The sequence below is a fragment of the Escherichia sp. E2586 genome (assembly GCF_005781105.1).
Lineage (GTDB): Bacteria > Pseudomonadota > Gammaproteobacteria > Enterobacterales > Enterobacteriaceae > Escherichia.
In genome coordinates this window covers 222,985-269,031 of the sequence record NZ_VATN01000001.1, presented here as the reverse complement: position 1 = coordinate 269,031, position 46,047 = coordinate 222,985, and the positions used below count along the sequence as shown (strand labels likewise).

Genomic DNA, 46,047 nt, shown 5'->3' with positions numbered 1-46,047 from the left:
TACAGAGTCAAGCATTTTTTTGCTTTTCTCTGCCGGAATTCTCAGGAGAATTCCGCTGACCCGGCGGCGTGTTTGCCGTTGTTCCGTGTCAGTGGTGGCGCATTATAGGGAGTTATTCTGAGCTGACAAGAGGAAATTTAAAATAATTTTCCGAATGCGCAACATTCAACCAAATCAGCCTGAAACTGCCAGTTTTTCGAGCGTTTCGAAGCCGTAACGCTGTAAAACGGGCAATAATTGTTCAGCTTCTGGCGTCATTGCCATACAAAAGGCAATATTCGCATCGGCAGATTTCGCATCCGGAGCTTCATGTTCCAGCAGCCAGGCCGTTCGGCGGGCAATCGCTGCGCCAGAATCCACCAGCCGGGTTCCCTCTGGCAGCACCTTTAACAGTTCTTCTTGAAGTAGAGGAAAATGGGTGCAACCCAGAACAACGGTATCTGGCGGCTCTTTCATTCTTAACCACGGGCGCAAGATACGTTTTAGCGCATCCAGAGAGATTTCTTCGCCATGCAACTTCGCTTCAGCCAGCTCAACCATTTCTGCCGAGCCCAGCATCTCTATCTGACATTCATTAGCGAAACGCGCGATTAGCTCGTGGGTATAAGAACGTTTTACCGTACCACGAGTTGCCAGCAATCCGACAATGCCATTAGCTGTCAGCCGTGCCGCTGGCTTAATTGCCGGAACGACACCGACAACCGGGAACGCAAACTTCTCGCGTAATGCAGGAAGTGAGACGGTACTGGCGGTGTTGCAAGCGACCACAGCCAGCGCAAGGGGATAACGCTCTTGCACCGCGGTGACAATTTCCACCACACGCTCAACAATAAACTCTTCGCTTTTTTCGCCATACGGGAAAGCGACGTTATCGAAAGCATAAATGTAATGGAGATCCGGTAAGAGATGCCGGATCTCGTCATAGACCGACAACCCACCGACGCCGGAATCAAACACCAGCACGGTGGGACGTGGTTCAGAAGGTGTAGCTGCCAGACAAGGTGTATTCCCGTCCTGCAGTTTGGTAGCCATAGACTGTCTCGTAATCTTTGTCGAACAGGTTGGCTATTTTACCACGAACTGTCAGGTGAGAGGTGACCGGATATGCAACCGCAAGATCCCACAAGCTCACACCGCCCATTTTCACAGTTTGATACGGCCAGGAGGAGTAATCCTTATCATAGCGAGAGCCTAAATACTGATAAGTAATACCCCAGTCGAAGTCATACAACTGCCAGTCGAGCTGGTATTTCACCTGCTGTTTAGCACGGCGTAACAACGGCGTGTCGGTAATTGCGTTACGGGCATCAACATAATCGTAACTCACAGTATGCGTCAGTGGTCCGGTATCAAAATTGGCGGTCGCCTCGACACCTTTAATCCGCGCTTTCCCTTCGTTGTAATATTTCAGGATATGGTCGTCATAATCGATTAAGTCACTAACATCGTTACGATATCCGGAAATACGCCAGTTCACTCCTGCTGTTAAGCCTTCAAACGCGCCTTCCCACTGTTTGCTTTTCTCAGGGTCCAGATCCGGATTACCGTAGAAGCCGTACAGTTGTCCAAGATTTGGTGCCTTATAAGATGTCCCGTAGGAAGCAATGAAGCGATAACCTTCGATGAACTCCCATCCGACGCTGGTTTGCCAGGTTCCATGACGACCAAACTGTGAGTTATCGTCGCTGCGTGCTGCGCCTTCAAAGGTAAAATCGCCAACTTGTTGCAGCCCGGTCAGATAGATACCGGTGTTACGTTGATCATATCCATCCTCAACGTAACCTGTACCCGGCGTCGTAGTCTGTTTCTGCCAGTCGACACCCGCACCAATACTACCGTGACCAACGATGACATTGTTTGCCCACTGGACGGTGTATTGCTTCATCTCATCGAGAGTCGCCGACGAATCATAACGACCATAATGCGGATCGTAGTTGTAATCTTTGCTATGGCTATAGCTGGAAATGAGTTGTGATTTAATCAGTTCGCCGTTATAGCGCAGCCCGGCGTCCCAACTTTGACTATAGAGTTTACGGGTATCGACCAATGGTGAACCTGGAGAATAATACGCGTCATAATTGGTCCGATTATCATAGCCATAGCCACGTACAAAGCCGCTCCAGGCATCGGTAAAATTATGTTCCAGCGCACCATAAAGCGTTTTACTTAAGAAACCATCGTTATCAGGCTGCGCTTGCATTCCTGTATTGCCGTAAGCGACAACATCATAACCATGGGTATAAGCGTAATCGCCCAACAGCGTTACCCGTGTCTTATCCCCCAGTTGTTGCTGCGTCGAGACATCGTAGTTCTGATAACTATGGCTTCCCCACCCCGCTGAAATTTCCGTTCCAGGTTCATCGCGCGTCGTGATGATATTCACCACCCCGCCTATTGCATCAGAACCATAAACGGCGGAGCGCGGCCCGCGGATATATTCGACACGCTGAACAAGTGCAATGGGGAATTGACTAAGATCGGCTGAACCACTCACCCCTGCCAGATTCAGGCGTACGCCATCAATTAACACCAACACATGACTGGCATTTGTGCCACGAATAAAAATAGAAGAAAGCTGACCTGAACCGCCATTTTGGGTGATATCCACGCCAGGGAGACGGCGCAGCACATCATTGACCGAGGTTGACTGCCAGCGGTCGATATCCTGACGCGTCACAACAGTAGTTGGCGCAAGCACAGTGCTGCGCGGCTGTTCAAAACGGTTAGCAGTAACGACGAGAGTATCCGGGCTGGTATCCTGTGCCCAAGCAGAAAAGGCTGTGACGGAACACGCCGTCAGCAGCGAAGCTTTTTTAATCATTGTAAAGCATCCACAATAGATGAAGGATGCCGCAGGTTTCATCAATATTACGCGATGATGAGAACCAGATGCGACGTTGGCCGGCAGGTCTTCGGGCTTGGAGGGGTATCTGAAGATACAAAGAGATGATGACTTCCCACCGGATGGCAGTGTCCGCATAACGCAATCATCGCACCTTTCCTTACCGCTGCGCGTCAGCTCCAGATTCGCACTGGATTCCCTATTAACTCACAGGACCGGCAAGTGGATGCTACAGGTTGTAACAAGTTACTGTCCAGACGTAGCTCACAAATAGGAATTCATCAAGATCTGGACATCTGATGAGCAATCCCTACAATCGCCGCGTACTTTAATTTTTCAGGATACATCATGACCCCCGAACACCTTCCAACAGAACAGTATGAAGCGCAGTTAGCCGAAAAAGTGGTACGTTTGCAAAGTATGATGGCACCGTTTTCTGACCTGGTTCCGGAAGTGTTTCGCTCGCCGGTCAGCCATTACCGGATGCGTGCAGAGTTCCGCATCTGGCACGATGGCGATGACCTGTACCACATCATTTTCGATCAACAAACCAAAAACCGTATCCGCGTGGATAGCTTCCCTGCCGCCAGTGAACTCATCAACCAGTTGATGACGGCGATGATTGCGGGTGTGCGTAATAATCCCGTTCTGCGCCACAAGTTGTTCCAGATTGATTACCTCACCACGCTGAGTAATCAGGCGGTGGTTTCTCTGCTGTACCATAAAAAGCTGGATGACGAATGGCGTCAGCAGGCGGAAGCCCTGCGCGATGCGTTGCGCGCGCAGAATCTGAATGTGCATCTGATTGGTCGGGCAACGAAAACCAAAATCGCGCTGGATCAAGATTACATCGACGAGCGTCTGCCGGTCGCCGGAAAAGAGATGATCTACCGTCAGGTGGAGAACAGTTTCACCCAGCCAAACGCGGCGATGAATATTCAGATGCTGGAATGGGCGCTGGACGTCACCAAAGGCTCAAAAGGCGATTTGCTGGAGCTGTACTGCGGCAACGGTAACTTTTCATTAGCACTGGCGCGCAATTTTGATCGGGTATTAGCCACCGAAATCGCCAAGCCGTCGGTCGCTGCCGCGCAATACAACATTGCCGCTAACCATATTGATAACGTACAAATTATCCGTATGGCGGCAGAAGAATTTACTCAGGCGATGAATGGTGTGCGCGAGTTTAACCGCCTGCAAGGGATCGACTTAAAGAGTTATCAGTGCGAAACCATTTTTGTCGACCCACCGCGCAGCGGTCTGGACAGTGAAACCGAGAAAATGGTGCAGGCGTATCCGCGTATTCTGTACATCTCCTGCAATCCGGAAACGCTGTGTAAGAATCTGGAAACATTAAGCCAGACGCACAAGGTCGAACGTCTGGCTCTGTTTGATCAGTTCCCCTACACGCACCATATGGAGTGCGGCGTATTACTGACCGCGAAGTAAAACCCATGCCGGATGCACCAGCATCCGGCATGTTACCGATTACTCAGCAACTTCCTGCTTACGGTTACGCATCTTCGCGCCAATCCAGAACACCATAATGACGGACAGCACAGCCGGGAAGAAGTTAGAACCGATATCCGGATATTCCGCACGAACCACAGTGCTATAAAGCAGAACGCCGAGAATAAAACAGGCAGCTGCCAGACCCGGCAAGCCGACCGGCATAGTGCGATTAAGATAACGTTGATGCAGGCAGTAAACCGTCAGCACCAGGGAAATAATCGGGAATACAGAAAATGGCACAATGGAGCTAAACAGCGCTGCGAAAGTACCATTAATCGATAAGCCAGCAACTAACGCCAGCAGCAGCGTACCTCTATCTTGATTTGCTTGTTTCATTACTCGTCCTTCACATTTCCCGGAATAATTGCGGTTTTCTCTTGTTCACGGCGATACCAGTAATAAGCCCCTTTCGAAATCATTCGCAGTTGCAGTACCAGTCGCTCTTCTAATTGCCGACGTTGTTCGACGCCGACATCCAACGCCTCGGCACCCGCACTGAAGACAATCGTCACCATTGCTTCGGCTTGCGCTTCAGTAAACGCGCGCGGCATATGGTTTTCGAGTTCAAGATAGTCCGCAAGTTCCGCAATGAAGTGCTGAATTTCACGCGCAACGGCGGCACGAAACGCGGCGGAGGTGCCGGAGCGTTCCCGCAATAATAACCGGAAGGCGTTAGGATTATTACCGATGAACTCCATAAATGTGGATACCGAGGTACGGATCACACTCCCGCCTTTAGCGATACGCTGACGCGCCTGGCGCATAAGCTGACGCAGCATCAAACCACTCTCGTCAACCATGGTCAGGCCAAGTTCGTCTACGTCGCGGAAATGCCGATAAAAAGAGGTGGGAGCAATGCCCGCTTCACGCGCCACTTCACGTAAACTCAGGCTGGCGAAGCTGCGTTCAGCACTTAATTGGCTAAATGCGGCTTCTACCAGCGAACGTCGGGTTTTTTCTTTTTGCTGCGCTCTTACGCCCATCACGATGTCTGAATCCTTGCCAAAAGTACTGCTGGCACTATACCAGAGAATGAACATACTGGATTGCTCCAGTGTTGTGAATGAACGGTAGCGCAATAAAACACATTTACTGCAACTCTTTGGCCGGTTCTTTTACAAACAATAACGCCAGCATCGACAGCAACGTGCCTCCGCCCAGATACCACGCCGGAGCCGTCAGACTATCCAGTAACACGATGGATTGCGTGGCGAAATATTGCGCAAAACCGCCGAAGATTGCTACACCAATGCTATAAACCAGCGCGAAGCCTAATGCCCGAATCCGTTTCGGCAATAGTTCGGAAATCAGCAACATTACCGGTACCCCACCAAGCGTGGTAAAGCTGACCATCACGAAAACTACCGTCAGCAACATGCCGGGGCTTGGGTAATTCACCAACAACCAGAATGACGGCCAGCTACAGATCAGCACCATCACACGGGAGATTAAAATCAGCTTTTTACGCCCGACCGAATCACATAGCATCCCCACCAACAGCGCGCCCACAAACGTAATTACCCCCGCCAGTAACATCGCTGCATGAGAATAGTGTTGAGGCATTGCCAGATACTTCGCCGCCCAGGTGCCATAGTAAAAGAGGGAAATATAGGTTGCTACCGTGCTACCGATAGCGAGTAAAACGCCGTTAATGATAATCGCTTTATGTTGCAGGAGCAGAGAGAACGCGCTTTCGCTGGCAGCAGCTTTTTTATTGTGTACAGGTTCAGGTACGTCATTTTCCAGGCTCAGACGCAACCAGCAACCGATCGGTGCTAATAACACGCCAATAAAAAATGGTACACGCCAGCCCCATTCTGCCATTACGGTTTCTGAACCTGTGGCAAACGGTAGCCAAGTGCTCAGACCTAAAGCGACAACACCACCAAAGGTCGTTGCCAGCCCCTGGGTCGCCAGCGACCAACTGCTGTAAAAACCGCGACGATTTGCCGGAGCTGATTCAACCAGTAAAGACATTGAGGCGCCGACTTCACCACCTGCCGCAACACCCTGAATCAGACGCGCCAGTACCAACGTCGCCGTTCCCCAATAGCCCGCCGTCGCATAGGTCGGCGCGATGCCGATCATCAGCGTACCGAGGCTCATCAGGGCAATGGTGAACACCATCGCGGGTTTGCGTCCGAAACGATCGGCCCAGGCCCCGACGATAATTCCACCAAGCGGGCGCATAAAAAAACTCACGCCAAACGTTGCAAATGCCAGTAACAGCGCGACATTGTGATCGGCACTGGGCGGGAAGAAAAGCGTACTGATATAGACCACAAAAAAGTTGTAAACGCCAAAATCAAAAAATTCGAGCGCATTGCCAAACGCCGAAGCAAAAATCACCCGCTTACCGCTGGGCTTTTTCTTCACAATCACGCTTCCATTTACGATCGCCGTCATTCCATGTTCCTTGCCAGAAAGTGTTGTTGTGTGTTGTTTTATTTATTGCAGCCAGGCTTCTACCAGTGCGCCCCAGTAGCTGCACGCCGGGACCAGACTTGCATCGTTGAAGTCGTAGCCCGGGTTATGCACCATGCAGGAACCTTCCCCGACATCGCCATTACCGAACAGCAAAAAAGCGCCTTTCGGCTGGGCTTCCAGCATGAAAGAGAAATCCTCACTGCCCATCAGGGGCTTGATGCCAAACTCGGCCCGATCTTCACCAAACGTTTTACACGCCACCTGCCAGGCGAAGCGCGCTATCTCCTCGTCATTTACTAATACCGGTGTACCGTTAACATGCGTAACCTCAGCCGTAGCGCCAAAGCTGGCAGCCTGGGCTTGCGCCAGAGCCGGAATACGGGTCAGAAGAAGTTGTCGGGTATCGCGGCTAAGAGAGCGGACGCTGATTTTCATCTCAGCACTGTCAGGAATGACGTTAGCCGCCTCTCCTGCAACAATGCTGCCAACGGTAATTACCGCCGCTTCCAGCGGATCGACATTGCGCGACACAATGCTTTGTAATGCGGTGGTGATATGTGCCGCGACCAGCACCGGATCGATGGCTTTGTGCGGGATCGCACCGTGTCCGCCACAACCACGAACCGTAATATGGAACTGATCCATTGACGCCATTAGCGCCCCTGGCTGGAAGAAAAACTTGCCAACCGGCAAGCCCGGCATGTTGTGCATCCCGAAAATGACATCGCAGGGGAAGTGGTCAAAAAGACCTTCTTTAACCATAATCTCGCCGCCGTTAATCATCTCTTCTGCGGGCTGGAAGATAAGACGTAACGTGCCGTTAAAACGACGAGTTTCGGCAAGATAACGCGCTGCACCTAGTAATATCGTGGTATGGCCGTCATGCCCGCATGCGTGCATTAAACCGGGATGTTTACTGGCCCAGGGCTTGCCGCTATTTTCATAAATCGGCAACGCATCCATATCCGCCCGCAGGCCAATACTTTTCTCTCCGTCGCCCACTTTTAACGTGGCCACTATCCCCGTCGTCGCCAGTCCTTGCTCTACCTCATAACCCCACTGGCGCAGCTTTTCCGCAACCAGAGCACTGGTTTTAAATTCTTGTAGCCCCAACTCCGGATTTTCGTGGATTTGGTGGCGAATCTCGCGCAACTCTTCCTCAAACCCACGAATGTAGTGTTCGATCATCGACTATTCCTTTATTCACTTATAAACAGGTTAATTAACGGATTTTATTGATGGTATAAATATAAAAAAGGAATCAATATAAAATATTTATATATTTGTTTTATAAGAATATTTAACATAGACAATAACAAAAAAGCACACTTCGGCAAGATAAAACTATCAGCCATAAGAAAAAGCGATTAATAGTGAATTAATAAAATAAGAAGGGGGAAGACAAAGCAAAGGCCGGTCACGATATAGCCAGATAAATGACGGGGATCAATTGGCTTACCCGCGATAAAATGTTACCATTCTGTTGCTTTTATGTATAAGAACAGGTAAGCCCTACCATGCCACATTCCTACGATTACGATGCCATAGTAATAGGTTCCGGCCCCGGCGGCGAAGGCGCTGCAATGGGTCTTGTTAAGCAAGGTGCGCGCGTCGCAGTTATCGAGCGTTATCAAAATGTTGGCGGCGGTTGCACCCACTGGGGAACCATCCCGTCGAAAGCCCTCCGTCACGCCGTCAGCCGCATTATAGAATTCAATCAAAACCCACTTTACAGCGACCATTCCCGACTGCTCCGCTCTTCTTTTGCCGATATCCTTAACCATGCCGATAACGTGATTAATCAACAAACGCGCATGCGTCAGGGATTTTACGAACGTAATCACTGTGAAATATTGCAGGGGAACGCTCGCTTTGTTGACGAGCATACGTTGGCGCTGGACTGCCCGGACGGCACGGTCGAAACATTAACCGCAGAAAAATTTGTCATAGCCTGCGGCTCACGCCCTTATCATCCAGCAGACGTCGATTTCACCCATCCACGCATTTACGACAGCGACTCAATTCTTAGCATGCACCACGAACCGCGCCATGTACTTATTTACGGTGCTGGAGTGATCGGCTGTGAATATGCGTCGATCTTCCGCGGTATGGATGTAAAAGTAGATCTGATCAATACCCGCGATCGCCTGTTGGCGTTTCTCGATCAAGAGATGTCAGATTCGCTCTCCTATCACTTCTGGAACAGTGGCGTAGTGATTCGTCACAACGAAGAGTACGAGAAGATCGAAGGCTGTGACGACGGTGTGATCATGCATCTGAAGTCGGGCAAAAAACTGAAAGCCGACTGTCTGCTCTATGCCAACGGTCGCACGGGTAATACCGATTCGCTGGCGTTACAGAACATTGGGCTGGAAACTGACAGTCGCGGACAGCTGAAGGTCAACAGCATGTATCAGACCGCGCAGCCGCACGTTTACGCGGTGGGCGACGTGATTGGTTATCCAAGCCTGGCTTCAGCGGCCTATGACCAGGGGCGCATTGCCGCGCAGGCGCTGGTAAAAGGTGAAGCCACCGCGCACTTGATTGAAGATATCCCTACCGGTATTTACACCATCCCAGAAATCAGCTCTGTGGGCAAAACCGAACAGCAGCTGACCGCGATGAAAGTACCGTATGAAGTAGGCCGCGCCCAGTTTAAACATCTGGCACGTGCACAAATCGTTGGCATGAACGTGGGTACGCTGAAAATTTTGTTCCATCGGGAAACGAAAGAGATTCTGGGGATCCATTGCTTTGGTGAGCGCGCTGCCGAAATTATTCATATCGGTCAGGCGATTATGGAACAGAAAGGTGGCGGCAACACTATTGAGTACTTCGTCAACACCACCTTTAACTACCCGACCATGGCGGAAGCCTATCGGGTAGCGGCATTAAACGGCTTAAACCGCCTGTTTTAACGCTTTATCGAAATGGCCATCCATTTTTGCGCGGATGGCCTCTGCCAGCTGCTCATAGCGGCTGCGCAGCGGTGAGCCTGGACGATAAACCAGACCAATGGTACGGCGTGGTTCCGGCTTAATGCACGGCAGATAAACGACGCCATCGCGTTTGCGCTCTGGCGGTACAGCCAGCGCAGGCAATAAAGTGATCCCGCTACCTGCGGCCACCATGTTGCGCAGCGTCTCCAGACTGGTCGCGCGGAAGTGTGTATCTTCATCCGCTCCAGCTTCAAAGCAGAAGCCCATTGCCTGATCGCGCAGACAGTGACCATCTTCCAGCATCAGCAGTTTTTCCCCTGCCAGATCGGCCATCGGCACGCATTCGCGATTAGACCACGGGTGATCTTCATAGACTGCCAACAACATGGGTTCATCAAACAACGGTACTTCAATGAATGCTTCGCTCTCTTTCACCAGCGCGAGGATCACGCAGTCGAGTTTGCCACTGTCCAGTTGCGCCAGTAACTGATGGGTCTGCGCTTCATGCAGATACATTTCCAGCTTCGGAAAGGTCTGGTGCAGCATCGGGATAATATGCGGCAACAGGTAAGGCCCAACCGTGGGAATCAAACCAATATGCAGCGGCCCGGACATCGTCTCCCCCTGCTGGCTTGCCATCTCTTTAAGGACTTTCACCTCGCGCAGCACGGTACGCGCCTGATCCACCAGTAGCATTCCCGCTTGGGTGAATAACACTTTACGGCTGGTCCGCTCCAGCAACATCACGCCCAGCTCATCTTCCAGCTTACGAATTTGCCCGCTAAGCGTCGGCTGGCTAACGTGGCAGGAATCTGCCGCACGCCGAAAATGGCGGTGCTCGGCCAGTGCCACCAGGTACTCAAGATCACGAATATTCATTATCCATCCTCCATTGCCACGATAGTTCATGGCGATAGGTAGCATAGCAACGAACGATTATCCCTATCAAGCATTGTGACTGATAATTGCTCACAGAAACGGAGCGGCACCTCTTTTAACCCTTGAAGTCACTGCCCGTTTCGAGAGTTTCTCAACTCGAATAACTAAAGCCAACGTGAACTTTTGCGGATCTCCAGGATCCGCTTTTTTTTGCCATAAAAAAGCCCGGCGATAAGCCAGGCTCAAATTTGTACATATAAATGTTCTTACCCCAACCGCGCCCTTGCAAAAGCAATCGCCTGCGCCACCTGCTGCGGTGAGACGCCGCCTTTTGCCGCACGCTTGTCGAGGCACGATTGCAGCGACAGAATCGGATAGACATCTTCGCCAATCACCGGGCTGAATTTCTGCAACTCACTGAGCGGCAGCTCTTCCAGCGGTTTGCCCTGACGAATGGCTTCCACCACTGCTTCACCCACGATATGGTGCGCCTCGCGGAACGGTACGCCTTTCGCCACCAGGTAATCCGCCAGTTCAGTGGCGTTCGCGTAACCTTGCTGCGCCGCTTCCTGGCAACGCGGACGTTTCACCTGAATGCCGTCCAGCACCAGCGCCGCCATATGCAGGCAGTCCAGCCAGGTATCGAGCGCGTCGAACAGACCTTCTTTGTCTTCCTGCATATCTTTGTTGTAAGCCAGCGGCAGACCTTTCAGCGTCATCATCATGCCAGTTAACGCGCCCTGCACCCGCCCACATTTACCGCGAATCAGCTCCAGCGCATCCGGATTTTTCTTCTGCGGCATTAATGATGAACCAGAAGTCACGCGGTCAGAAAGCTCGACAAACCCCGCTTCGCCGGTGTTAAAGAAAATCAGATCTTCAGCAAAACGCGACAGATGCACCATGCCGATAGCGGCAGCAGAAAGCAGTTCCAGCACATGATCACGGTCAGAAACGCTGTCGAGACTGTTACGTGTCGCCGAAGCAAAACCCAGCCAGCCGGCTAACTGTTCACGGTCGATTTCATAGGCCGTTCCCGCCAGTGCGCCACAGCCTAACGGGCTGACATCCAGACGCTTAAGCGCGTCCTGCAAACGGCTTTCATCACGCGCCAGCATCTCAACATACGCCAGGCACCAGTGAGCGAACGTCACCGGCTGGGCGCGTTGCAGGTGAGTGTAACCTGGCATCACCGCGTCCTGATTGTTTTGTGCGGTTTCCACCAGCGCCGATTGCAGCTGACGGTTAGCCGTCAGCAACTCGCTAACGGTATCTTTGCACCACAGTTTCAGGTCAGTCGCTACCTGATCATTACGGCTACGCCCGGTATGCAGTTTTTTGCCTAACTGACCCACTTTGTCGATCAGTTTGCCTTCCACCCAGCTATGGATATCTTCGGCGTCGCTTTCGAGGATTTGTTGTGGCCTGGCGCGAACATCTTCCAGCAGCTCGTTCAGCGCCTCTTCCAGTTGCGCCTGTTCTTCTGCGGTTAACACGCCTACCGTTACCAGGGCTTTGGACCAGGCCACAGAGCCAACAATATCCTGCTCCGCCAGACGGTAATCAAAGCGCAGTGAGTCGTTGAATTGTTTGAACCGTTGATCTGCTGCCTGGGTAAAACGCCCGCCCCAAAGTGCCATAACTCTGTTTCCTTATGTTGAAAATCAATGCCGGAAAGCTGCGCCTCCGGCCAACAAAACTTAAGCTAAAATCCGCGTACCCATCGGCATACCGTTAAACAGTGCCGGAAGCTGTTCCGCATGACGCCAGGAGGCGATATCTACCGGACGGCCCAGCGTGCGCGCAGCATCCAGCGCCGCGTTCACTTTTACAATCATGCCGTCGGTAATAATGCCCTGCTCAATCAGTTGTTCCGCTTTCGCGGCGGTCATTTCGGCAATACGTTGCCCTTTACCGTCGAGAATGCCGCTGACGTCGGAGAGCAAAATCAGATCTGCACCCAGCGTTGCCGCCAGCGCCGTCGCCGCCTGGTCGGCATTGACGTTCATCAGTTGCCCTTCGTCCGTTACGCCAATGGAGCTGACCACCGGCAGATAACCGTTTTCCAGCAACGTATTGATAAGCTTAGGCGAACCTGGCTGCGCCAGTCCAACATGGCCTAACTCTTCATCAAGCTGGGTCACTTTTACGCTGTCGCCATCACCAAGAAACAAACCTACGGCCGCAATCTGATGTTTCTTCGCCCATGCCAGCAGGGTTTTATTTGCCGTTCCCGCCAGCGCTCCGGTGATAATGTCTATCTGATCCGCAGGCGTCACCCGCAGGCCGTTTTTCTTTTTCACCGGCAGATTCAGCCCTTTCATCAGCTCATCCACCACGCAGCCGCCGCCGTGGACAATCACCAGCGGACGCTGATGTGACTCACGATATTTCACCAGTGCGCTGAACAGCCGTTCCAGCGCCTCTTCGCTATCCAGCAGTACGCCGCCCAGCTTGATAATTAATGGATTCATCATTGCACCCTTAAATAAGAGACTGCGTTTGGGCATAGCCGAAACGAATATTGGCACACTGGATTGCCTGTGCCGCCGCGCCTTTCAGTAAGTTATCTTCGGTCGCCACAATAATCAGATGCTCGCCCTGAACGGCAAATCCGATATCGCAAAACGGCAGCCCGACGACATTTTTTAGTGCCGGAACGCCTTTGTCATACAGACGCACCAACGGTTTATGCGCATACGCCTGCTGTAATGTCTGCGCCACTTGCGCCTGACTCACGCCCGGTTTCAGGCGGCAGGTAATGGTTTCGAGAATACCGCGCGGGAAATTGCCCAGATGCGGGGTGAAGATGACGTCAGCACCGAGATGCGTAGCGATCTCCGGCTGGTGGCGATGGGTAAAGATGCCATACGGTTGCAGGCTCACTTCACAAAAGCTATTTGAAATCGCTGCCTTACGCCCTGCTCCGCTCACGCCGCTGGTGGCGTTAATCACCGGCCACTGACTGAGGTCGAGAAGATCGGCATCAATCAACGGTTTCAGCGCCAGCTGTGCCGCCGTCGGATAACAGCCCGGCACCGCAATCAAGTTCGCTTCTTTTAATTTATTGCCACACCACTCCGCCAGGCCATAGACCGCCTGCTCAAGCAATGCCGGGTATTGATGGGTAAAGCCGTAATATTTTTCATAGAAGGCGGCGTCGTTAACGCGAAATGCGCCGGAAAGGTCGAACACCACACAGCCCGCTTCAAGAAATTGCGGCGCTAAATCGTGGCTAACTTCATGGGCGGTGGCGAGAAACACCACATCCACCCCTGGGCTAAACTCGCTGATATCCGACATCGGCTGCAACGGCAGATCAACGATGCCTTTGAGCTGCGGATGCAAATCGGAGATTAACTTTCCCGCATCATTGCTTTGCGCTGAGACAGTCAAAGCGGTTATGTTCATATGCGGATGGCGATTTACATAGGTCACTAGCTCTGCGCCAGCGTAACCACTGGCACCCACAATCAGCGTATTCAACATCGGGGCTATTCACCTTCTTATGTCTGTTTGCCTGGCTAAACGTAAAACATTCACCTTACGGCTGGTGGGTTTTATTACGCTCAACGTTAGTGTATTTTTATTCATAAATACTGCATGAATATTGATACTATCATGACCGGAGGTGTGTCAACAATGAAAAACAAATTACCGCCATTTATCGAGATTTACCGCGCTCTGATTGCCACACCTTCAATAAGCGCCACGGAAGAGGCACTCGATCAAAGCAATGCAGATTTAATCACTCTGCTGGCGGACTGGTTTAAAGATTTAGGCTTCAATGTGGAAGTGCAGCCTGTGCCAGGAACTCGCAACAAATTTAATATGCTGGCAAGTACCGGACAGGGGGCTGGCGGCTTGTTGCTGGCGGGGCATACCGATACGGTGCCATTTGATGACGGTCGCTGGACGCGCGATCCGTTTACACTGACGGAGCATGACGGCAAGCTTTACGGCTTAGGCACCGCCGACATGAAAGGCTTTTTTGCGTTTATCCTCGATGCGCTACGCGATGTCGACGTCACTAAACTGAAAAAACCGCTCTACATTCTGGCGACTGCCGATGAAGAAACCAGTATGGCGGGAGCGCGTTATTTTGCCGAAACCACCTCCCTGCGACCGGATTGCGCCATCATTGGCGAACCAACGTCGCTGCAACCGGTACGCGCGCATAAAGGCCACATCTCAAATGCCATTCGAATTATGGGTCAGTCGGGCCACTCCAGCGATCCGTCGCGCGGGGTTAACGCTATTGAACTGATGCACGACGCCATCGGCCATATTTTGCAATTGCGCGATAATCTTAAAGAACGTTATCACTATGAAGCGTTTACCGTGCCGTATCCCACGCTCAACCTCGGGCATATTCATGGCGGCGACGCCTCTAACCGAATTTGCGCCTGCTGTGAGTTGCATATGGATATTCGCCCGCTGCCGGGCATGACGCTCAACGAACTTAATGGTTTGCTCAACGACGCGCTGGCTCCGGTGAGCGAACGCTGGCCGGGCCGTCTAACGGTCGAAGAGTTGCACCCACCGATCCCAGGCTATGAATGCCCGCCAAATCATCAACTGGTTGAAGTGGTTGAGAAATTGCTCGGTGCAAAGACCGAAGTGGTGAACTACTGTACTGAAGCACCGTTTATTCAGACTTTATGCCCGACGCTGGTGCTAGGCCCGGGCTCAATCAATCAAGCCCATCAGCCTGATGAATATCTGGAGACGCGTTTTATCAAGCCCACCCGTGAATTGATTACCCAGGTGATTCACCATTTTTGTTGGCATTAAAACGTAGACCGGATAAGGCGCTCGCGCCGCATCCGGCACTGTTACCAAACTCCGGTGCCACAATAATGTCGGATGCGATGCTTGCGCATCTTATCCGACCTACAGTGACTCAAACGATGCCCAACCGTAGACCGGATAAGGCGCACGCGCCGCATCCTGCACCGTTACCAAACTCCGGTGCCACAATAATGTCGGATGCGATGCTTGCGCATCTTATCCGACCTACACCTTTGGTGTTATGTATGACGATTTTTTAACATTCCCATAAGTTACGCTTATTTAAAACGTTGTGAATTTAATGGCGTAAATTCCTGCTATTTATTCGTTTGCTGAAGCGATTTCGCAGCATTTGACGTCACCGCTTTTACGTGGCTTTATAAAAGACGACGAAAAGCAAAGCCCGAGCATATTCGCGCCAATGCGACGTGAAGGATACAGGGCTATCAAACGATAAGATGGGTGTCTGGGGTCATATGAACGAACAATATTCCGCATTGCGTAGTAATGTCAGTATGCTCGGCAAAGTGCTGGGAGAAACCATCAAGGATGCGTTGGGAGAACACATTCTTGAACGCGTAGAAACTATCCGTAAGTTGTCCAAATCTTCACGCGCTGGCAATGATGCTAACCGCCAGGAGTTACTCACCACTTTACAAAATTTGTCGAACGACGAGCTGCTGCCCGTTGCGCGTGCGTTTAGTCAGTTCCTGAATCTGGCCAACACTGCCGAGCAATACCACAGCATTTCGCCGAAAGGCGAGGCTGCCAGCAATCCGGAAGTGATCGCCCGCACCCTGCGTAAACTGAAAAACCAGCCGGAACTGAGCGAAGAAACCATCAAAAAAGCGGTGGAATCGCTGTCGCTGGAACTGGTCCTCACGGCTCATCCAACCGAAATTACCCGTCGGACACTGATCCACAAAATGGTGGAAGTGAACGCCTGCTTAAAACAGCTCGATAACAAAGATATCGCCGACTACGAACACCACCAGCTGATGCGCCGCCTGCGCCAGCTGATCGCCCAATCATGGCATACCGATGAAATCCGTAAGCTGCGCCCAACTCCGGTTGATGAAGCGAAATGGGGCTTTGCCGTAGTAGAAAACAGCCTGTGGCAAGGCGTACCAAATTACCTGCGCGAACTGAACGAACAACTGGAAGAGAACCTCGGCTATAAGCTGCCGGTCGAATTTGTTCCGGTACGCTTTACCTCGTGGATGGGCGGCGACCGCGACGGCAACCCTAATGTAACCGCCGATATCACCCGCCGTGTCCTGCTGCTCAGTCGCTGGAAAGCCACCGACCTGTTCCTGAAAGATATTCAGGTTCTGGTTTCTGAACTGTCGATGGTTGAGGCTACCCCAGAACTGCTGGCGCTGGTTGGCGAAGAAGGTGCCGCAGAACCGTATCGCTATCTGATGAAAAACCTGCGTTCTCGCCTGATGGCGACACAGGCCTGGCTGGAGGCGCGTCTGAAAGGCGAAGAGCTGCCGAAGCCGGAAGGTCTGCTGACGCAGAATGAAGAACTGTGGGAACCGCTCTACGCTTGCTACCAGTCACTTCAAGCATGTGGTATGGGCATTATTGCTAACGGCGATCTGCTCGACACCCTGCGCCGCGTGAAATGTTTCGGCGTACCGCTGGTGCGTATTGATATTCGCCAGGAGAGCACTCGTCATACCGAAGCGCTGGGCGAGCTGACCCGCTATCTCGGCATTGGCGATTACGAAAGCTGGTCAGAGGCCGACAAACAGGCGTTCCTGATCCGCGAACTGAACTCCAAACGTCCGCTTCTGCCACGCAACTGGCAACCAAGCGCCGAAACGCGCGAAGTGCTTGATACCTGTCAAGTGATTGCCGAAGCGCCGCAAGGCTCTATTGCCGCCTACGTGATCTCGATGGCGAAAACGCCGTCCGACGTACTGGCCGTCCACCTGCTGCTGAAAGAAGCGGGTATTGGATTTGCGATGCCGGTCGCACCGCTGTTTGAAACTCTCGATGACCTGAACAACGCCAACGATGTCATGACCCAACTGCTGAATATCGACTGGTATCGCGGTCTGATTCAGGGCAAACAGATGGTGATGATTGGCTATTCCGACTCAGCAAAAGATGCGGGCGTGATGGCGGCCTCCTGGGCGCAATATCAGGCACAGGACGCGTTAATCAAAACCTGCGAAAAAGCGGGCATTGAACTGACACTGTTCCACGGTCGCGGCGGTTCCATTGGTCGCGGCGGCGCACCAGCCCATGCGGCGCTGCTGTCGCAACCGCCGGGAAGCCTGAAAGGCGGCCTGCGCGTAACCGAGCAGGGCGAGATGATCCGCTTTAAATACGGTCTGCCAGAAATCACCGTTAGCAGCTTGTCGCTGTACACCGGGGCGATTCTGGAAGCCAACCTGCTGCCACCGCCGGAGCCGAAAGAGAGCTGGCGTCGCATTATGGATGAACTGTCAGTCATCTCCTGCGATCTCTACCGTGGCTACGTGCGTGAAAACAAAGACTTTGTCCCTTACTTCCGCTCCGCTACGCCAGAACAGGAACTGGGCAAACTGCCGTTAGGTTCACGCCCGGCGAAACGTCGTCCAACCGGCGGCGTCGAGTCTCTGCGCGCCATTCCGTGGATTTTTGCCTGGACACAAAACCGCCTGATGCTCCCAGCCTGGCTGGGCGCGGGTACGGCGCTGCAAAAAGTGGTGGAAGATGGTAAACAAAGCGAACTGGAAGCCATGTGCCGCGACTGGCCGTTCTTCTCAACGCGTCTCGGCATGCTGGAGATGGTCTTCGCCAAAGCAGACCTGTGGCTGGCGGAATACTATGACCAACGCCTGGTCGACAAAGCACTGTGGCCGTTAGGTAAAGAGTTACGCAATCTGCAAGAAGAAGACATCAAAGTGGTGCTGGCGATTGCCAACGACTCCCATCTGATGGCCGATCTACCGTGGATTGCCGAGTCTATTCAGCTACGAAATATATACACTGACCCGCTGAACGTACTGCAGGCAGAGTTGCTGCATCGTTCGCGCCTGGCAGAAAAAGAAGGACAGGAGCCGGATCCCCGCGTCGAACAAGCGTTGATGGTCACTATTGCCGGAATTGCGGCAGGTATGCGTAATACTGGCTAACCCCCCTCCTCTATCAACCCTCGTGCAATAGCGCGAGGGTTTTCTGAAATACTTCTGTTCTAACACCTTCGTTTTCAATATATTTCTGTCTGCATTTCACCCAGATTCTGGATATCCCTTCAGATATCCTTAAGGTTTTGTCCTTACATTCGGCGCTATTATCCAAAACGGGTTCTTACTATGCATTCCACTGAAGTCCAGACTAAACCCATTTTTAGCTGGAAAGCCCTGGGTTGGGCACTGCTCTACTTTTGGTTTTTCTCTACCCTGTTACAGGCCATTATTTACATCAGCGGCTACAGCGGCACCAACGGCATTCGCGACTCGCTGCTGTTCAGTTCGCTGTGGTTGATCCCGGTATTCCTCTTTCCGAAGCGGATTAAGATTATCGCAGCAGTAATCGGCGTAATGCTGTGGGCGGCGTCTCTGGCAGCGTTGTGCTACTACGTCATCTACGGTCAGGAGTTCTCGCAGAGCGTTCTGTTTGTGATGTTTGAAACCAACACCAACGAAGCCAGCGAGTATTTAAGCCAGTATTTCAGCCTGAAGATTGTGCTTATCGCGCTGGCCTATACGGCGGTGGCAATTTTGCTGTGGACGCGCCTGCGCCCGGTCTATATTCCAAAGCCGTGGCGTTATATCGTCTCTTTTGCCCTGCTTTATGGTTTGATTCTGCACCCTATCGCCATGAACACGTTTATCAAACACAAGCCGTTTGAGAAAACGTTGGATAATCTGGCATCTCGCATGGAACCTGCCGCGCCGTGGCAATTTCTGACCGGTTATTATCAGTATCGTCAACAACTTAACTCACTGACGAAGCTGCTGAATGAAAATAACGCATTACCGCCACTGGCTAATTTCAAAGACGAATCGGGTAACGAACCGCGCACCTTAGTGCTGGTGATTGGCGAATCGACCCAGCGTGGACGCATGAGCCTGTACGGCTATCCGCGTGAAACCACGCCGGAACTGGATGCGCTGCATAAAACCGATCCGAACCTGACCGTGTTCAATAACGTGGTTACGTCTCGTCCGTACACCATTGAAATCCTGCAACAGGCGCTGACCTTTGCCAACGAAAAGAACCCGGACCTGTATCTGACACAGCCGTCACTGATGAACATGATGAAACAGGCAGGTTATAAAACCTTCTGGATAACCAACCAGCAGACGATGACTGCCCGCAACACCATGCTGACGGTATTTTCGCGCCAGACCGACAAGCAGTACTACATGAACCAGCAACGTACGCAGAGTGCGCGTGAATACGACACCAACGTGCTGAAGCCGTTCCAGGAAGTGCTGAAGGACCCTGCGCCGAAGAAACTGATCATCGTTCATCTGCTGGGTACGCATATCAAATACAAATACCGTTACCCGGAAAATCAGGGCAAGTTTGATGGCAATACCGATCATGTTCCGCCGGGATTAAGCGCAGAAGAGCTGGAGTCATATAACGATTATGACAACGCTAACCTGTATAACGATCATGTGGTTGCCAGCCTGATTAAAGACTTTAAAGCAGCAGACCCGAACGGTTTCCTGGTTTACTTCTCTGACCACGGTGAAGAGGTTTACGACACGCCGCCACACAAAACTCAGGGGCGTAACGAAGATAACCCGACGCGCCATATGTACACCATTCCGTTCCTGCTGTGGACGTCAGAAAAATGGCAAGCGACTCATCCGCGTGATTTCTCGCAGGATGTTGATCGTAAATACAGCCTGGCGGAACTGATCCACACCTGGTCGGATTTGGCAGGTTTATCTTACGACGGTTACGATCCAACCCGTTCGGTGGTGAATCCGCAGTTCAAAGAAACTACCCGCTGGATTGGTAACCCGTATAAGAAAAATGCGCTGATCGATTACGACACTCTGCCGTATGGCGATCAGGTGGGTAATCAGTAATTATCAGCCAGATGCTATTTGCCGGATAAGGCGTTCACGCCGCATCCGGCAATACAAGGCGACTGAAACTGCCACAATGTTTACATCGAACTCCCATCAGGCCACACTTTTCAGGTGGCCTTTTTTTATAATGCCAGTTACTGTTTTCCCGTCTACATACCTAAGGGAATAACATGTATCACGACGTCAGCTATCTGCTCTCCCGCCTGATAAACGGCCCGCTGTCGCTGCGCCAGATTTACTTTGCCAGCAGCAACGGTCCGGTGCCCGATCTTGCGTATCAGGTCGATTTTCCACGGCTGGAAATTGTGCTGGAAGGTGAGTTTGTTGATACCGGCGCTGGAGCAACGTTAGTTCCCGGCGATGTGCTGTACGTTCCCGCTGGCGGCTGGAATTTCCCACAATGGAAAACACCCGCGACCACCTTTAGTGTGCTGTTTGGCAAACAGCAACTCGGCTTCAGCGTCGTGCAATGGGATGGCAAACAGTATCAAAATCTGGCGAAGCAGCACGTCGCCCGACGCGGCCCGCGCATTGGTTCTTTTCTGCTACAAACGCTCAATGAAATGCAAATGCAGCCACAGGAGCAGCAAACGGCAAGGCTTATCGTCGCCAGCCTGCTTAGCCACTGCCGCGATTTGCTTGGCAGCCAAATCCAGACCGCCTCACGCAGCCAGGCTCTATTCGAAGCTATTCGTGATTATATCGACGAACGCTATGCCTCCGCGCTTACCCGCGAATCTGTCGCACAGGCATTCTATATTTCGCCAAATTACCTCTCGCATCTGTTTCAAAAAACGGGGGCCATTGGTTTTAACGAATACCTGAATCACACGCGACTGGAGCACGCTAAAACGTTATTGAAAGGGTATGACCTGAAGGTAAAAGAAGTGGCGCACGCCTGCGGCTTTGTCGACAGCAACTACTTCTGCCGTCTGTTTCGTAAAAATACCGAACGCTCGCCGTCGGAATATCGTCGGCAGTACCACAGCCAACTGACAGAAAAACCAACTACTCCAGAATAAGATGGGTTTGCTGCGGCGCAGAAAGCACTTTGCGTACCGCGCTCATCACCCGCTGCGGCTCACGCAGGAACGCGTAGATACTGCATTGCACGTAGCGACAATGTTCAAATCGCTCGGCACCGGAAAGCTCAATATCCGTAATCAACAGCGCGACATCCGCCCGGCGGATATCCTCGTCCGCTAAACGATTCTCCGTTCCCAGCGCGCCCTGGGTTTCAATGCTGACGCCCCACTTCTCTATCTGACACAACTTTTCCAGCCGTTCCGCCGCCATATAAGTATGCGCCACGCCGCTCACGCAGGCGGTTACTGCCACCAGGTATGCCATTTTAACCTCCCACGGTAACCTGAAATCCGGCCCGTTCTGCCATTTCGCGCATTGTTGCCACATCGACTGACGACGGCGCAGAAACCTCTTTCATCGACCATGTTTTCCCCAGCAGGCGGTATTTCGGCTCGCCGTACTGATGAAACGGCAACAGGTGGATCTGCCTGATATTCAGCGGGATCAGCACGTCCAGCGCCTGCTGCATATTCTCCCGACTGAGTGTGAAGCCGGGGATCAGCGGCAAACGCGGGATCACGTTGACACCCTCACTCACCAGCAAACGCAGGTTCTCCAGTACGCGTGGCAGGTTCATCTTCACCACATCCCGCGCCTGAGTCGCGTCCATAATTTTTAAATCGAACAACACTTCATCGCACAATTTCGCCAGCGGTAACAACTTGCTGGCTGGCGCGTCTCCGGCAGTTTCGATGGCGCATGACACGCCCCACAGCCGCAGTCGTTGCAAAAAACGGGTAGCAAATTCCGCCTGCATCAACACTTCGCCACCAGAAAGTGTGACGCCGCCACCGGACGTGCGAAAGAAAATGTCATCTTTCATCACTTCCCGTTCCAGCGCGTCAAGGCTGATATCGCGACCAATCCGTTCAAACGCCCCGGAGGGGCATTCATCCGCATCGCGCAAACATTTCGCACAGTGCAGACATTTCGCCTCTCTGCGCACCGTCTGGATTTTGCCGGAGATCGACTCCGGATTAGCACACCACGGGCAAAGATGCGGACAGCCTTTAAAAAAGACCACCGTGCGAATGCCCTCGCCGTCATTCAGCGAATAACGCTGAATGTTGAAAATGCGCGCCACATCATCGCGGCGCGTTTCCACAACGTTACAGCTGATGCGCTGTCCGGCGGATGATGTCATCCTGGATCTCCTTCGACAGTTCGACAAAGAAGGCGCTGTATCCGGCAACGCGTACCACCAGCCCCGCATAGTCCTGCGGGCGTAATTGGGCTTCACGTAACGTGTCGGCGTTCACCACGTTAAACTGAACATGCTGCAACTTCAGCTGGGTAAATGCCCGTAAGAAGTCGGCCAGTTTGCGTAATCCCGCTTCACCTTCCAGGGTCGCCGGAGTGAATTTCACGTTCAGCAACGTCCCGTTAGAAAGCAGCGTGTTATCGAGCTTGCTGACGGACTTCAGTACCGCCGTTGGTCCTTGCCCATCCTGGCCCAGCATGGGTGACAAGCCGCCGTCTGCCAGTTGTTCTCCGGCAAAACGACCGTCTGGCGTCGCACCAACCACCGATCCCAACGGGACATGAGCAGAAACGGTATACGATCCCGGCGTGAAGTAACCACCACGCGGGTTCTGGTATTTTTCCACTTCTTTGCAGTAATGGCGTAACAGTTCGGCGCTAATGTTATCCACCTCGTCGATATCGTTACCGTATTTCTCGAAGCGATTAATTAAGCGAGCGCGGACTTTTTCGCCTTCTGGCGTTGCGAAGTTCGCTTTTAATACCGACAACAATTCGTCAAAACTTAAACGCTGTTGATCAAAAACCATCCCTTTCAACGCATGGAGAGAGTCACTCAGGTTGGCGATACCGATCCCCTGTACACCGGAGAAGTTATAACGCGCGCCGCCGTCAGTAATATCACAACCTTTTTCCAGACAATCGCTGATAAACGATGAGAGCAGCGGTACAGGTGCCCAGTCGCGATGGCCGATATCACAAATATTGCTGCCTTCAACCATCAGGGTGATGTAGTGGCTGATCTTGGCGCGGATCTGTTCCAGCAAACCGTCATAGCTCAGCGCGGCATTGCCTTCATTCTCATGCAGGCAGATTTCCATCACTTTCAGCAGGTTAAACATCGCGATGTCGTGCAGACCGTAGGTTCTGCCAGGAATAGATAATTCCACGCAGCCCACCACTGAATAATCGCGCGCATCTTCCAGCGAAACGCCACGGTTGAGGAATGCGGGCACCACCACTTCATCGTTGAAGATTTGCGGAATACCGGTGCCGAGGCGAATGGTTTCTGCGGTTTTCATCAGGAACGGCGTGTCGATCAAGGCGTTAGTGCGCACGCCCAGGTTCGGTTGCGGTAATTGCACGCTTTGATAGGCATCGAGGCAAAGGAACGAAAGTACGTTCACTGCGCTACGTCCGTTCTCGGTTAACCCGCCGAGCAGTGCGGTATACCCGGTTGGGAAACCTGCGAAATAACGCGCGCTGCTGGTAGAACGTAACAGTACGATGTCGTTGCATTTCACCCATAAAGATTCGAGCAGTTCTTTCAGGAACGCCGGATCTTCGCCCTGGGTTAATGATGTCTGATAGAACGGCAACATATACTGGTCGAAGCGCCCCAGCGACAGCGAACTAGCGTTGGATTCGTATTGCAGGATGATGTTCATGTACCAGAACAACTGGCACGCCTGCCAGAACGTCTGCGGCTTATGTTCGGCATTATGGCGGGAGATCTCCGCAATAGTCAGCAGTTCTTCGCGACGCTGGGCATCTGTGCAGTTTGCCGCCATCGTTTCCGCCAGTTCGGCGTAACGCAAAATGTGTTTCTGCGAGGCTTCGAGCAGTAACAGCGCAGCCTGATAAAAGTGATTCTCCGGCTGTTGCTGGCAATGTTGCTGCATCTGCGCCACCAGCTCACCCAGCCCGTGATTCAGCAGGCGCGGGTAATCAATAATAATGTGTCCCTGGCCTTTATCCGTCTGGTTGATGCTAAAAATCTGCGTGCTGGTCGCGGCTTTTACTTCATCCGTCATCTGCCCGTTGATGAAATCTTTCATCGAACGTTTTTCCCAGTACGGGAACAACTCTTCGCGGTAGATACGTTTATCTTCTTCGCTAATGGCGAAGCGGTCTTGCGGGCGCGTCGGGAACTGATCCAACTCTTTCAGCAACCAGTAAGGGTCCATTTCCGGCGACATAATCCCGGCGCGCGGTTTTACGGTGCGGTTACCGGCAATCAGTTCTTCATCACGAATCGAAATTTCAACATGTTCAAGGATATACGCTGTTGCTCTCGCCCGACGCAATATCACCGGCTCGCCTTCAGTTTGCCGATGACTGGCAGTGTAAAGCAGCGCACGCTCCAGCGAGATTTCACGGGTATTGGAAAACAATGCAGTTTTAAGGCGAGAGATACGATTCGTCATGAGGAACTCCTGTAGGGAAAAACAAGCCCGCCGTTTCAGGCGGGCTAAAAACTCAAGCAGTCTGTGCCAGATGGGCTTCGATTTTGTTCATGATGGCGTCAGCACGTTTTACCGCATCGCTGATGTTGACGCGCACGATGGTCTTGCCAGCAAAACGCTCTTCAAACTTGATGCCGATATCTTTGGTCAGAATCACCATATCGGCGCTCGCCACGTCTTCCGCAGTCAGTTCGTTTTCCAGACCAATCGACCCCTGGGTTTCTACTTTCACTTCCCAGCCTTTCGCTTTCGCGGCACTTTCCAGCGCCTCTGCCGCCATATAGGTATGGGCAACACCTGAAGGACATGCGGTTACTGCAATAATTTTCGTCATGGCTCGTTCCTCAATTAATTAATTTCAAAATCCAGATCCAGGTCGTCTTCCTTCTCATCAGTCGAAGACCCATTTTTACGCGCCAGACTTTTCAGCACGTTACCGCAGATAGCCGTTGCTACAGCCCCAACAGCCACTGCCGCGATGTAACCCAACTTGCCTTCAACCACCGGCAGCACAATCAGACCACCCCAGCCTGCATAGCACTGCGCACCTACCATTGCTGCGGTCACCGTGCCACAGACAGTCCCTACCATAATGGAAGGAATGACACGCAACGGATCGGCGGCAGCGAAAGGAATCGCCCCTTCGGTGACGCCAACACAGCCCATTACCAGCGCCGCTTTACCGGTTTCGCGCTCTTCTGCGGAGAAATTTTTACGACCAATCAGCGTTGCCAGCCCCATGCCCAGCGGCGGAACACAGATCCCCACGGCAGCAATTGCCACCACGGTATAAACACCCTGAGCGACGCAAATCAGCATAAACGCATAGGCCACTTTGTTAACCGGGCCGCCCATATCGAACGCCAGCATCAGCCCCATAATCACCGCCAGCATCACCACGCTGCCTTGCTGCATACCCTGAAGCCACTGAGTCAGGCTGTTAGTCAACGCGCCTACCGGCTCGCCCAGCCCCCACATCATGACGCCAGCGGTAATTAAGGTACCGACGATCGGAATAATGAAGATAGGCATCACCGAGCGCAGAACTTTATGCACCGGGATTTTCTTCAGGTAATGCACCACAATGCCGCCGATGATCCCGGCGATCAGCGCACCAAAGAAGCCCGCACCAAAGCTGTTACCAACCCAGGCACCGATAGCACACGGGGCCAGCGCAGAACGTTCTGCAATGGAATAACCGATGTAAGCGGCGAGGAAAGGCACCATCAGCGTCAAACCTGCAACGCCGATATCAAACAGTTTTTTCAGATTCGGATCGGCTACGGCATCCGGCACTGCGCCTTTGCCATACAACATGACGGAAACCGCCAGCAAAATACCGCCCGATACCACGAAGGGAATCATGTGTGAAACGCCCGTCATTAAGTGCTGACGAGTGTTTTTCAGGATCTGTACCAACTCATTCATAAGTCGCTCCCAGGCTTACCCAAGCCTATGTCCATATTTTTTGATGGGAGAAACAATAGGCAATCGCAAGCAGGTCAAACAGTGGATAAAAAGGCCATTTACTGGACTTTTGTAATGTCAGTACAAAAATGCGATCCGCCTCATAACTTGCGTTAACTCGGAATCATGCCGGAATGGCGCGTCTTGTGAGACGCGTCGCAAATTGGCGGTTACATTACATTTGTCCAGCTTTTGGCAGATTTGTCACATGGCAGGCCGTTGCCATGCGCTCTTATCCTGTAAACAGAAAACCGTACCGGGAGAGAGGCAATGGCCCTGATTGTGGAATTTATTTGTGAGCTGCCTAACGGCGTACATGCGCGTCCGGCAAGCCACGTTGAAACGCTGTGTAATACTTTTTCATCTCAAATTGAGTGGCATAACCTGCGTACTGACCGTAAAGGCAACGCCAAAAGCGCCCTGGCGCTGATTGGCACCGATACACTGGTGGGCGATAACTGCCAGTTACTGATTTCCGGGGCTGACGAACAAGCAGCACACCAGCGCTTGAGCCAGTGGTTACGTGATGAATTCCCCCACTGTGATGCGCCGCTGGCAGAAGTTAAATCTGACGAGCTGGAGCCGCTGCCGGTTTCACTCACTAATTTGAATCCGCGCATTATTCGCGCCCGCACCGTATGTAGCGGTAGCGCAGGCGGCACGCTGACGCCAATTTCATCGTTAGATCTCAACGCACTGGGTAATCTTCCCGCCGCCAAAGGTGTGGACGCTGAGCAATCCGCGCTGGAAAACGGCCTGACGCTGGTGATGAAAAACATTGAGTTTCGTCTGCTGGATAGCGACGGTGCTACCAGCGCGATTCTGGAAGCGCACCGCTCGCTGGCTGGCGACACGTCCCTGCGCGAACATTTACTGGCAGGCGTTAGCGCCGGATTAAGTTGCGCCGAAGCAATTGTCGCCAGCGCGAATCACTTTTGCGAAGAGTTCGCCCGTTCCAGCAGTAGCTACCTGCAAGAGCGTGCGCTGGATGTGCGCGACGTGTGCTTCCAGTTACTCCAGCAAATCTACGGTGAACAACGCTTTCCGGCGCCAGGTAAACTGACACATCCCGCTATTTGTATGGCGGATGAACTGACCCCCAGCCAGTTCCTCGAACTGGATAAAAATCACCTCAAAGGATTGTTGCTCAAAAGCGGCGGCACCACCTCACACACGGTAATTCTTGCTCGTTCGTTCAACATTCCGACGCTGGTTGGTGTGGATATCGATGCCCTTACCCCGTGGCAGCAACAAACGATTTATATCGACGGCAACGCCGGGGCAATTGTGGTTGAGCCAGGGGAAGCCGTAGTCCGTTATTATCAGCAAGAAGCCCGCGTACAGGACGCTCTGCGTGAGCAACAGCGTGTCTGGCTGACCCAGCAAGCGCGTACCGCTGACGGTATCCGTATCGAAGTCGCGGCGAACATCGCCCACTCCGTGGAAGCGCAGGCCGCATTCGGCAATGGTGCGGAAGGCGTTGGTTTGTTCCGCACTGAAATGCTCTATATGGATCGCACCAGTGCTCCGGGCGAAAGCGAGCTGTACAACATTTTTTGTCAGGCGCTGGAGTCCGCCAACGGGCGCAGCATTATTGTGCGCACTATGGATATTGGCGGTGACAAACCCGTTGATTATCTGAACATTCCGGCAGAAGCTAACCCGTTCCTCGGTTATCGCGCGGTGCGTATTTATGAAGAATACGCCTCGCTGTTCACCACACAACTACGCTCGATCCTGCGCGCCTCTGCTCACGGCAGCCTGAAAATCATGATCCCGATGATCTCCTCAATGGAAGAGATCTTATGGGTGAAAGAAAAACTGGCAGAAGCCAAACAGCAACTGCGTAACGAACACATTCCGTTTGATGAGAAGATCCAGCTCGGCATTATGCTGGAAGTGCCATCGGTGATGTTCATCATCGATCAATGCTGCGAAGAGATTGATTTCTTTAGTATCGGCAGTAATGACCTGACGCAGTATCTGCTGGCGGTGGATCGCGATAACGCTAAGGTTACTCGTCACTACAACAGCCTGAATCCGGCATTCTTGCGGGCGCTCGATTACGCCGTGCAGGCGGTGCATCGCCAGGGGAAATGGATTGGTCTGTGCGGAGAACTGGGGGCGAAAGGTTCCGTGCTGCCGTTGCTGATTGGTTTAGGTCTGGATGAACTCAGCATGAGCGCACCGTCAATTCCGGCAGCGAAAGCGCGAATGGCACAGCTTGATAGCCGCGAATGCCGCCAGTTGCTCAACCAGGCAATGGCCTGCCGGACTTCGCTGGAAGTGGAACACCTGCTGGCGCAATTCCGTATGACGCAACAGGACGCACCGCTGGTCACCGCCGAATGCATCACGCTGGAAAGCGACTGGCGCAACAAAGAAGAAGTGCTCAAAGGCATGACCGATAACCTGCTGCTGGCGGGCCGCTGCCGCTATCCGCGTAAACTGGAAGCCGACTTGTGGGCGCGCGAGGCCGTTTTCTCTACCGGTCTGGGCTTTAGTTTCGCCATTCCACACAGCAAATCAGAACACATTGAGCAATCCACCATCAGCGTAGCGCGTCTGCAAGCGCCGGTGCGCTGGGGCGATGATGAAGCGCAATTCATCATTATGTTAACCCTGAACAAACACGCCGCGGGCGATCAGCATATGCGCATTTTCTCGCGTCTCGCTCGTCGCATCATGCACGAAGAATTCCGTAACGCGCTGGTTAACGCCGCCTCTGCCGACGCTATCGCCAGCCTGCTGCAACATGAACTGGAACTGTAAAAGGAAACATCATGGAACTGTATCTGGACACCGCTAACGTCGCAGAAGTCGAACGTCTGGCACGCATATTCCCGATTGCCGGGGTGACAACTAACCCGAGCATTATCGCTGCCAGCAAGGAGTCCATCTGGGAAGTGCTGCCGCGTCTGCAAAAAGCGATTGGTGATGAAGGCATTCTGTTTGCTCAGACCATGAGCCGCGACGCGCAGGGGATGGTGGAGGAAGCGAAGCGCCTGCGCGACGTTATTCCGGGCATTGTGGTGAAAATTCCGGTAACCTCAGAAGGTCTGGCAGCAATTAAATTGTTGAAAAAAGAAGGTATTACTACACTTGGCACCGCAGTGTACAGCGCCGCGCAAGGATTGCTGGCCGCGCTGGCAGGGGCAAAATACGTTGCTCCCTATGTAAATCGCGTGGACGCTCAGGGCGGAGACGGCATTCGTACCGTCCAGGAGCTGCAAGCGTTACTGGAAATGCACGCGCCAGAAAGCATGGTGCTGGCTGCCAGCTTTAAAACACCACGTCAGGCGCTGGATTGTTTGTTGGCAGGATGTGAATCCATCACACTGCCCTTAGATGTAGCGCAACAAATGCTCAACACCCCTGCGGTAGAGTCGGCTATAGAGAAGTTCGAGCACGACTGGAATGCCGCATTTGGCACTACTCATCTCTAAAGGAGCAATTATGGACCGCATTATTCAATCACCGGGTAAATACATCCAGGGCGCTGATGTCATTAATCGCCTGGGCGAATACCTGAAGCCGCTGGCAGAACGTTGGTTGGTTGTTGGCGATAAATTTGTATTAGGTTTTGCTCAGGCAACCGTCGAGCAAAGCTTTAAAGATGCCGGGCTGGTTGTTGAAATCGCCCCCTTTGGCGGTGAATGTTCGCAAAATGAGATCGATCGTCTGCGCGGCATTGCCGAAACGGCACAGTGTGGCGCGATTCTCGGTATTGGCGGCGGTAAAACCCTTGATACCGCCAAAGCACTGGCGCATTTCATGGGTGTTCCGGTAGCAATCGCACCGACCATCGCTTCTACCGACGCGCCGTGCAGTGCGTTGTCTGTTATTTACACCGATGATGGTGAATTTGACCGCTATCTGCTGCTGCCAAATAACCCGAATATGGTCATTGTCGATACTAAAATCGTCGCGGGCGCACCTGCGCGTCTGTTAGCAGCGGGTATTGGTGATGCGCTGGCGACCTGGTTTGAAGCGCGTGCATGCTCTCGTAGCGGCGCGACCACCATGGCGGGCGGTAAGTGTACTCAGGCGGCGCTGGCGCTGGCTGAACTGTGCTACAACACCCTGCTGGAAGAAGGCGAAAAAGCGATGCTTGCCGCCGAACAGCATGTAGTGACTCCGGCGCTGGAGCGCGTGATTGAAGCGAACACCTATTTGAGCGGCGTTGGTTTTGAAAGCGGTGGTTTGGCGGCGGCTCACGCGGTGCATAACGGCCTGACCGCTATCCCAGATGCGCATCACTATTATCACGGTGAAAAAGTGGCATTCGGTACGCTGACGCAGCTGGTTCTGGAAAACGCGCCGGTTGAGGAAATCGAAACCGTAGCCGCACTTAGCCATGCGGTAGGTTTGCCAATAACTCTCGCTCAACTGGATATTAAAGAAGATGTCCCGGCGAAAATGCGAATTGTGGCAGAAGCAGCATGTGCAGAAGGTGAAACCATTCACAACATGCCTGGCGGCGCGACGCCAGATCAGGTTTACGCCGCACTGCTGGTAGCCGACCAGTACGGTCAGCGTTTCCTGCAAGAGTGGGAATAACCTTGTCAAACTCCCGGCTTGTCCGGGAGTTTGAACGCAAAATAGCCTGATGCGCTACGCTTATGCGGCCTACCTAATCTCTGCAATATATTGAATTTGCGTGTTTTTGTAGGCCAAATAAGGCGTTCACGTCGCATCCGGCACTCTGTGCCAGTAATCTGAAACTCCCACGTTGATTGGGAGTTTTTTTATCCGCTTCTGGACATTTTCTCCACAGAACAATCGTTAGCCCGGAAGGTCGAATCTGTGACTCTTATTTTCACGGATGAAACAGATGAAAGCTTCACTGGCGCTGGTCAGCCTGCTAACGGCATTTACCAGCCCCCCCTTAAAATCTCCCGCCGTTCCACCAGCCGTGGTACAAATCCAGGCCAACACCAATCTTGCCATCGCGGACGGTGCCAGACAGCAAATTGGCAGCACGCTATTTTACGATCCGGCGTATGTGCAGCTTACCTATCCTGGCGGTGATGTCCCGCAAGAACGCGGCGTATGTTCCGATGTGGTGATCCGCGCCTTGCGCAGCCAGAAGGTCGATTTGCAGAAACTGGTTCACGAAGATATGGCGAAGAATTTTGCCGATTATCCGCAAAAGTGGAAGTTAAAGCGCCCGGACAGCAACATCGATCACCGTCGAGTGCCTAATCTGGAAACCTGGTTTACCCGCCACGATAAAACGCGCCCCACCAGCAACAACGCCAGTGACTACCAGGCGGGCGATATTGTCTCCTGGCGACTGGACAACGGGCTGGCACATATTGGGGTGGTTTCAGATGGCTTCGCCCGCGACGGTACGCCGCTGGTGATACATAACATTGGCGCGGGCGCGCAGGAAGAAGATGTGCTGTTTAGCTGGCGGATTGTGGGGCATTATCGCTATTTTGTTAAATAAGAGCTCGCCCCACATGAAGAAAAAATTCAGATCCTTTTTACACTGACGGCTTCTTTTTTCTTACGGCTCACCAGCGCCAGCGCCAGCACAATCAGCACAATACCGCTACCTTCAACCGCACCAGGATTTTCACCGAGCAGCCACCAGGAAAAGAGTACGCCGCAAACGGGAACGGCCAGTGTGCTTAAGCTGGCAATACTGGCAGGCAAGTTTTTCAATACAAACAACCATAAGCTCCACGCCAGCGCCGTCGCCAGAATCGCACTGTAGGCCAGCGCCCAGAACACGGTGGGCTGCCAGTCAATTTCACGTTGCGGCACCAGCCAGGCGACCACGCTCATCACCAGCGCCGCATACAGCATCTGCCAGGATGTTAACGACAATAGATCCACGCGCGGATGACGGGCGTAAAGGCGTTTAGCGACAATGGCACTCGCCCCCCAACTGACGCCGGAGAGGATCGCCAGCATGGCGCTTTTCATCGAAGAGAAATCGAGTTGCCACGGCTGCAACACCAAAAATAAACCGAAAGCGGCAATCAGAATCGCGAAATATTGCCCACGTCGCAGGCGTTCACCGAGAAACAACGCGGCGAAAATCACCACCCAGAACGGCATGGTATAGCTCAGGATCGCCACTTTCCCCGCTCCGCCGCTGACCAGCGCCCACTGCGCCAGACCAACCATCCCGCAGGTTTGTAACAGGGCAATGGCTAAGGTGTATTTAAACGGCGTCGGGCGCATTCCGCGACCACGTAACAAAAGAACGATGAATAAAACGAGAGCGCCGAAAATGCAGCGTAAGGCGGTGAAGTCGAAGGCACCGATGTAGCTGGTGACTTGCTTCATGAAAATCCAGCTATAACTCCAGATAAGTGTGAGCGCAACCAGGCCACTGATTGCCAGTGGGTTGCTCTTTCCTGCGGCAGACATGAGAGATCCAGTGTGTAGTTTTCCTGTAGACACTATACGCCGGTAAAGAAACTTCAGCGACTGCCTGAAAGGCAGTCGCTGAAGAAGGTCAGATTACAGCAGGTCGAAACGGTCGAGGTTCATCACTTTCACCCATGCTGCCACGAAGTCTTTAACAAATTTCTCGTGGGCATCGCTGCTGGCGTAAACTTCTGCCAGTGCACGCAGAACGGAGTTAGAACCAAATACCAGGTCCGCACGGCTGGCGGTGTATTTCACTTCACCCGTTTCACGATCACGGCCTTCGAACAGCTCTTTCGATTCGTCGGTCGCTTTCCACTCGTAGCGCATATCCAGCAAGTTCACAAAGAAGTCATTGCTCAATACGCCCACACGGTCAGTGAAGACACCGTTTTTGCTGCCATCGAAGTTGGCGCCCAGCACACGCATCCCGCCCACCAGCACAGTCATTTCTGGTGCAGTCAGCGTCAGTTGCTGCGCTTTATCGATCAGCAGTGATTCAGTGGTAGCCTCGCCCGACGCAGCGCGATAGTTACGGAAACCATCAGCAACAGGTTTGAGCAGCTCGAACATCTCGATATCCGTCTGATCCTGACGTGCATCTACGCGACCTGGTGTGAACGGAACACTGATGCTGATACCCGCAGCACTCGCCGCTTTTTCGACACCAACAACACCGGCGAGAACAATAATGTCAGCGAGTGAAGCCGTGTGTGAGGATTTATAGATCCCCTCCAGCACCGGCAATGCGCGTGCTGCTGCGGCATTAACCTCCCAGTCGCGCTGCGGAGCTAATGCCAGACGCGCACCGTTGGCACCGCCACGTTTATCCCCACCGCGGAAGGTGGAGGCAGAAGCCCAGGCAACAGAAACCAGCTCGCTCACAGAGAGACCAGACTCAGCAATCGCCGTCTTCAGGTTAAGGATATCTTCCTCGCTCGGGTTGAAGAACGCATGTGGCAGCGGATCTTGCCAGATCAGATCTTCTTTCGGCACTTCCGGTCCGATGTAACGAGATTTCGGCCCCATATCCCTGTGCGTCAGTTTGAACCACGCACGGGCAAAGGCTTCGTTGAACGCTTGCGGATCATCGAGGAAGCGACGTGAAATCTTCTCAAACTCTGGATCAAAACGCAGCGTCAGGTCAGTGACCAGCATCGTCGGCTTACGTTTCTTCGACGGATCGAACGGATCCGGGATAATTTCCGGTGCATCTACGGCTTCAAACTGGATGGCGCCTGCCGGGCTACGAGTCTGTACCCACTCATATTTGAACAGGTTTTCGAAGAAATAGTTGCTCCACTGGGTCGGCGTTTGCGTCCAGACGACTTCCAGACCTGACGTAATGGCATCAGCACCGACACCGGAACCAAAATCACTTTTCCAGCCTAAGCCCTGGTTTTCGATCGGGGCCGCTTCTGGATCAGGACCTACGTGCGTTGCCGGGCCTGCGCCGTGAGTTTTACCTAACGTATGACCACCCGCGATCAGCGCAACGGTTTCTTCGTCGTTCATCCCCATATTGCCAAATGTCGCGCGAATAGCTGCAGCCGCAGAAAGCGGTTCGCCACTGGCATTTGGTCCTTCCGGGTTAACGTAAATCAGCCCCATTTCGGTTGCTGCTAATGGGCGTTTTGCCAGTTCTTCCGGGTTACGGTGGGCAAGCCAGGTTTTTTCATCACCCCAGTTAACATCCAGATCCGGTTCCCAGACGTCTTCACGACCGGCACCAAAACCGAAGGTACGGAAACCGGAGTTTTCCAGCGCCACGTTACCCGCGAGGATAAACAGGTCGGCCCAGGAGATTTTCTGACCATATTTTTGTTTGATTGGCCACAACAGACGACGCGCTTTATCCAGGCTGACGTTATCCGGCCAGGAGTTGAGCGGTGCAAAACGTTGCTGACCACGACCCGCGCCGCCGCGACCATCGATTGAACGGTAAGTCCCCGCGCCGTGCCAGGCCATACGAATAAACAGACCAGCGTAGCTGCCCCAGTCTGCTGGCCACCACGGTTGAGACTCTGTCAGCAGATCTTTCAGATCTTTTTTCAGGCCGTAGTAATCTAGCTTGCTAAATTCTTTGCGGTAGTCGAAGTCCTCACCCAGTGGGTTAGAACGGTTAGAATGTTGGTTTAACAGGTCAACACGGAGTTGTTTTGGCCACCAGTCATGAGTGGTTGTTCCCGCACCGGCGCTCTGGTCATGACCGCCATGATGGAACGGGCATTTTCCGGCTGCTGTTGTGTTATGGATATCGTCTGACGTGCTCATCAATATACTCCCTCTACAGTGTTACCCTTACGATACACAGCGTTAGAGAGAAGTTATAATTGAATTAATCCACGGATGCGATAGTTGGGATCTTACATATCATTAGTTAAAGAGATGTAGATCAAATTGATCTTAAATAAGCCTTTTTGATTATGTCCGATTACGGACAAATACCTTATAAAAAAGGGTTTTATCCCTGTTTTCTCTCTGTTCTTTTAAGGAATGAAGGAGAAAAAGCGAGTCAATAGTTTTACTTGTCTGCCCCCTCGCTTCGAGGAGGCATTTTGTGCTTTGTTTTAATTTTGTGATCACCGTGTGATTTTTACAGAAACCAAAGCACTTATAAACCAGGTCGAACACCCAGCGTATGGCAAATCGCGTAACTCATTTCAGCGCGGTTAAGCGTATAGAAGTGGAAATCTTTCACTCCTTCACGGCTTAAAATCTTCACCATATCCATCGCAATATTCGCGCCCACCAGCTTGCGGGTTTCGGCGTCGTCATCCAGACCATCAAACATTTGCGCCATCCACGCCGGAATGCGTACGTTGGTCATGTCAGCAAATTTCTTCGCCTGTTTAAAGTTAGAGACGGGCAAAATGCCAGGAATAATTTCCACATCGATACCCGCCGAAACGCAGCGATCACGAAAACGCAGGTAGCTTTCGACATCAAAGAAGAATTGGGTAATCGCGCGATTGGCGCCGGCGTCCACTTTGCGTTTCAGGTTAAGCAAATCCGCCTGGGCGCTTTTCGCTTCCGGATGCACTTCCGGATACGCCGCCACGGAGATATCGAAATCCGCGACGTCTTTTAACAACGTCACCAGGTCAGAGGCATACATTTCCGGCTTACCGCTTCCCGGCGGCAGGTCGCCACGCAGCGCCACGATATGGCGAATACCGTTATTCCAATAGTCGCGGGCGATGGTCCGCAGCTCGGCAGGCGTCGCATCAATGCAGGTAAGATGCGGCGCAGCTTCCAGACCCGTACGGTCTTTAATGCCTTTAATAATACTGTGCGTGCGGTCGCGCTCGCCGGAGTTTGCGCCATAGGTCACTGAAACAAATTTCGGTTTCAGGCTGCTAAGACGATCGATGGAGTTCCACAGGGTCTGCTCCATTTCACTGGTACGCGGCGGGAAAAATTCGAACGAAACATTAATCTGCCCCTGGACTTCGGCCAGGCTCTGATTCAGGGCATCCCGCTGGCTGGCGTGAAAAAAGCTCATACCTTACCTCATCAATCGCTTGTAGTTATATGTTGTGTTGTGAACATCTATCCATTTAGACGTCCAGATGTAAAGATGAAGGAAAAGCCGAGGGGCGTCAACCGAAAAATGCCCCATGATGGTGAGGAAAAATCAGGGAAGATGAATTTTCTTCATTTGAATGTGGGAGTAAATGGGTTCTCTCACATTATCGCGCGCGAAGTAATGAATAAACGGATAAACCATCGGCTTCAAATTTATTTAAATAAGAGTTAATTAATATGCTCGTCTGTGTTAGCTGGACACTTATTTAAATAAAACAAATAGATACCATAATTTGCATTCAATACTGCATGTTTATTATTTGAACTACTTCAAACTATTAACAATTTCTCCAAAATTATGTTGCAGAGCAATTATGCATCCCCCACGATAAGTAGAACGTTCTACTAGAACGTTCTACTTATACAAAAAAAGACTAATTCGCGCAGATTTATGCGCTATTCGGGGGAAATCAGCATGAATCTGATGTCGAGTTTCGTGAAGTCACTTTCTAAATTGTCGATGATTGGTCGCGCCCTAATGCTGCCAATTTCGCTTCTGCCTGCCGCTGGGCTGTTACTGGCGTTCGGAGATAAATTCCATTTGCCGTTGATGATGAATGCAGGCGGCATTATTTTTGATAACTTGCCGATGCTTTTTGCTATCGGTTCCGCCGTAGGGCTGGCTTCTGAATCAGGAATTGCGGCGTTATCCGCAGCCGTTTCCGTTTTTGTCACCAATATCACCATCAGCACCGTACTTAGCATCACGCCAGAAATGGCCGGGCAAGGCGGCAAATACGCGATGGTGGTGGGTATCCCCACATTGCAAATGGGCGTTTTTGGCGGCCTGATATGTGGGATCCTGGCGGCGTGGTGTTACAACCGTTTTCATACCATGCAATTGCCAGAATTCCTTGGTTTTTTCTCCGGGAAACGCTTTGTCGCTATCGCGACGGCTTTTCTCTCCTTCATTCTTGGCCTGTTACTGCCCTATGTCTGGCAACACATTCAGTCAGGAATCGATGCATTATCGGTTATCGTTAATGGTAACAACCAGGCGGCATCGACCTTTATTTTTGGTGTAACTGAACGGGCGCTCATTCCGCTTGGCTTGCACCACATCTGGTATCCGTCGTTTTGGTATTCTTTTGGGGATTACACTACCCATGCCGGGCAAATGATTCACGGCGATCAGACGATTTGGTTCAAGATGTTGGAAGAAGGGGTGAAATCATTTAGCAGCGACAGTTATCATGACGCCGGTAAATTTATGCAAGGCGAATTCCCCCTGATGCTGTTTGCCCTGCCTGCGGCGTGCCTGGCGATGTACCATGAAGCGCACACAAAGAATAAGAAAATTGCCGCCGGTATTCTGTTCTCTGCCGCATTAACCTGTTTTCTGACCGGTATTACAGAACCCGTTGAATTTACATTTATCTTTGTCGCCCCTGTGCTGTATATCTTCAATGCCATCATGGCAGGCCTTTCCTATATGGCGATGTATCTGCTACATGCACATATTGCCAAATCCTTCTCTGCAGGGCTTATTGACTATATTTCGTTTGGCATCCTGCCATCCTTTAACGGCTATGAAACCAACTTCCTGAGCGCCATTATCGTCGGCGTGCCAATGGCGGTGATCTACTACTTCACCTTCCGCTTTGTTATTCGTCGTTTTGATGTGAAAACGCCTGGTCGTACTGAAACTACGGTTAGCGCTAATGATAAAACCGATGACGAGCTGGCAACAGAAATCATCACGCTGCTTGGCGGTCAGCAAAACATTAAATCGGTAGGCTCCTGCATCACGCGTTTACGTCTGGAAGTCTCTGATAAAGAAGCGGTGGATCAGGATGGTCTAAATAATATTGGCGCCCGTGGCGTGGTTTATGTTGGCGATAACGGCATTCAGGTCATTTTTGGCGCGCGAGCGCAATTTATCGCGCAAACCATGTCGACGATGATCGGTAAATAGCCTTAAGATTACTCGATGTCAGAGGTTCTGGTCCCTGACCAGAACCTTCTTGCTATTTAAAGAATCAACGTTGTTCAGGGAGTGAGTTTGAAGAAAGTCAGCATAATTGATGTTGCCAAAAGAGCCGGAGTTTCCGTCTCTACCGTGTCGCTAGTGCTGCGCCAGAAAGGGAAAATCTCAGAGGCGACCATCGGGAAAGTTCATGCTGCTATTGACGAACTGGGCTACGTGCATAATGTTGCCGCCGCCAATTTACGTTCCCACACGTCAAATATTATCGGACTGATTTTACGTGATTTTAGCGATAGCTTTTCCATCAAAGTGATGGCCAGTATTGTTCAGGAACTGGAAGCCAGGGGCTATATGGTATTCCTTGGGCAACCACAGAACGAACATGAACATCTTGAACGTTGTTTACTTTCCTTCAAGCAACAAGGTGTTGCCGGAGTGATTTATCTGGCTTCCGATGCGCATCGTGAAACCCTCCCCACGCTAATCCGCCAGTGTTCGCTTCCCCTTGTTGTCGCGTCACAAACGCTTATCAAAGATGAGTGCAACCTGGTATTGCGTGACAACCAGCAGGCAGCAAGTCTTGCCACACGTTATTTAATTGAGCGCGGCCATCGTTACATTGCCTATCTCGGTGGCAGAGAAAGTGATCTTATCCGTCAGCAGCGACTGGTTGGTTTTCGCCAGACCCTGGCAAAATTTGGCATTGCTTGTCGTGACGAGTTCACGCCAGCCTGTGACGGTGACACCTGGGCTGCCAGCATGGCAACGCGCCAGTTGCTGGAAAATAACAACGCCATTACCGCCCTGCTCTGCCATTCGCCCGAGGCCATGATTGGCAGCATCAACGGCATACATCAGGTGGGGCGTACCGTCGGGAAAGACGTCTTTCTGACCCAGCAGGTAGCGCTAATTGGTTTTGAAGATATGCTGCATATCAACCTGACCTCTCCTGTTTTCACCTATGTATCTTCCGCCAGTGAAGAAACCGGACGCCAGGCAGCGACCCTGATGATTCGCAAATTAAAAGACCCGGATTTGCAAACCCAAAGAATTGCGCTTTCCGGGCAACTGGTGGTGCGGGAATCGGCGTAAAAGAGATGCTTTCAAATAATTCTTTGCCGAAAGCATCCTTCTTTTACAAGCCAGGGTAAAAGCAATTACAACAACTGCGCCAGTCGGTTGATATCCGACTGAATCGCCCCGGCGGTGACGTCGCGCCCTGCGCCAGGCCCACGGATCACCAGCGGATTATCGCGATACCAGCGGCTTTCGATGGCAAAGACGTTATCGCACGGCAGCAATGATGCCAGCGGATGGTCTTCACGTACCGCTTCCACGCCTACACGCGCTTTGCCGTTGGCATCGAAACGCGCTACGTAGCGCAGCACCAGCCCCATTTCACGGGCCGCTTCCAGCCGTTGCACCATCTGCTCGTTAAGTTCATCGCCATTTTCAAAGAAGTGGTCGATGCTGCCGCCTTCGCAATGGGCAGGCACCAGCGACTCCACGCGTACCTGATCCGGTTCGATGTTGTAACCTGCTTCACGCGCCAGAATCACCAGCTTGCGCATCACGTCTTTGCCAGAGAGATCGTCACGCGGGTCAGGCTCGGTTAAGCCCTGCTGCCAGGCCTGATCCACCAGCTCGGTAAACGGCACGCTACCGTCGAATTGCAGGAACAGCCAGGAGAGCGTGCCGGAGAAGATCCCGCTGATCGACAAAATAGTATCGCCGCTGTCGATCAGATCGCGCACGGTATGGTTGATCGGCAAGCCCGCACCGACGGTGGCATTGTACAGCCAGTGACGCCCGGTTTTTTCGAAGGCGTCGTGGATCTGGCGATATTTATTGCTGTCGCTGGCTCCCGCCAGTTTGTTGGCACTGATGACGTGGAAACCGTGGCTGGCGAAATCGAGATATTGATCAGCAAGCTGCTGGCTGGCGGTAACGTCCAGCACCACTAAATCATCATACGGATGGGCGCGCATCCACAGGAACAGCGACTCTTCATCCTGCTCGACGGCTTCGTCGTTGAAGAAGGCTAACGCGCGGCTGGCGTCCAGCCCTTCGTAGCTCAACAGGCTGCGACGGCTGTCCACCACGCCTGCCAGCACAAATTCAAAGCCGGTGCGTGCCGAGAGCGTACTCTGCTCGCGGGCGAACAGTTCCAGCCAGCGGGAGCCGATATTGCCCTTGCCGAACAGCACCAGGCCGATGCGTTTTTCTGCACGGAAGACGGACTGATGCAGCCCCTGAATCAGGCTTTCGGTTGGTCCGGTGCGCAGTACTGCCACCAGGCTGATGCCGTCATCCGACTGCCAGGTAAACTCGACCGGCTGGCCTTTCAGTTGCTGCCAGAAGCGGTGGCAATGCAGCGGGTTACGGGTGACGCCCGCCCCAACCATCGCCACCAGAGCCAGCCCCTGACGCAGGCGCAGTTCGCCAGGTAATCCCGCTTCGTCGAGGATTTTCAGGGCGCTGTCAGCGACTTCTGAGGTGTAGCAAAATTGCAGCAACTGGCGATCGTTATGCACGCCAACTGCCAGTGGACGCACCTGCGCGCGTTTCAGGATTTGGTCGACCTCTTTATGCGCCAGTTTGAAATCCTGACTGGTAGGCACCTGAAACTCAATTAAACAGACATCATCGTGGCTGGTGACAATACGCGCGCCAGTACCCGAGGCCAGCACGCGTTCAATGCGCGTGGAGCCTTGATCCGGCGTGTAGCTACAGCGCAGTTGCAGGTCGATTTCACTACCGGATACAGGCTGTAAAGTACGGGCATGAAGAACGGGAGCCGCCAGACGCGCCAGTTCGCTGGCTTCATCCAGACGCAGCAATGGCAGCAGGCAGGCATCTTTCACTTTACGCGGGTCGGCGCTATATACCCCGGCGACGTCGCTCCAGATGGTTACACGAGAAACGCCCGCCAACGCACCGATTTGTGTCGCGGAATAGTCGGAACCGTTACGCCCCAGCAGCACCGTTTCACCAGCGTTGTTACGGCTGATAAACCCAGTCACCACCAGACGTTTGCCCGGATGTTGTACCAGTAGCTGTTGCAGCAACGGATAAGAAAGCCCTTCATCAACCTGCGGTTGTGCGGCGCGTTCGGCGCGTAAAAACTCGCGGGCATCAAGCCATGCCGCTGGCAGCCCCTGTTGATTAAGCACCGCAGACATTAAGCGTGCTGACCACACTTCCCCGTGGCCCACCACTTCTGCATACACCGCATCGGTGATACCGCTGTCGAGCAGCGCCGCCAGCCGCTCAAGATCGCTGACAAAAGCGCTAATGAGGCTATCGGCTTCTTCGGCGGGTAACAGGCCGCTAATCAGATCGCACTGATAACGACGCAACGTTTGTTGAACCTGATGCGCAGAGAGACGATCGGTCTGGCTTAGTTTCAACCAGTTAATCAACTGGTTAGTGGTGCTACCGGCGGCGGAAACCACCATCATATCGTCGGGCTGGGAGTACTCAGCCATAATGCCCGCGACACGCAAATAACACTTCACATCAGCCAGACTACTGCCACCAAATTTATGCAGTTGACGACCTTTCGCCCCTGCCTGCGCAATCACACTCATTTTTACCCCTTGTTTGCAGCCCGGAAGCCATTTTCCAGGTCGGCAATTAAATCTTCGCCATCTTCAATACCGGTGGAGATACGCAGCAGCGTCTCGGAGATCCCGGCGGCAGCACGCGCTTCTGGCGCCATGCCTGCATGTGTCATGGTTGCGGCGTGAGAGATTAAACTTTCCACTCCCCCTAACGATTCCGCCAGCGTAAACAACGACAGCCCGCCCAGGAAACGACGCAGCGTCTGCTCATCGCCATCCAGTTCAAAACTCAACATTGCGCCAAAGCCTTTTTGCTGGCGCGCGGCAATTTCATGCCCCTGATTTTCCGGCAGCGACGGGTGATACAGTTTTTTCACCAACGGCTGGGTTTGCAGATATTTCACAATCGCCTGCGCGTTGCGCTGGGCCAGCTCCATACGCGGCACCAGCGTTCGCAACCCGCGCAGTAGCAGATAGCTGTCAAACGCGCCGCCCGTCACGCCAATATTGTTTGCCCACCAGGCAAGTTCAGTGACAACGTCCGGGTCTTTAGCAATCACCACGCCGGCCACCACGTCAGAGTGACCGTTCAGATATTTCGTACATGAATGCAACACCAGATCGGCACCCAATGCCAGCGGATTTTGCAATGCCGGGCTTAAGAAGGTGTTATCCACCACGCTCACCGCCCCGACTTCCCTTGCCAGATGGCAGATTTTCGCAATATCCACGACGCGTAACAATGGATTACTTGGGCTTTCTACCAGCACCAGTTTAGGTTTTTCCGCCAGTGCCGCCTGCAATGACTGCTCATCACCTTGATCAACAAACAGCACGCGATAACAGCCGCGTTTTGCCAGGCTGTCAAACAGGCGATAGCTGCCGCCGTAGCAGTCGTGCGGTGCAACCAGCAGATCGCCAGGTTTCAAAAAGACGGTAGTCACCAGGTGGATCGCGGACATGCCGGTATTAGTAAGCACTGCACCAGCACCGCCTTCCAGTTCTGCCAGCGCACGCTGAACCACATCGCGCGTTGGATTGCCGCGACGCGAGTAATCATGCGCGCGCGGTTCGTTAAATCCGGTAAAGTTATAGGTGCTGGAAAGATGGATCGGTGGGACAACGCAACCATACTGTTCGTCGTCATTTAACCCGCTACGCACTGCGATGGTGGCCTGTTTACGCGTCATGTGATGAAGTTCCCTGGGCTTTGTCGGTGAAATGTCAGCCACCAGAGTAAACATTGTGTTAATGGACGTCAATACATCTGGACATCTAAACTTCTTTGCGTATAGATTGAGCAATTCCCCAATAACCGTTAAAATTACATGCATTATCACGCCGACAGGTGCATTACACGATGTCACGGTAGCGCCTGTACGGTAAACTATGCGGGTTTATGGCCATTACCAACATTAATTGTGTGGTCTGGTTTCAATTTATTGACGAAGAGGATTAAGTATCTCATGGCTGAATGGAGCGGCGAATATATCAGCCCATACGCTGAGCACGGCAAGAAGAGTGAACAAGTCAAAAAGATTACGGTTTCCATTCCTCTTAAGGTGTTAAAAATCCTCACCGATGAACGCACGCGTCGTCAGGTGAACAACCTGCGTCACGCTACCAACAGCGAACTGCTGTGCGAAGCGTTTCTGCATGCCTTTACCGGGCAACCTCTGCCGGATGATGCCGACCTGCGTAAAGAGCGCAGCGACGAAATTCCGGAAGCGGCAAAAGAGATCATGCGTGAGATGGGGATTAACCCGGAGACGTGGGAATACTAATGCTGAAAAAAGCGGTCTGGCGTTAACCAGCCGCTTTTTTTATACATGGACGTTTAACTATGAAAAACAGGCTGCTGATCCTCAGCCTGCTGGTTTCTGTACCTGCCTTTGCCTGGCAACCACAAACCGGCGACATCATCTTTCAGATCTCTCGCTCATCGCAAAGTAAAGCGATCCAACTGGCAACTCATTCCGATTACAGCCACACCGGTATGCTGGTGATACGCAACAAAAAGCATCGGTGATGAAAGTAAGCGAGTGGGCCAATCACATCGTGACTGGCCCTAAAACTTAGCTTTTTTGGGTCTGAAGCTCTGGTTGATACGTCTCAGCATCATTTTGACGTTGTTTTTCCATAGCGATCGCACCAAAGTGCGTTAACGTACAGAAAATGATGCAACAGATAACACCAGCAAGCAGAAGATAAAAACCACCATCCCAACCAACCTCATCGACCATAATACCAAACAGGCTTGTACCAAGCGTCGCTCCAAGAATATAGCTCATGAAACCACGCAAACCGACAGCGGAGCCCACGGCAAAACTGGGAACAATTTCCATTGTCTGAACAGAGGCCAGGAACTGCGGAACATAGATAAGGCAGCCCACGCAAGCAGCGAAAATAGTAATAGAGAGTAGAGAATCGCTTTTCCAGTACCCCAACAGGCAGAAGAAAATCAATACCATACTGATAATCGCTGGCGGCATACGGCGACCATGAAATAATTTATCACTCAACCAGCCAGCAAATAATGTCGTTGGAATAGCCGCCCATTCGAAGATTAAAAATGCCGTACTCATTTCGGTCTTTGTAAAATGCTTCACGCTTAACAAATAAATAGGTAACCAGCTGATAATTCCGAAACGCACCATATAGACAAAAACATCAACGAAAGAGACAAACCAGGCATTCTTATTTTTAAGCACATAGGTACAAAAAATTTGCCAGGCCGTCATATCTTCCGGCGCACGATCATCTTTTGCTTTAATGCTGACGTCGTCCGGAACGATTTCGTTTAATGGCGGCAAACCTTCACTTACCGGTGAACCTTTACCTGACATCAGTACCACGATAGCAATGACAACAGAGACAATCGCTGGAATAACATATGTTGCTATTTTCCAGTGTTCAGTGCCCAGTACGGCAAATGCGCCGCCGACAATCGGAGCAACAATACCACCACCCACGTTGTGCGAAATATTCCAGACCGCGCCGACAATGCCCCGTTCTTTACGAGGAAACCAGTTGGCGATCGTAATAAACGACGGGCCAACACCCATTCCCTGAAAGAAACCATTCAGAATGACAAGTCCTGCAAACATCCAGAATGCGAAACTAAAACCAAGTGCCACGTTAACGAGAGCACAAAGTATTAAACCCACTGCCATATATACTTTAGGATTAGCTTTATCCGCCAGACTGCTCATTATCCCTTTACTAATACCGTAGGCTATCAGCATACAACTGCTTAACAGCCCTATTTGCGTCGCAGAAAGATTGAGCTCTTGTTTTAAATACGGTGTAGAGAGAACAAAGTTATTCCTGACAATGTAATACGAAAGATAACCGATAAATACGCTGAATAACGCCTGCATACGGTAACGATTATAGGTACTTTTCACTTCACTTTCAGGAACCTTATGTGTTGCCACTTTAGGTTTCAATAAAGAAAGCATATATCACCTTCCAGTTCATAGTGTTGTTTAATCAAATAATAATATTCATAGCAATGCTCATTACTACTCTCTGAAGAGTATTTAAAAAGTCTTTGCTTAGTGAGTTTTGAAGATAGTGAAGCAAGAGAGTTTAAGTTACAATACAGGGCAAATGAGTCAAAACTGACTCAAAAAAACAAATTCAATGTTCCATTTCTTTCCCATATTTGATGTTGGAAAATGCAACATGGTTATTATTTAAACCTTAACGTGTTACAACAGGCCCAATTTAAAAAAAATTAGTTTTATTAAAATTTTCATTTTTTGAGTTCAATCACATATTTTGCTTCTATAATCGGGATCATTGAAGATACTTGTTCTTGTTATGCCAGAGAACCATGCTGCACAACATGAAAACCTTCATCACCGCACAACAAAAAGCAGAGTCTGAACACCTTCAGGATATCCGTCGTAACACGCTGATTTGCGCTCAAATTAGGGCCTTTTTTATGGTTTCTGAAGACTGGAACTCCGTCATGATTACTGAGGCGCTAAGTCTGCATCAGGCCACCGCAGATGACCCTATTTACGATAGTGCTTGTTATTACCATCCTCAACGAGTAAAAAATGGGATGAAGCCGCCAATAACAAATTTCATTTTTTACTGCTATACAGTCAGAACCTGAATCTGAGAGCGAAAATGTGGAAATT

General features: G+C 52.0%; 35 protein-coding genes, 1 pseudogene and 1 riboswitch. Of the genes and pseudogenes, 15 read left to right on the top strand and 21 right to left on the bottom strand.

The features are described 5' to 3' along the window. Positions 1-174 precede the first annotated feature (174 nt). A complete protein-coding gene (gene murI / locus FEK50_RS01290; protein ID WP_131161587.1) occupies positions 175-1,032 on the bottom strand; it encodes a glutamate racemase in 858 nt (285 codons plus the stop codon). Next, positions 977-2,821, bottom strand: a complete 1,845-nt coding sequence (btuB, locus tag FEK50_RS01285) for a TonB-dependent vitamin B12 receptor BtuB (protein WP_130259310.1) — start codon at positions 2,819-2,821, stop codon at positions 977-979. Before btuB ends, murI begins: the two co-directional genes overlap by 56 nt. Before the next feature lie 64 nt (positions 2,822-2,885). Further along, positions 2,886-3,077, bottom strand: a riboswitch (cobalamin riboswitch). 113 nt (positions 3,078-3,190) lie between these two features. On the opposite strand from btuB, the gene trmA reads away from it, so the two are divergent. Next, positions 3,191-4,291, top strand: coding sequence for a tRNA (uridine(54)-C5)-methyltransferase TrmA (trmA, locus tag FEK50_RS01280; RefSeq protein WP_131161586.1), 1,101 nt, complete (start codon positions 3,191-3,193; stop codon positions 4,289-4,291). A gap of 39 nt (positions 4,292-4,330) precedes the next feature. Here trmA and FEK50_RS01275 read toward each other — a convergent pair whose 3' ends face one another. The 4 genes from FEK50_RS01275 to FEK50_RS01260 all read right to left on the bottom strand — a co-directional run bounded on the left by FEK50_RS01275 (position 4,331) and on the right by FEK50_RS01260 (position 7,969). Then, the gene (locus tag FEK50_RS01275; protein ID WP_000806411.1) at positions 4,331-4,690 is read right to left on the bottom strand and encodes a YijD family membrane protein; all 360 of its coding nucleotides are present in this window, start codon (positions 4,688-4,690) and stop codon (positions 4,331-4,333) included. Further along, positions 4,690-5,340, bottom strand: a complete 651-nt coding sequence (fabR, locus tag FEK50_RS01270; RefSeq protein ID WP_001309117.1) for an HTH-type transcriptional repressor FabR — start codon at positions 5,338-5,340, stop codon at positions 4,690-4,692. Before fabR ends, FEK50_RS01275 begins: the two co-directional genes overlap by 1 nt. A gap of 103 nt (positions 5,341-5,443) precedes the next feature. Continuing rightward, the gene (locus FEK50_RS01265; protein ID WP_131161585.1) at positions 5,444-6,760 is read right to left on the bottom strand and encodes a citrate-proton symporter; all 1,317 of its coding nucleotides are present in this window, start codon (positions 6,758-6,760) and stop codon (positions 5,444-5,446) included. A 42-nt stretch (positions 6,761-6,802) separates the two neighbouring features. After that, a complete protein-coding gene (locus FEK50_RS01260) occupies positions 6,803-7,969 on the bottom strand; it encodes a M20 aminoacylase family protein (protein ID WP_135493225.1) in 1,167 nt (388 codons plus the stop codon). 329 nt (positions 7,970-8,298) lie between these two features. On the opposite strand from FEK50_RS01260, the gene sthA reads away from it, so the two are divergent. Beyond that, positions 8,299-9,699 (top strand): Si-specific NAD(P)(+) transhydrogenase, encoded by a 1,401-nt coding sequence (gene sthA, locus FEK50_RS01255; RefSeq protein ID WP_001120822.1) that lies wholly within the window; start codon positions 8,299-8,301, stop codon positions 9,697-9,699. On the opposite strand, the gene oxyR is transcribed toward sthA, so the two are convergent. The 4 genes from oxyR to argC form a co-directional block, all read right to left on the bottom strand. Further along, positions 9,682-10,599 (bottom strand): DNA-binding transcriptional regulator OxyR, encoded by a 918-nt coding sequence (gene oxyR, locus FEK50_RS01250; RefSeq protein WP_130206544.1) that lies wholly within the window; start codon positions 10,597-10,599, stop codon positions 9,682-9,684. The two genes, sthA and oxyR, sit on opposite strands and share 18 nt — an antisense overlap. A 266-nt stretch (positions 10,600-10,865) precedes the next feature. Beyond that, positions 10,866-12,239, bottom strand: a complete 1,374-nt coding sequence (argH, locus tag FEK50_RS01245) for an argininosuccinate lyase (protein ID WP_131161583.1) — start codon at positions 12,237-12,239, stop codon at positions 10,866-10,868. A gap of 60 nt (positions 12,240-12,299) precedes the next feature. Next, on the bottom strand, positions 12,300-13,076 hold the full coding sequence (gene argB / locus FEK50_RS01240) for an acetylglutamate kinase (protein WP_130206548.1): 777 nt from the start codon (positions 13,074-13,076) through the stop codon (positions 12,300-12,302). A gap of 7 nt (positions 13,077-13,083) precedes the next feature. After that, positions 13,084-14,088 carry an N-acetyl-gamma-glutamyl-phosphate reductase gene (gene argC / locus FEK50_RS01235; RefSeq protein WP_130206550.1) on the bottom strand — a complete coding sequence of 335 codons (1,005 nt, stop codon included), beginning with the start codon at positions 14,086-14,088 and terminating at the stop codon, positions 13,084-13,086. A 153-nt stretch (positions 14,089-14,241) separates the two neighbouring features. Here argC and argE point away from each other — a divergent pair, with 153 nt between their 5' ends. The 4 genes from argE (at position 14,242) to FEK50_RS01215 (ending at position 21,457) form a co-directional block, all read left to right on the top strand. After that, positions 14,242-15,393 carry an acetylornithine deacetylase gene (gene argE, locus FEK50_RS01230; RefSeq protein WP_130206552.1) on the top strand — a complete coding sequence of 384 codons (1,152 nt, stop codon included), beginning with the start codon at positions 14,242-14,244 and terminating at the stop codon, positions 15,391-15,393. 473 nt (positions 15,394-15,866) lie between these two features. Continuing rightward, complete coding sequence (gene ppc, locus FEK50_RS01225) at positions 15,867-18,518, top strand: phosphoenolpyruvate carboxylase (protein ID WP_131161582.1); 2,652 nt, start codon at positions 15,867-15,869, stop codon at positions 18,516-18,518. Between the two features lie 180 nt (positions 18,519-18,698). Beyond that, positions 18,699-20,432 carry a phosphoethanolamine transferase CptA gene (locus FEK50_RS01220; RefSeq protein WP_130259305.1) on the top strand — a complete coding sequence of 578 codons (1,734 nt, stop codon included), beginning with the start codon at positions 18,699-18,701 and terminating at the stop codon, positions 20,430-20,432. A 173-nt stretch (positions 20,433-20,605) separates the two neighbouring features. Beyond that, positions 20,606-21,457 (top strand): AraC family transcriptional regulator, encoded by an 852-nt coding sequence (locus tag FEK50_RS01215; RefSeq protein WP_130258326.1) that lies wholly within the window; start codon positions 20,606-20,608, stop codon positions 21,455-21,457. Here the strand turns inward: FEK50_RS01215 and FEK50_RS01210 are convergent. From FEK50_RS01210 to FEK50_RS01190, 5 genes are read right to left on the bottom strand one after another with little or no spacing between them, the layout of a single operon-like run. Beyond that, complete coding sequence (locus FEK50_RS01210) at positions 21,444-21,785, bottom strand: PTS fructose-like transporter subunit IIB (protein ID WP_130206560.1); 342 nt, start codon at positions 21,783-21,785, stop codon at positions 21,444-21,446. The genes FEK50_RS01215 and FEK50_RS01210 overlap by 14 nt on opposite strands. Position 21,786: 1 nt before the next feature. Continuing rightward, the gene (locus tag FEK50_RS01205; RefSeq protein WP_131161581.1) at positions 21,787-22,665 is read right to left on the bottom strand and encodes a [formate-C-acetyltransferase]-activating enzyme; all 879 of its coding nucleotides are present in this window, start codon (positions 22,663-22,665) and stop codon (positions 21,787-21,789) included. Further along, positions 22,631-24,928 carry a formate C-acetyltransferase gene (locus FEK50_RS01200; RefSeq protein WP_131161580.1) on the bottom strand — a complete coding sequence of 766 codons (2,298 nt, stop codon included), beginning with the start codon at positions 24,926-24,928 and terminating at the stop codon, positions 22,631-22,633. The genes FEK50_RS01205 and FEK50_RS01200 overlap by 35 nt, the downstream gene beginning before the upstream one ends. Positions 24,929-24,980: 52 nt before the next feature. Next, positions 24,981-25,301 carry a PTS fructose-like transporter subunit IIB gene (locus FEK50_RS01195; RefSeq protein WP_130206566.1) on the bottom strand — a complete coding sequence of 107 codons (321 nt, stop codon included), beginning with the start codon at positions 25,299-25,301 and terminating at the stop codon, positions 24,981-24,983. Positions 25,302-25,315: 14 nt separating this feature from the next. Next, on the bottom strand, positions 25,316-26,395 hold the full coding sequence (locus tag FEK50_RS01190; RefSeq protein WP_131161579.1) for a PTS fructose transporter subunit EIIC: 1,080 nt from the start codon (positions 26,393-26,395) through the stop codon (positions 25,316-25,318). A gap of 309 nt (positions 26,396-26,704) precedes the next feature. Between FEK50_RS01190 and ptsP the strand changes: the two genes are divergently transcribed. The 4 genes from ptsP (at position 26,705) to FEK50_RS01170 (ending at position 31,886) form a co-directional block, all read left to right on the top strand. Then, a complete protein-coding gene (gene ptsP / locus FEK50_RS01185) occupies positions 26,705-29,206 on the top strand; it encodes a phosphoenolpyruvate--protein phosphotransferase (protein ID WP_131161578.1) in 2,502 nt (833 codons plus the stop codon). An 11-nt stretch (positions 29,207-29,217) separates the two neighbouring features. Further along, positions 29,218-29,880: a fructose-6-phosphate aldolase gene (gene fsa / locus FEK50_RS01180; RefSeq protein WP_130206572.1), complete on the top strand. Its 663-nt coding sequence runs from the start codon at positions 29,218-29,220 to the stop codon at positions 29,878-29,880. A gap of 10 nt (positions 29,881-29,890) precedes the next feature. After that, the gene (gene gldA / locus FEK50_RS01175; protein WP_130206574.1) at positions 29,891-30,994 is read left to right on the top strand and encodes a bifunctional L-1,2-propanediol dehydrogenase/glycerol dehydrogenase; all 1,104 of its coding nucleotides are present in this window, start codon (positions 29,891-29,893) and stop codon (positions 30,992-30,994) included. A gap of 274 nt (positions 30,995-31,268) precedes the next feature. Then, on the top strand, positions 31,269-31,886 hold the full coding sequence (locus FEK50_RS01170) for a DUF1287 domain-containing protein (protein ID WP_131161577.1): 618 nt from the start codon (positions 31,269-31,271) through the stop codon (positions 31,884-31,886). Positions 31,887-31,912: 26 nt separating this feature from the next. Here FEK50_RS01170 and yijE read toward each other — a convergent pair whose 3' ends face one another. The 3 genes from yijE to metF all read right to left on the bottom strand — a co-directional run bounded on the left by yijE (position 31,913) and on the right by metF (position 36,323). Then, a complete protein-coding gene (gene yijE / locus FEK50_RS01165; protein ID WP_130206576.1) occupies positions 31,913-32,818 on the bottom strand; it encodes a cystine transporter YijE in 906 nt (301 codons plus the stop codon). A gap of 93 nt (positions 32,819-32,911) precedes the next feature. Further along, positions 32,912-35,092, bottom strand: coding sequence for a catalase/peroxidase HPI (gene katG, locus FEK50_RS01160; RefSeq protein ID WP_130222342.1), 2,181 nt, complete (start codon positions 35,090-35,092; stop codon positions 32,912-32,914). Between the two features lie 340 nt (positions 35,093-35,432). Beyond that, complete coding sequence (metF, locus tag FEK50_RS01155; RefSeq protein WP_130258331.1) at positions 35,433-36,323, bottom strand: methylenetetrahydrofolate reductase; 891 nt, start codon at positions 36,321-36,323, stop codon at positions 35,433-35,435. Between the two features lie 498 nt (positions 36,324-36,821). Here metF and FEK50_RS01150 point away from each other — a divergent pair, with 498 nt between their 5' ends. After that, a complete protein-coding gene (locus FEK50_RS01150) occupies positions 36,822-38,321 on the top strand; it encodes a PTS transporter subunit EIIC (protein WP_131161576.1) in 1,500 nt (499 codons plus the stop codon). Positions 38,322-38,408: 87 nt separating this feature from the next. Then, positions 38,409-39,425 (top strand): Mal regulon transcriptional regulator MalI, encoded by a 1,017-nt coding sequence (gene malI / locus FEK50_RS01145; RefSeq protein WP_131161575.1) that lies wholly within the window; start codon positions 38,409-38,411, stop codon positions 39,423-39,425. A 65-nt stretch (positions 39,426-39,490) separates the two neighbouring features. On the opposite strand, the gene metL is transcribed toward malI, so the two are convergent. Both metL and metB read right to left on the bottom strand, forming a co-directional pair. Beyond that, complete coding sequence (metL, locus tag FEK50_RS01140; protein ID WP_131161574.1) at positions 39,491-41,923, bottom strand: bifunctional aspartate kinase/homoserine dehydrogenase II; 2,433 nt, start codon at positions 41,921-41,923, stop codon at positions 39,491-39,493. 2 nt (positions 41,924-41,925) lie between these two features. Then, positions 41,926-43,086 (bottom strand): cystathionine gamma-synthase, encoded by a 1,161-nt coding sequence (metB, locus tag FEK50_RS01135; protein ID WP_131161573.1) that lies wholly within the window; start codon positions 43,084-43,086, stop codon positions 41,926-41,928. 276 nt (positions 43,087-43,362) lie between these two features. Between metB and metJ the strand changes: the two genes are divergently transcribed. Both metJ and FEK50_RS01125 read left to right on the top strand, forming a co-directional pair. Further along, a complete protein-coding gene (gene metJ, locus FEK50_RS01130) occupies positions 43,363-43,680 on the top strand; it encodes a met regulon transcriptional regulator MetJ (RefSeq protein WP_000852812.1) in 318 nt (105 codons plus the stop codon). A gap of 59 nt (positions 43,681-43,739) precedes the next feature. Next, positions 43,740-43,916: pseudogene (locus tag FEK50_RS01125) on the top strand (YiiX/YebB-like N1pC/P60 family cysteine hydrolase); the annotation flags it as partial. A gap of 55 nt (positions 43,917-43,971) precedes the next feature. Here FEK50_RS01125 and FEK50_RS01120 read toward each other — a convergent pair. Then, positions 43,972-45,357, bottom strand: coding sequence for an MFS transporter (locus FEK50_RS01120; RefSeq protein WP_130206592.1), 1,386 nt, complete (start codon positions 45,355-45,357; stop codon positions 43,972-43,974). A gap of 389 nt (positions 45,358-45,746) precedes the next feature. Between FEK50_RS01120 and FEK50_RS01115 the strand changes: the two genes are divergently transcribed. Then, a complete protein-coding gene (locus FEK50_RS01115) occupies positions 45,747-46,022 on the top strand; it encodes a hypothetical protein (protein WP_131161572.1) in 276 nt (91 codons plus the stop codon). The last annotated feature ends 25 nt before the right edge of the window (positions 46,023-46,047 follow it).

Excerpts from the sequence above, each read along its gene's own strand:
- argC (WP_130206550.1), bottom strand. The coding sequence starts at position 14,088 with ATGTTGAATACGCTGATTGTGGGTGCCAGTGGTTACGCTGGCGCAGAG.
- sthA (WP_001120822.1), top strand. The coding sequence starts at position 8,299 with ATGCCACATTCCTACGATTACGATGCCATAGTAATAGGTTCCGGCCCC.
- fsa (WP_130206572.1), top strand. The coding sequence starts at position 29,218 with ATGGAACTGTATCTGGACACCGCTAACGTCGCAGAAGTCGAACGTCTG.
- FEK50_RS01210 (WP_130206560.1), bottom strand. The coding sequence starts at position 21,785 with ATGGCATACCTGGTGGCAGTAACCGCCTGCGTGAGCGGCGTGGCGCAT.
- FEK50_RS01200 (WP_131161580.1), bottom strand. The coding sequence starts at position 24,928 with ATGACGAATCGTATCTCTCGCCTTAAAACTGCATTGTTTTCCAATACC.
- trmA (WP_131161586.1), top strand. The coding sequence starts at position 3,191 with ATGACCCCCGAACACCTTCCAACAGAACAGTATGAAGCGCAGTTAGCC.
- yijE (WP_130206576.1), bottom strand. The coding sequence starts at position 32,818 with ATGTCTGCCGCAGGAAAGAGCAACCCACTGGCAATCAGTGGCCTGGTT.
- btuB (WP_130259310.1), bottom strand. The coding sequence starts at position 2,821 with ATGATTAAAAAAGCTTCGCTGCTGACGGCGTGTTCCGTCACAGCCTTT.
- FEK50_RS01115 (WP_131161572.1), top strand. The coding sequence starts at position 45,747 with ATGAAAACCTTCATCACCGCACAACAAAAAGCAGAGTCTGAACACCTT.
- metF (WP_130258331.1), bottom strand. The coding sequence starts at position 36,323 with ATGAGCTTTTTTCACGCCAGCCAGCGGGATGCCCTGAATCAGAGCCTG.
- FEK50_RS01170 (WP_131161577.1), top strand. The coding sequence starts at position 31,269 with ATGAAAGCTTCACTGGCGCTGGTCAGCCTGCTAACGGCATTTACCAGC.
- argE (WP_130206552.1), top strand. The coding sequence starts at position 14,242 with ATGAAAAACAAATTACCGCCATTTATCGAGATTTACCGCGCTCTGATT.
- argH (WP_131161583.1), bottom strand. The coding sequence starts at position 12,239 with ATGGCACTTTGGGGCGGGCGTTTTACCCAGGCAGCAGATCAACGGTTC.
- FEK50_RS01220 (WP_130259305.1), top strand. The coding sequence starts at position 18,699 with ATGCATTCCACTGAAGTCCAGACTAAACCCATTTTTAGCTGGAAAGCC.
- FEK50_RS01190 (WP_131161579.1), bottom strand. The coding sequence starts at position 26,395 with ATGAATGAGTTGGTACAGATCCTGAAAAACACTCGTCAGCACTTAATG.
- FEK50_RS01150 (WP_131161576.1), top strand. The coding sequence starts at position 36,822 with ATGAATCTGATGTCGAGTTTCGTGAAGTCACTTTCTAAATTGTCGATG.
- ppc (WP_131161582.1), top strand. The coding sequence starts at position 15,867 with ATGAACGAACAATATTCCGCATTGCGTAGTAATGTCAGTATGCTCGGC.
- gldA (WP_130206574.1), top strand. The coding sequence starts at position 29,891 with ATGGACCGCATTATTCAATCACCGGGTAAATACATCCAGGGCGCTGAT.
- FEK50_RS01215 (WP_130258326.1), top strand. The coding sequence starts at position 20,606 with ATGTATCACGACGTCAGCTATCTGCTCTCCCGCCTGATAAACGGCCCG.
- oxyR (WP_130206544.1), bottom strand. The coding sequence starts at position 10,599 with ATGAATATTCGTGATCTTGAGTACCTGGTGGCACTGGCCGAGCACCGC.
- FEK50_RS01275 (WP_000806411.1), bottom strand. The coding sequence starts at position 4,690 with ATGAAACAAGCAAATCAAGATAGAGGTACGCTGCTGCTGGCGTTAGTT.
- FEK50_RS01260 (WP_135493225.1), bottom strand. The coding sequence starts at position 7,969 with ATGATCGAACACTACATTCGTGGGTTTGAGGAAGAGTTGCGCGAGATT.
- FEK50_RS01265 (WP_131161585.1), bottom strand. The coding sequence starts at position 6,760 with ATGACGGCGATCGTAAATGGAAGCGTGATTGTGAAGAAAAAGCCCAGC.
- katG (WP_130222342.1), bottom strand. The coding sequence starts at position 35,092 with ATGAGCACGTCAGACGATATCCATAACACAACAGCAGCCGGAAAATGC.
- metJ (WP_000852812.1), top strand. The coding sequence starts at position 43,363 with ATGGCTGAATGGAGCGGCGAATATATCAGCCCATACGCTGAGCACGGC.
- FEK50_RS01205 (WP_131161581.1), bottom strand. The coding sequence starts at position 22,665 with ATGACATCATCCGCCGGACAGCGCATCAGCTGTAACGTTGTGGAAACG.
- FEK50_RS01120 (WP_130206592.1), bottom strand. The coding sequence starts at position 45,357 with ATGCTTTCTTTATTGAAACCTAAAGTGGCAACACATAAGGTTCCTGAA.
- metB (WP_131161573.1), bottom strand. The coding sequence starts at position 43,086 with ATGACGCGTAAACAGGCCACCATCGCAGTGCGTAGCGGGTTAAATGAC.
- FEK50_RS01195 (WP_130206566.1), bottom strand. The coding sequence starts at position 25,301 with ATGACGAAAATTATTGCAGTAACCGCATGTCCTTCAGGTGTTGCCCAT.
- metL (WP_131161574.1), bottom strand. The coding sequence starts at position 41,923 with ATGAGTGTGATTGCGCAGGCAGGGGCGAAAGGTCGTCAACTGCATAAA.
- murI (WP_131161587.1), bottom strand. The coding sequence starts at position 1,032 with ATGGCTACCAAACTGCAGGACGGGAATACACCTTGTCTGGCAGCTACA.
- argB (WP_130206548.1), bottom strand. The coding sequence starts at position 13,076 with ATGATGAATCCATTAATTATCAAGCTGGGCGGCGTACTGCTGGATAGC.
- ptsP (WP_131161578.1), top strand. The coding sequence starts at position 26,705 with ATGGCCCTGATTGTGGAATTTATTTGTGAGCTGCCTAACGGCGTACAT.